The 57,671-nt window shown below is 36.0% G+C and carries 56 protein-coding genes and 6 pseudogenes (2 of these 62 only partly in view); all 62 read right to left on the minus strand.

The window, feature by feature from the left end; translation table 11 throughout:
- A pseudogene (locus LC087_RS04925) lies at window positions 1-1,541 on the minus strand (proline--tRNA ligase); it reaches 164 nt to the left of the window's first position.
- Between the two features lie 32 nt (window positions 1,542-1,573).
- A complete protein-coding gene (rseP, locus tag LC087_RS04930) occupies window positions 1,574-2,836 on the minus strand; it encodes an RIP metalloprotease RseP (RefSeq protein WP_226538307.1) in 1,263 nt (420 codons plus the stop codon).
- Window positions 2,837-2,850: 14 nt separating this feature from the next.
- The gene (gene dxr, locus LC087_RS04935) at window positions 2,851-3,996 is read right to left on the minus strand and encodes a 1-deoxy-D-xylulose-5-phosphate reductoisomerase (protein ID WP_226538308.1); all 1,146 of its coding nucleotides are present in this window, start codon (window positions 3,994-3,996) and stop codon (window positions 2,851-2,853) included.
- A gap of 50 nt (window positions 3,997-4,046) precedes the next feature.
- Window positions 4,047-4,844, minus strand: coding sequence for a phosphatidate cytidylyltransferase (locus tag LC087_RS04940; protein WP_226538309.1), 798 nt, complete (start codon window positions 4,842-4,844; stop codon window positions 4,047-4,049).
- 15 nt (window positions 4,845-4,859) lie between these two features.
- The gene (locus tag LC087_RS04945) at window positions 4,860-5,621 is read right to left on the minus strand and encodes an undecaprenyl pyrophosphate synthase (RefSeq protein ID WP_226538310.1); all 762 of its coding nucleotides are present in this window, start codon (window positions 5,619-5,621) and stop codon (window positions 4,860-4,862) included.
- Window positions 5,622-5,736: 115 nt separating this feature from the next.
- Window positions 5,737-6,291 carry a ribosome recycling factor gene (gene frr / locus LC087_RS04950; protein WP_226538311.1) on the minus strand — a complete coding sequence of 185 codons (555 nt, stop codon included), beginning with the start codon at window positions 6,289-6,291 and terminating at the stop codon, window positions 5,737-5,739.
- Window positions 6,292-6,294: 3 nt separating this feature from the next.
- Window positions 6,295-7,017, minus strand: a complete 723-nt coding sequence (gene pyrH / locus LC087_RS04955) for a UMP kinase (protein WP_226538312.1) — start codon at window positions 7,015-7,017, stop codon at window positions 6,295-6,297.
- Between the two features lie 179 nt (window positions 7,018-7,196).
- Complete coding sequence (gene tsf / locus LC087_RS04960) at window positions 7,197-8,078, minus strand: translation elongation factor Ts (protein WP_226538313.1); 882 nt, start codon at window positions 8,076-8,078, stop codon at window positions 7,197-7,199.
- A gap of 127 nt (window positions 8,079-8,205) precedes the next feature.
- A complete protein-coding gene (rpsB, locus tag LC087_RS04965) occupies window positions 8,206-8,904 on the minus strand; it encodes a 30S ribosomal protein S2 (protein ID WP_226538314.1) in 699 nt (232 codons plus the stop codon).
- A 228-nt stretch (window positions 8,905-9,132) separates the two neighbouring features.
- The gene (locus tag LC087_RS04970; protein ID WP_371932682.1) at window positions 9,133-9,882 is read right to left on the minus strand and encodes a FliA/WhiG family RNA polymerase sigma factor; all 750 of its coding nucleotides are present in this window, start codon (window positions 9,880-9,882) and stop codon (window positions 9,133-9,135) included.
- A 36-nt stretch (window positions 9,883-9,918) separates the two neighbouring features.
- On the minus strand, window positions 9,919-10,410 hold the full coding sequence (locus LC087_RS04975) for a chemotaxis protein CheD (protein WP_226538316.1): 492 nt from the start codon (window positions 10,408-10,410) through the stop codon (window positions 9,919-9,921).
- A 5-nt stretch (window positions 10,411-10,415) separates the two neighbouring features.
- Window positions 10,416-11,039, minus strand: a complete 624-nt coding sequence (locus tag LC087_RS04980; RefSeq protein ID WP_226538317.1) for a chemotaxis protein CheC — start codon at window positions 11,037-11,039, stop codon at window positions 10,416-10,418.
- Window positions 11,040-11,041: 2 nt separating this feature from the next.
- Window positions 11,042-11,473, minus strand: a complete 432-nt coding sequence (locus LC087_RS04985) for a chemotaxis protein CheW (RefSeq protein ID WP_306020202.1) — start codon at window positions 11,471-11,473, stop codon at window positions 11,042-11,044.
- Window positions 11,474-11,504: 31 nt separating this feature from the next.
- A complete protein-coding gene (locus LC087_RS04990; protein ID WP_226538319.1) occupies window positions 11,505-13,475 on the minus strand; it encodes a chemotaxis protein CheA in 1,971 nt (656 codons plus the stop codon).
- Window positions 13,476-13,488: 13 nt separating this feature from the next.
- Entirely contained in the window at window positions 13,489-14,088 is a 600-nt protein-coding gene (locus LC087_RS04995; protein ID WP_226538320.1) for a CheB methylesterase domain-containing protein, read from the minus strand.
- Window positions 14,089-14,224: 136 nt separating this feature from the next.
- Window positions 14,225-16,264 carry a flagellar biosynthesis protein FlhA gene (gene flhA / locus LC087_RS05000; RefSeq protein ID WP_226538321.1) on the minus strand — a complete coding sequence of 680 codons (2,040 nt, stop codon included), beginning with the start codon at window positions 16,262-16,264 and terminating at the stop codon, window positions 14,225-14,227.
- Window positions 16,265-16,303: 39 nt separating this feature from the next.
- Window positions 16,304-17,386 carry a flagellar biosynthesis protein FlhB gene (gene flhB, locus LC087_RS05005; protein WP_226538322.1) on the minus strand — a complete coding sequence of 361 codons (1,083 nt, stop codon included), beginning with the start codon at window positions 17,384-17,386 and terminating at the stop codon, window positions 16,304-16,306.
- Between the two features lie 2 nt (window positions 17,387-17,388).
- Complete coding sequence (gene fliR, locus LC087_RS05010) at window positions 17,389-18,159, minus strand: flagellar biosynthetic protein FliR (RefSeq protein ID WP_226538323.1); 771 nt, start codon at window positions 18,157-18,159, stop codon at window positions 17,389-17,391.
- Complete coding sequence (gene fliQ, locus LC087_RS05015) at window positions 18,159-18,428, minus strand: flagellar biosynthesis protein FliQ (protein WP_226538666.1); 270 nt, start codon at window positions 18,426-18,428, stop codon at window positions 18,159-18,161. Before fliQ ends, fliR begins: the two co-directional genes overlap by 1 nt.
- 57 nt (window positions 18,429-18,485) lie before the next feature.
- Window positions 18,486-19,145, minus strand: a complete 660-nt coding sequence (gene fliP / locus LC087_RS05020; RefSeq protein WP_226538324.1) for a flagellar type III secretion system pore protein FliP — start codon at window positions 19,143-19,145, stop codon at window positions 18,486-18,488.
- Window positions 19,138-19,731, minus strand: coding sequence for a flagellar biosynthetic protein FliO (locus LC087_RS05025; RefSeq protein WP_226538325.1), 594 nt, complete (start codon window positions 19,729-19,731; stop codon window positions 19,138-19,140). The genes fliP and LC087_RS05025 overlap by 8 nt, the downstream gene beginning before the upstream one ends.
- 15 nt (window positions 19,732-19,746) lie before the next feature.
- Window positions 19,747-20,109 (minus strand): response regulator, encoded by a 363-nt coding sequence (locus LC087_RS05030; RefSeq protein ID WP_226538326.1) that lies wholly within the window; start codon window positions 20,107-20,109, stop codon window positions 19,747-19,749.
- A gap of 35 nt (window positions 20,110-20,144) precedes the next feature.
- Window positions 20,145-21,272 (minus strand): flagellar motor switch phosphatase FliY, encoded by a 1,128-nt coding sequence (gene fliY / locus LC087_RS05035; protein WP_226538327.1) that lies wholly within the window; start codon window positions 21,270-21,272, stop codon window positions 20,145-20,147.
- A complete protein-coding gene (gene fliM, locus LC087_RS05040) occupies window positions 21,265-22,260 on the minus strand; it encodes a flagellar motor switch protein FliM (RefSeq protein WP_226538328.1) in 996 nt (331 codons plus the stop codon). Before fliM ends, fliY begins: the two co-directional genes overlap by 8 nt.
- Window positions 22,261-22,330: 70 nt before the next feature.
- Window positions 22,331-22,462: a flagellar basal body-associated FliL family protein gene (locus tag LC087_RS05045; protein ID WP_306020212.1), complete on the minus strand. Its 132-nt coding sequence runs from the start codon at window positions 22,460-22,462 to the stop codon at window positions 22,331-22,333.
- 13 nt (window positions 22,463-22,475) lie between these two features.
- The gene (locus LC087_RS05050; RefSeq protein WP_306020214.1) at window positions 22,476-22,733 is read right to left on the minus strand and encodes a flagellar basal body-associated FliL family protein; all 258 of its coding nucleotides are present in this window, start codon (window positions 22,731-22,733) and stop codon (window positions 22,476-22,478) included.
- Between the two features lie 37 nt (window positions 22,734-22,770).
- Complete coding sequence (locus LC087_RS05055) at window positions 22,771-24,273, minus strand: flagellar hook-basal body complex protein (RefSeq protein WP_226538330.1); 1,503 nt, start codon at window positions 24,271-24,273, stop codon at window positions 22,771-22,773.
- A gap of 28 nt (window positions 24,274-24,301) precedes the next feature.
- Window positions 24,302-24,724, minus strand: coding sequence for a flagellar hook assembly protein FlgD (flgD, locus tag LC087_RS05060; protein WP_226538331.1), 423 nt, complete (start codon window positions 24,722-24,724; stop codon window positions 24,302-24,304).
- A 9-nt stretch (window positions 24,725-24,733) separates the two neighbouring features.
- Window positions 24,734-25,621, minus strand: a complete 888-nt coding sequence (locus LC087_RS05065; protein WP_306020219.1) for a flagellar hook-length control protein FliK — start codon at window positions 25,619-25,621, stop codon at window positions 24,734-24,736.
- A 170-nt stretch (window positions 25,622-25,791) separates the two neighbouring features.
- On the minus strand, window positions 25,792-26,262 hold the full coding sequence (locus LC087_RS05070; RefSeq protein ID WP_306020221.1) for a hypothetical protein: 471 nt from the start codon (window positions 26,260-26,262) through the stop codon (window positions 25,792-25,794).
- A 139-nt stretch (window positions 26,263-26,401) separates the two neighbouring features.
- Entirely contained in the window at window positions 26,402-26,650 is a 249-nt protein-coding gene (locus LC087_RS05075; protein ID WP_306020223.1) for a hypothetical protein, read from the minus strand.
- Between the two features lie 150 nt (window positions 26,651-26,800).
- Window positions 26,801-27,235 (minus strand): flagellar export protein FliJ, encoded by a 435-nt coding sequence (gene fliJ / locus LC087_RS05080; RefSeq protein ID WP_226538334.1) that lies wholly within the window; start codon window positions 27,233-27,235, stop codon window positions 26,801-26,803.
- Window positions 27,232-28,554, minus strand: a complete 1,323-nt coding sequence (gene fliI, locus LC087_RS05085; RefSeq protein ID WP_226538335.1) for a flagellar protein export ATPase FliI — start codon at window positions 28,552-28,554, stop codon at window positions 27,232-27,234. The genes fliJ and fliI overlap by 4 nt, the downstream gene beginning before the upstream one ends.
- Window positions 28,548-29,297, minus strand: a complete 750-nt coding sequence (gene fliH, locus LC087_RS05090; protein ID WP_226538336.1) for a flagellar assembly protein FliH — start codon at window positions 29,295-29,297, stop codon at window positions 28,548-28,550. The genes fliI and fliH overlap by 7 nt, the downstream gene beginning before the upstream one ends.
- A complete protein-coding gene (gene fliG, locus LC087_RS05095; RefSeq protein ID WP_226538337.1) occupies window positions 29,290-30,306 on the minus strand; it encodes a flagellar motor switch protein FliG in 1,017 nt (338 codons plus the stop codon). The genes fliH and fliG overlap by 8 nt, the downstream gene beginning before the upstream one ends.
- Window positions 30,307-30,319: 13 nt before the next feature.
- Window positions 30,320-31,922 (minus strand): annotated as a pseudogene (fliF, locus tag LC087_RS05100) (flagellar basal-body MS-ring/collar protein FliF).
- Between the two features lie 35 nt (window positions 31,923-31,957).
- The gene (gene fliE / locus LC087_RS05105) at window positions 31,958-32,248 is read right to left on the minus strand and encodes a flagellar hook-basal body complex protein FliE (protein ID WP_226538339.1); all 291 of its coding nucleotides are present in this window, start codon (window positions 32,246-32,248) and stop codon (window positions 31,958-31,960) included.
- 438 nt (window positions 32,249-32,686) lie between these two features.
- Window positions 32,687-33,133 (minus strand): flagellar basal body rod protein FlgC, encoded by a 447-nt coding sequence (gene flgC / locus LC087_RS05110; protein ID WP_226538340.1) that lies wholly within the window; start codon window positions 33,131-33,133, stop codon window positions 32,687-32,689.
- Window position 33,134: 1 nt separating this feature from the next.
- Entirely contained in the window at window positions 33,135-33,524 is a 390-nt protein-coding gene (flgB, locus tag LC087_RS05115) for a flagellar basal body rod protein FlgB (RefSeq protein WP_226538341.1), read from the minus strand.
- 668 nt (window positions 33,525-34,192) lie between these two features.
- Window positions 34,193-34,972 carry a GTP-sensing pleiotropic transcriptional regulator CodY gene (gene codY / locus LC087_RS05120; protein WP_226538342.1) on the minus strand — a complete coding sequence of 260 codons (780 nt, stop codon included), beginning with the start codon at window positions 34,970-34,972 and terminating at the stop codon, window positions 34,193-34,195.
- A 53-nt stretch (window positions 34,973-35,025) separates the two neighbouring features.
- Window positions 35,026-36,427: pseudogene (gene hslU / locus LC087_RS05125) on the minus strand (HslU--HslV peptidase ATPase subunit).
- A 15-nt stretch (window positions 36,428-36,442) separates the two neighbouring features.
- Entirely contained in the window at window positions 36,443-36,985 is a 543-nt protein-coding gene (gene hslV / locus LC087_RS05130) for an ATP-dependent protease subunit HslV (RefSeq protein WP_226538344.1), read from the minus strand.
- A 229-nt stretch (window positions 36,986-37,214) separates the two neighbouring features.
- Window positions 37,215-38,114: pseudogene (xerC, locus tag LC087_RS05135) on the minus strand (tyrosine recombinase XerC).
- Window positions 38,115-38,185: 71 nt separating this feature from the next.
- Window positions 38,186-39,492, minus strand: a pseudogene (trmFO, locus tag LC087_RS05140) (FADH(2)-oxidizing methylenetetrahydrofolate--tRNA-(uracil(54)-C(5))-methyltransferase TrmFO).
- A gap of 104 nt (window positions 39,493-39,596) precedes the next feature.
- The gene (gene topA / locus LC087_RS05145; protein ID WP_226538347.1) at window positions 39,597-41,672 is read right to left on the minus strand and encodes a type I DNA topoisomerase; all 2,076 of its coding nucleotides are present in this window, start codon (window positions 41,670-41,672) and stop codon (window positions 39,597-39,599) included.
- Window positions 41,673-42,479: 807 nt separating this feature from the next.
- Complete coding sequence (dprA, locus tag LC087_RS05150; protein ID WP_306020230.1) at window positions 42,480-43,328, minus strand: DNA-processing protein DprA; 849 nt, start codon at window positions 43,326-43,328, stop codon at window positions 42,480-42,482.
- 285 nt (window positions 43,329-43,613) lie between these two features.
- The gene (gene sucD / locus LC087_RS05155; RefSeq protein WP_226538349.1) at window positions 43,614-44,516 is read right to left on the minus strand and encodes a succinate--CoA ligase subunit alpha; all 903 of its coding nucleotides are present in this window, start codon (window positions 44,514-44,516) and stop codon (window positions 43,614-43,616) included.
- Window positions 44,517-44,536: 20 nt separating this feature from the next.
- On the minus strand, window positions 44,537-45,697 hold the full coding sequence (gene sucC, locus LC087_RS05160) for an ADP-forming succinate--CoA ligase subunit beta (protein ID WP_226538350.1): 1,161 nt from the start codon (window positions 45,695-45,697) through the stop codon (window positions 44,537-44,539).
- A 170-nt stretch (window positions 45,698-45,867) separates the two neighbouring features.
- Window positions 45,868-46,650 (minus strand): ribonuclease HII, encoded by a 783-nt coding sequence (locus LC087_RS05165; RefSeq protein ID WP_371932683.1) that lies wholly within the window; start codon window positions 46,648-46,650, stop codon window positions 45,868-45,870.
- Window positions 46,651-46,704: 54 nt separating this feature from the next.
- Window positions 46,705-47,535, minus strand: a complete 831-nt coding sequence (gene ylqF, locus LC087_RS05170; RefSeq protein WP_371932684.1) for a ribosome biogenesis GTPase YlqF — start codon at window positions 47,533-47,535, stop codon at window positions 46,705-46,707.
- 46 nt (window positions 47,536-47,581) lie between these two features.
- A complete protein-coding gene (gene lepB / locus LC087_RS05175; RefSeq protein ID WP_264189754.1) occupies window positions 47,582-48,154 on the minus strand; it encodes a signal peptidase I in 573 nt (190 codons plus the stop codon).
- Window positions 48,155-48,257: 103 nt separating this feature from the next.
- Complete coding sequence (gene rplS / locus LC087_RS05180; protein WP_226538352.1) at window positions 48,258-48,599, minus strand: 50S ribosomal protein L19; 342 nt, start codon at window positions 48,597-48,599, stop codon at window positions 48,258-48,260.
- A 319-nt stretch (window positions 48,600-48,918) separates the two neighbouring features.
- Entirely contained in the window at window positions 48,919-49,653 is a 735-nt protein-coding gene (trmD, locus tag LC087_RS05185; protein WP_226538353.1) for a tRNA (guanosine(37)-N1)-methyltransferase TrmD, read from the minus strand.
- Window positions 49,650-50,180, minus strand: a complete 531-nt coding sequence (gene rimM / locus LC087_RS05190) for a ribosome maturation factor RimM (protein ID WP_226538354.1) — start codon at window positions 50,178-50,180, stop codon at window positions 49,650-49,652. Before rimM ends, trmD begins: the two co-directional genes overlap by 4 nt.
- A 9-nt stretch (window positions 50,181-50,189) precedes the next feature.
- Entirely contained in the window at window positions 50,190-50,561 is a 372-nt protein-coding gene (locus LC087_RS05195) for a YlqD family protein (RefSeq protein ID WP_226538355.1), read from the minus strand.
- A 293-nt stretch (window positions 50,562-50,854) separates the two neighbouring features.
- Entirely contained in the window at window positions 50,855-51,085 is a 231-nt protein-coding gene (locus LC087_RS05200) for a KH domain-containing protein (protein WP_226538669.1), read from the minus strand.
- A gap of 14 nt (window positions 51,086-51,099) precedes the next feature.
- Window positions 51,100-51,372: a 30S ribosomal protein S16 gene (gene rpsP / locus LC087_RS05205; RefSeq protein WP_226538356.1), complete on the minus strand. Its 273-nt coding sequence runs from the start codon at window positions 51,370-51,372 to the stop codon at window positions 51,100-51,102.
- A 119-nt stretch (window positions 51,373-51,491) separates the two neighbouring features.
- Window positions 51,492-52,822, minus strand: a pseudogene (gene ffh, locus LC087_RS05210) (signal recognition particle protein).
- Window positions 52,823-52,833: 11 nt separating this feature from the next.
- Window positions 52,834-53,154: a putative DNA-binding protein gene (locus LC087_RS05215; protein WP_226538358.1), complete on the minus strand. Its 321-nt coding sequence runs from the start codon at window positions 53,152-53,154 to the stop codon at window positions 52,834-52,836.
- A gap of 115 nt (window positions 53,155-53,269) precedes the next feature.
- Complete coding sequence (ftsY, locus tag LC087_RS05220; RefSeq protein WP_226538359.1) at window positions 53,270-54,256, minus strand: signal recognition particle-docking protein FtsY; 987 nt, start codon at window positions 54,254-54,256, stop codon at window positions 53,270-53,272.
- Between the two features lie 37 nt (window positions 54,257-54,293).
- Window positions 54,294-55,418, minus strand: coding sequence for a chromosome segregation SMC family protein (locus tag LC087_RS19885; protein WP_443111813.1), 1,125 nt, complete (start codon window positions 55,416-55,418; stop codon window positions 54,294-54,296).
- Window positions 55,399-57,671, minus strand: partial view of a chromosome segregation protein SMC gene (gene smc / locus LC087_RS05225; protein WP_443111814.1) — the 3' portion only. Its footprint extends 190 nt past the window's final position; 2,273 of the gene's 2,463 nt are visible here — the last part of the coding sequence; its start codon lies beyond the right edge, outside the window — the gene reads right to left on this strand; the stop codon is at window positions 55,399-55,401. Before smc ends, LC087_RS19885 begins: the two co-directional genes overlap by 20 nt.

Below are 57,671 nucleotides of genomic sequence, written 5' to 3' on the forward strand. Positions count from 1 at the left end.
CTCCAGCACGTTCTTGACGATCATCGATTAACACTTCATATCCGTTTTCTTTGAACTGTTTGTACAATGCATCAGCCAGTTCTTTTTGCTCATCATTTTTCACATTAACAGGGATAAGGTGAATATGAAAAGGAGCGATTTGTTTAGGCCAAACGATGCCACGGTCATCATGATGCGCTTCAACAATCGCGGCAAGCGTCCTTGATATACCAATACCATAACAACCCATAATGAGTGGTTTTGCTTTTCCTTGGTTATCTAAATAGTGAGCATTCATAGACTCACTATACCTAGTACCTAGTTTAAATACATGACCTACTTCAATACCTTTTTTAAATTGAATTTCTCCGAGACCATCTGGAGATGGATCTCCTTCTTTTATAAAACGAAGATCATGAAATTCTGTAATAGAAAAATCGCGGTCTAGATTCACTTCAGTGTAATGATAGTCATCTTCATTAGCGCCACATACTGCATTGGCCATATATTTTACAGCGTGATCAGCATATAACTGGATGGAACTGGGTACATCGACCGGTCCTAAAAATCCAGCAGTAGTATGGAAAGTTCTCTTAATTTCTTCCTCTGTTGCTAACTCTATAGAAGATGCATTAAACAAGTTCTTTAACTTGATATCATTGACATCATGGTCTCCTCTCACTAAAACTAAAACAAATTGATCGTCTACTTTATACAATAATGACTTGATACATTTTTCATTGTTTACATTTAAGAAACCACTTATTTCTTCAATCGATTTAATGTTAGGAGTATGAACCTTTTCTAATGGCAATATCTTTTCGGTAGACTTTTCATATTGTTGAACAACTTGAGCCATTTCTATATTGGCAGCATAACTGGAGTCTGATGAAAAGGCAATCGTATCCTCTCCTATATCAGATAACACCATAAATTCGTGTGTATCCTTTCCTCCCATCGAACCAGAATCCGCGAGAACCGCACGATAATTTAACGAACAACGAGCAAATATATTCTCGTAAGCCTTTTTCATCTTTTCATACATGTCATCTAAACTTTCTTGACTATCATGAAAAGAATAAGCATCCTTCATAATGAATTCCCTTCCCCCGCATTAATCCGAAGCGAGGGCGCTTTTCATCTCGAAACTTTGATTGTATTTGAAATAGAGCAAGAGGTAATTTCTTATATGATTTAATTTCATCTCGAACGAGGTTCGTAATGACTTCTTCATGGGTCGCACCTAACGCAAAATCCCGACTATGTCTGTCAGACATCCTCATTAATCCAGGACCATAAGTCCCCCATCGCCCTGATTCTTCCCAAAGCTCTTTCGGTTGAAGAGCAGGCATCAATAATTCAATGGCTCCTGCATTCTCCATCTCTTCGCGAACAATCTCTTCAATCTTTTTCAACACTTTCATAGATAGGGGCAAATAACTATATACGCCGCTAGCTGTTTGTCTTACATAACCTGCACGTAGTAAGAGCTGATGACTAACTACTTCTGCACCAGCTGGTGTTTCCCGTAACGTAGGGATAAACGATACACTTTGTTTCATATCACACCTCTAAATTCCTTATTTAATTATTTTCACAGGAAAAACCGTTGAATATCGTTCCACGTAACCACAATCATTAATAAAAATAGCAAGGCAAACCCAACTATTGTCACAAATCCTTCTTTTTGACTATCAATCGGCTTCCCTCTAATCGCTTCTATCGTTAAAAAGGTTAACCTTCCTCCATCAAGAGCTGGGATTGGGAGAAGGTTCATAATCCCTAGATTTATACTTAGAAATGCAGTCCATTGCATTAAACTTGTAAACCCGCTTTGAGCGACTTCACCAGTGTAATGGTAGATCCCAGCTGGTCCTGACAAATCATCAATTGAAAACTGACCTGAGATTAAGTTGCCTAACGCAATTAAGATTTGCTGTGATACAGATATAGTAGTAGTAGCTCCATAAGAAAAACTATTGATGAAACTTTTTTCTTGATATTGATAGACCCCTATAATACCAGCCGTTTCACCATTTTCTCTCTCAACGGTCTTAGGAGTAACGGAAAGTTCTTGTTCAATTCCGGCTCGATCAATTAAAAAAGTAAGTTCTTGATCAGGGTTAACAACAATAATATCGGTAATATCTTCCCATGATGCTACACTTTGTCCATTAATAGATTTAACGAGGTCACCTTGCTCAAAGCCGGCTTCTTGTGCTGGTTCGTTGTCAATGACCTTGCCGATCAATGGATCATCTGTTGGAATTCCACGGATCATTGCTAACAAAACAAAGATGACAAAGGCTAAAACAAAGTTCATCGCTGGTCCAGCAAGAATAGCCTTAAAACGTTGTAAGATCGTTTTCGAGCCAAATTGACGATCATAAGGAGCGATTTGTATTTCTTGACCATCGACAATAAAGAAAGATACTTTGGATACATTGAACGTTTGTAACTGTTCATCATCCCCTTGTTCATAACCCGTAATCACCATGTCATGTTCAAGATCCGTTGATTGAACTTCAATTATTCTTGCATCAGGATAACGTTCTTTATTATTTAACACAATTTTATCCACTTCACCTTGATCATTGAAAAGAAGACCTACATTATGGCCTGGTTTTAATTCAATGACCTCTGGGTCTTCCCCTGCCATTTTAACATATCCACCAATTGGCAATAAGCGGATCGTATAAACCGTTTCTTTCCGTTTAAATGCAAAGACCTTGGGACCAAAGCCGATCGCAAATTCACGACATAATATACCAGCCCGCGAGGCAAAGATTAAATGTCCTAGTTCATGGACGAAGACAAGAACGCCAAAAACAAGGATAAACGCTAAAACATTACTCAACGATATAACCACCTTTATTTGATTAGTGAACGTACATAAAGCCTTGTATCTTTATCTACATTTAAAATAGTAGATAAAGAAGGATGCTTCTCTACTTGATGACGATTTAAAGAGTGCTCAATAAGTGTTTCGATTTCCAAAAATTCAATCTCACCTTGTAAAAAAGCTTGTACGGCGATTTCATTAGCAGCATTTAATACTACAGGCATTGTACCACCTATTTTACCCGATTCATATGCAAAATGTAAGCAACGAAATCTGTCACCATTCACTTTATCAAAATGTAGTGATCCAATTTGCCACAGGTCTAATCGTTTTGTAGATAAAACTTTCCTTTCCGGATAGGTCAAAGCGTATTGGATAGGCACTTTCATATCAGGTGTTCCTAATTGAGCCATGACACTACCATCGTGGAATTGAATCATTGAATGAATAATACTTTCTTTATGTAATAATACGTCAATTTTATCATAGGAGATATCAAACAACCAATGAGCTTCAATGACTTCAAAACCCTTATTCATCATGGTTGCTGAATCAATCGTAATTTTTGCTCCCATTGACCAATTTGGGTGATTAAGCGCTTCGTTAACCGTTACCCCTTTTAATTCCGCTCTAGTTTTATCTCGGAAACTTCCTCCTGAAGCCGTCACAATCAATTTTTCAATCGACTTCTTGTTTTCGCCTTGAAGTGCCTGTAAGATAGCTGAATGCTCACTGTCGATTGGAAGTAGTTTAACATTATGTACTTTAGCTGCTTCTGTCACAAGATGACCAGCTACAACTAACGTTTCTTTGTTTGCAATCGCCACATCTTTCTTGGCCTCAATGGCTTTTAAAGTCGGCATCAACCCAACACTACCGACGACACTATTCACCACAATAGTCGCTTCTTCATAAATTGCTACTTCCACATTTCCCTCTATTCCCCAAACAACCCGTGTTTGATGGGGAACATGTATGTTAATTTTATCGTATGTTTCCTTATCCTTTACAGCAACTAAGCTAGGTCTAAATTCTTCAATAATTTTTAAACCTTCTTTAATGTTCGTTCCAAAAGATAGAGCAACTAATGTAAAATCATTCTTATGTTCTCTTATTACATCTAATGTTTGGAGACCTATTGAACCTGTTGCTCCTAGTAAACTAATTTTTTTCACCTAATCACTCCATACTTTTTGCAAACATGACCTATTGTCAAGTTCATTGCTTAGTTTGAAAAATAGCTAAGTAACATATAAAAAATAGGTAAAACAAACAGCAAACTATCGAAGCGATCTAATACCCCTCCATGTCCAGGCATGATTCTGCCGGAATCCTTGACAACAAAGTGTCTCTTTAAAGCAGACTCGACTAAATCACCCAGTTGTCCAAAAATCGAAATGACAACCGTAACAATCATTAAAAATGGAAGTTGTAAGGAAACATCAATCACAATAGAAAAAATAGTTGCAACGATCACTGATAGTATAATTCCGCCTAAAGCACCTTCTATCGTCTTATTAGGACTTATATGTGGCGCAAGTTTCCTTTTTCCTATCGCTCTTCCAATAAAGTAAGCACCAGAATCAGATGCCCATATAGTAAAAAGGGCAAAAATTATATAAACTAATCCTTCACTTCGTACCTCGATAGCATAATGAAACCCATAACCCAAAAAGATAGATGACAACAAGACAAAACCAGCATTTTCAAATGTGAACTTGTTTTTTGAGAAAACAGTATAACTTAATAGAAGTAATGTTACTAAAAGGATCGCTTCTCCTTTATAGAGAATAAATTGATATAAAATATTGATATAACCTTTAGGAAAAATGATCATGTACAACAAGATTAAGCTTGTTATACCAGGAAAAGTAAGTAGTTTTATTTTTTTCATTCGCAACATTTCAAATAAAGCAATCGAACCTAAAATATAGATAAATAAAGTAAACGGAAGACCTCCATAAATAACAATGGGTATTGATACAATAATTGCTATTATTGCACTTAATAATCTTTGTTTCATATCGTTTCATCACCTTTAAACGCCACCATAACGGCGCCCTCTTTGTTGGTATTCTTTAATTGCTTGAATAAGATGTTCTTCATTAAAATCTGGCCATAATACATCTGTAAAGTAAAATTCTGTGTAAGCTAATTGCCAAAGCATAAAATTACTTAATCGAATTTCGCCACTCGTCCTGATTAATAAATCTGGGTCTGGTAGAGGATACGTCATCATACACTGAGTTAATTTCTCTTCATCAAACTGATCAACAGTGTATTCACCTTTTTCAATACAGCTGATTGCTTCTTTAACAGCATGGACAATTTCTGTCCTACTTCCATAGTTTAAAGCAAAATTTAACACTAAACCACTGTTTTTTGATGTATCTTTTATCGCTTTGTTAACAATTTTCCGTGTATGCTCAGGTATTTGACTCAAATCGCCTGTGACACGAACCTTTACATTTTGTTCAATCAATTCAGGCAAGAAAGAAGATAAAAATTCCCCTGGAAGTTTCATTAAGTATTCTACTTCTGTTTTTGGTCTTTTCCAATTTTCTGTTGAAAAAGCATATAACGTTAAAGCTTTCACTTGATAATGACTTGCTAATTTAGTCACTTTACGAACAACTTTCATACCTTCATGATGACCTGCAACTCTTGGAAGGGAGCGCTTTTGAGCCCAACGTCCATTTCCATCCATAATAATGGCGATATGTTCAGGAATTTTCCCATTAAAAATATCCTCTTCAACTAAAGGGTACAACTGTCTATTTTTTTTAAGCCATTTGAACATATTAATCCTCCAACATCGTACACTTCATATGTTTGTGCAAAAAAACATACCTTTTTATTAAAAAAACCCCCTGTTTTAGAGAGGGCTCAACTTTAGGAGATTGTTCTAAAAAGAATTAAACTTCCAAAATTTCTTTTTCTTTATCTTTCGTTACATCATCAATTTTTGCAATAAAATCATTTGTAAGATTTTGAACATCTTCCGTTAATCCCCGTAATTCGTCCTCAGAGATCTCCCCGTCTTTCTGTTGCTTTTTGAGCTCATCATTTGCATCTCTGCGAATGTTTCTAACTGCTACTTTTGCTTCTTCACTATACTTTTTAACGAGCTTTACTAACTCTTTACGTCTCTCTTCTGTTAGAGCAGGAATCGTTAAGCGGATAACATTACCATCGTTAGTAGGAGTAATCCCGAGATCGGACTTTAAAATTGCTTTTTCAATATCACCGATTGACGATTTATCATAAGGTGTTACAACTAACATTCTCGCCTCAGGTACATTAATGGACGCAAGCTGATTAACTGGTGTTGGTGCTCCGTAATAATCTACTGAGATTTTATCTAAAAGTGACGCATTTGCGCGACCTGCACGAATAGAAGCTAAATCACGCTGATATGACCCATGTGCTTTTTCCATTCTTTGTTTTGCATTATTAATTGCCGTTGACATTAATTATTTCCCCCTCACAATAGTTCCAATTTTTTCTCCTACCACTACTTTTTTAATATTCCCTTCTTCCATAATTGAGAATACTATAAGTGGAATATCATTGTCCATACATAATGATGATGCGGTTGAATCCATAACAGCTAACCCATCTTTTAATACATCTAAGTATGAAAGTTCTTGAAATTTAACAGCTGATTGATCTTTTTTCGGATCAGCTGTATATACACCATCAACATTGTTTTTAGCCATTAAGATGACATCCGCTTCAATTTCAGCGGCTCTAAGGGCTGCTGTTGTATCAGTTGAAAAATAAGGGTTACCTGTACCAGAAGCGAAAATCACAACGCGTTTCTTTTCTAAATGTCTGATCGCTTTTCTTCTGATATAAGGTTCTGCTACTTGACGCATTTCAATTGAAGTTTGAACTCTTGTTTGAATTCCTAAATTCTCTAAGCTATCTTGAAGTGCCAATGAATTCATTACAGTTGCCAACATTCCCATATAATCAGCTGTTGCTCGATCCATCCCCATCTCACTGCCTATTTTCCCGCGCCAAATATTACCTCCGCCTACGACGACCGCTACTTCTACGCCTAATTCCTGGATTTCTTTCACTTGTCTAGCAATCGATTGTATGACAGCGGGGTTTATTCCAAAACCTTCCTCACCAGCTAAAGCCTCTCCGCTAAGTTTCAATACAATACGGTTATATTTAGGTTTACTCATGGCTACCTCCATAATATGTATTCATTGAAATTCCCATTTGTTTATGTATGTGGTCAATGACAGAGTAATAATACTACCACCTATCTTTTAAAATAGGGAACACAAATGTGTTCCCTACATTTAAACCTTATTATATCACTTATGTAAATTTTTTTTACACAAGTTCAAGTCAACGAACCTTATTTTTTAACTTGATTCATTACTTCTTCAGCAAAGTTATCTTGGCGCTTTTCGATTCCTTCTCCTACTTCATAGCGAATAAAGGACTTGACAGTAGCTCCTTTAGATTCAACAAATTTTCCTACTTTTTCATCTGGGTTTTTGACAAAACTTTGATCAAGTAAGCAAATTTCTTCGAAAAATTTATTCAAACGACCTTCAACCATTTTAGCGACAATTTTTTCTGGTTTACCTTCGTTTAATGCTTGCTGTGTCAATACTTCACGCTCACGCTCAATTTCCTCAGCAGACACTTTATCTCTAGTAATATACTTTGGATTTACAGCTGCAACATGCATTGCTACATCTTTTGCAACTTCTTCATCCTCAGTTCCCTCAAGTACTGTTAAAACGCCGATTCGTCCACCCATATGAAGGTAGGCACCAAATGCACCATTTTCAGGTTTAGAAACGATTTCAAAACGACGAAGAGTCAGCTTTTCTCCAATCTTTGCAATAGAAGCAGTAATAAACTCTTCAACTGTCGAACCATTGTTCATTTTAGAAGCAAGTGCATCTTCTAATGAAGCAGGTTTAACCTCAAGAAGGTGATCTGCTAATTCATTCAATAGTTGTTTAAAACCTTCATTTTTCGCAACAAAGTCAGTCTCAGAGTTCACTTCTAAAATAACCGCCTCTGAACCATTTGTTTTAATTAAGGAAGAGCCTTCAGCAGCAATACGGTCTGCCTTTTTAGCAGCTTTTGAAATCCCTTTTTCTCTTAGAAAGTCAATCGCTTTCTCCATATCACCATTTGTTTCAGTTAATGCTTTTTTACAGTCCATCATCCCTGCGCCAGTTTTTTCGCGCAACTCTTTCACCATTTGTGCAGTAATTGCCATGTTTATTTCCTCCTTTTCAATTATACGGTTTAATTGCTTTTGAAAATATAATGTATATTTAATATGTAATTAGTGTTTTAAAAAGGTGATAAAAGAACGATCCTCTTATCACCTTATCATTACCTAATTAAGCAGACGTTTCTTCACCTTGTTTTGCTTCTAAGATTGCATCTGCCATTTTAGAAGTTAACAATTTAACAGCACGAATTGCATCATCGTTAGCTGGAATAACATAATCTATTTCATCTGGATCACAGTTCGTATCGACAATACCTACAATTGGAATGTTTAATTTGTGAGCTTCTGCAACTGCAATGCGTTCTTTTCTTGGATCAATAATGAAAAGTGCATCCGGTAGTTGTTTCATTTCACTGATTCCACCTAAAAACTTCTCTAAGCGATCTTGTTCTTTTTTCAATTGAACAACCTCTTTTTTAGGTAAAACGTCGAAGGTTCCGTCTTCTTCCATTCTGATAATGTCTTTAAGACGTTTAATACGTTTTTGAATCGTATCGAAGTTAGTAAGTGTTCCTCCTAACCAACGTTGGTTAACATAGAACATACCTGCACGGATTGCTTCTTCTTTCACTGAATCTTGAGCTTGTTTTTTTGTTCCTACGAACAATATTTTCCCGCCGTCAGCAGCTAAATCTTTTACAAAGTCATACGCCTCTTCAACCTTTTTAACGGTTTTTTGAAGATCGATAATATAAATACCGTTACGTTCTGTGAAAATATAACGCTTCATTTTTGGGTTCCAACGACGAGTTTGATGACCGAAGTGAACACCCGCTTCAAGTAATTGTTTCATTGAGATAACTGACATCTAAATTCCTCCTAGTGGTTTTTAATAGAGCCTCCGCTCGCATCTTCTTTTATCACAACTATTCGTTATTGTTCTATTTTAAAAATAGCACCCATGATAAAATCAACAAGCGTGTGTAGTAACTAACACCGAGAAACAATATACCATAACTTTTAACAACAATCAAGAAAACTTTAACTAAGTATGTTACAATGTGTGTTCAAAAAGAAAGGAAAGGACACCAATCTCTTACACCAACAAATATTTTAGCTTGTTTATAGCCTTAGTATGAATTTGAGATATTCTTGAAGTAGAAAGGCCTAACACTTTTCCAATTTCGGTTAATGTCAATTCTTCCTTATAGCATAAACTAATGACTAATTGTTCATTTTCAGACAGTTCTTCAATCTTTTCAACAAGTTGTTCAACCAACTCTTGTTTTAAGAGTTGCTCCTCTGGGGTGGCCATTTTTTGATCTTTAATAACAAAAACCATTTGATCACCATCTTCATGATCCACCATTTTTTCATCTATAGATAGGATGTTTGCATAATACCCTTCTCGTACAATTGTCTTAACCTCGTCCTCTGTTATGTTCAATTCATTAGCAACTTCCTTATTCGTCACTTTACGTAACAGTTTTTGTTCCAATTGCTCAAAAGTTGTTTCAATCCGCTTTGCTTTTTCTCTTGCACTCCTAGGAAGCCAATCTTCTTTTCTAAGCCCATCTAATATAGCTCCTCGAATTCGAAAAGAGGCATATGTATCGAATTTTAAATCTCTTGATAGATCAAATTTTTCTAATGCATCATAAAGACCCACCATTCCTAGACTCATTAAATCTTCTTTATCAACAGATTTAGGTAACCCTGAAGCAATTCTATTCACATGATAACTAACAAGCGGTATATATTTACGAATCAACATATCAGCTGCATTTGCATCTTTTGCATTTACCCATGAATCCCAATATTGTTGATCTTCTAGCGTATTCAAAATACATACACCTTCCTTTATTTGTGATAAGGGTCATTTTTATATTTCTTTCATCCTCTTGCTTGCCGTCTTTATCACCAATAAATTTGAAACAGTATTAAACTCTACTGTTCGACCGTTAGAGCCGCCAACATCAGAACTGATTACAGGCACACGGTACTTTTGTAAATGAATATTTACTGCTTCCACGTTACGAGGACCTATTCTCATCAGCTCATTTGACGTGAATTTAAACATTTCAGAACCACCTGCAATCTTCGCCTTTAAACTTTCTCGTTTAGCTCCATTTTCCAAAAGTGTGTGAATCAAGACTGGAATCGCCGTATCTACATATTTAGCTTTATTAAGATTTGTATATTTCGCTAATGTTGAATCTGGAAGCATCACATGAGCTAAACCTGCTAAACTATTTTTCGTATCGTATACTACGATGGCAACACATGAACCAAGTCCTGATGTCCTAATAGAGAATGGCCTTTTAACAACATTCATTTCTGCAATTCCAACTTTTACAACTTCTCGTTTCTCCATTATGGTTAAACTCCTAATCTTTGAAAAAAGGAAGAAAATGAGTCTGGGTCTATAAACAGAAAGAATTGACCATTAATAATTGTTTCTAGAGGGTCTTCTTCCTCAAAAATGGCTGATTCAATTGCGATCACTTGATCTCCTAATCGAGATGTTTCTAGCAACCCTTCAGAAATAATGGCTCCGAACATATCAACGACAAGCTCTGGGACCGATGGATATACATTGAGGTGAACAAAATCAGCTAATGATGAAACATAGGAACCTAATAATATATTCCCCATCTCTAATAAAGCAGAGTTTACAAGTTCTTTGTTCTCTTCTAATAGATTTAAACAATGAACACCAGTAAGGACGGATGCAAAACTTTCCGCTTGCATCAAAGGAAGAATTAAAAATACTGAGCCATTTACTTCTCCTTTCATCCGAACGGAAATGCTTGCAACCACCTTGTCGGCTCCAACTGTATTCAACAGTTCGTTAAAAGAGGATAACTTAACATTAGGGATATTGATATTCACTCTTTTATTAACCATTTTTGAAAATGCAGTTGCAGAATGAGCCGCTCCTATATTGGCGATTTCTTTCAATACATCCACTTGAATGGTAGAGATTTGATGTAAATTCTTCATAGCTAACCTCTAATTCCTAGCAAATGTAGGGTATCCATAACCATGATAATCTTGTCATCCATTTTAGTTACCCCTTTAATAAAAGGCTCTTCAATTGATCCTACTACTGAAGTCGATTTTTCTATATTTTCTTCCGACACTTCAAAAACGTCTTTCGCTTCATCTACGATCATTCCAATAGAATATTGATCATTGTTCAGGATAATAATTCTTGTTGCATCCGTTAAAACACCTTTACTGAAACCTAACTTCGTTCCTAAATGAATAACGGGAGTAATGACACCACGCAAGTTTGTTACTCCCTCAATAAAATCCGGTGTACCTGGTACCCTTGTAATAGGCAGGATTTTTTCTATTGATAATACATCTTTTACGTCAACAGCGTAATCTTGATCACTCAGTTTAAAATGTATGTATTTTAGTCTATTAGACAAAACCAACACCTCCAATAAATGTGCATAATATCTATAATATAAGAGAATGACAATCAATGATTAGAACAACTTCTCCATCTCCTAAAATAGTTGCCCCCTGAAAGGCAGAAGCATCTTTTAAGTATTCACCAAGTGACTTTAATACAACTTCTTGATGACCAACAAAACGATCGACTAGTAAACCAGCTAACTTCTTACCCTTTTGAACGATGACAATTGAAAGTTGATCTTCTTCATTCTTTTTTTTAGGAATATTGAATACTTCATGTAAATTTATTAACGGTACAATGGTCCCTCTATAATCAATGACTCGTTGATTACGAGAATCCATCACTTTTTCCTTACTAATGACAATAGATTCAATAATTGTCGTAATTGGAATTGCATATTTTTCTTTATTAAGTTGAATCAACATGACCGAAATAATGGACAAAGTGAGAGGAAGTTGAACAGAAAACGTAGAGCCTTTTCCAATCTCTGAAGTAATCGAGATTGTTCCTCCTAATGATTCAATCGTATTTTTCACTACGTCTAATCCTACGCCTCTACCTGAAACATCTGATACTTGCTGTGCTGTTGAAAAACCTGAAGAAAAAATCAAGTCAAAAACTTGGTGATGAGACATTTTTTCAGCCTGTTCTTTGGAAATGATCTCACGGTCAATCGCTTTATCTAACACTTTCTTTTGATTAATACCAGCCCCATCATCACTTATTTCCACAACAACGTGATTACCATTATGAAACGCTGTCAATGCTAAAGATCCTTGTTCTTTTTTTCCAGCTTTTTTACGTTCTAATGGGGGTTCTATTCCATGATCTAAAGCGTTGCGAATAAGGTGAACTAAGGGGTCTGATATTTCCTCAATAACGGTTCGATCTAGCTCTGTTTCTGCTCCAGTAATATAGAGCTGTACTTCTTTATTCAATTCTTTAGACAACTTTCTTACCATTTTAGGAAAACGATTAAATACCGTTTCAATTGGAATCATACGCATGTTTAAAATAATCTCTTGTAAATCCGATGAAGTTCTCGTGATGCCTTCAACTGTTTCTTGTAAATTACTATTGTTTAATTGTGTAGAAATTTGCTCAAGTCGCCCTCTTTTAATAACGAGTTCTTCCAAGAGGTTCATTAATTTATCAAGCCTATCAATATTCACTCTAATCGTTTTATTTACATTGATGCTAATATTTGAGGTTGCCTGTCCAGTCGTTTTTTTTGATTTTTTCGATTCTGATTTTGAAACATTTTTTTCAATAGATGATAATTCCTCGCTATTTACTTGGTCTATTTGCACTGACTTAATTTCAGAAATATTTAAGATTCCATTTTGAACTTCCTGATCCATATCATTTGTTACAAGCGTAACCGTAAAGTGATGATCAAATTGTTCTTCTTGTAACATTTCTACAGATGGGGTTGACGATAGAACTTCTCCTATTTGCTGTAAGTATTCAAAAATCATAAAGACTCGAGCTGCTTTTAATGAGCAATCCTCTTGCAAGTCAATGGTTATTTTAAAGACATTAAAACCTTGAACTTCTGCCTCCTGAATAACTTTAGTGGAATAATCATCATACGGCTTCTCTTCTGATTCATTTGAGGTAGTTGTCTTACCTTGACTCAATAGTTCCTTAAGGTTAGAAATAATATCTGTAAGTTCAAAATCCCCAACTTCTTCTTGTTCTTCTATTGAAATCAGCATTGCTTCTAATAAATCGATTGCTTCAAAAAGAATGTCGATGATATGTGAAGTTACAGAAAGCTTTTCATTTCTTATTTCATCTAAAACATTTTCAAGCTGATGAGTTAAATCAGCAATATGATTAAACCCCATCGTCGCACTCATGCCTTTTAACGTATGGGCAGAACGAAAAATTTCGTTTATGTATGAAAGGTTAGCGGGCTCCTTTTCTAGTAAAAGAAGTTTTTGATTGCAAGACTGTATATGTTCTTTACTCTCTTCAATAAATAGATCGAGATATTGACTCGTTTCCATACTGGACACCTCACTATATATTTACAACTCTTCTGGCTATATCGTCCAAGTGGATGATTTCATCTATTAGATTCGCCTCTATGGCTGATTTAGGCATACCGTACACAATTGCACTTTCCTGCGATTCTGCTATTGTAGTAACATTTTCCTTTGCCTTTAAATCTCTCATCCCTTTTGTACCATCTTTGCCCATACCCGTTAATAAGATCGCCACTTTATAATAATCGTTCAGTTCACTAACAGAACGGAACAAAACATCCACTGATGGGCTATGCACATACTTCGATGAATTAGGGGAAACGTTTAATATTATATTTTTTGCGGATTTTTTCACTTCCAATTGAAAACCACCAGGCGCAATATATACATATCCACTTTTAACCACCTCTCCATCTCTCGCTTCTTTAACAGAAAGACTCGCTTGTTTATTTAGACGTTCTGCAAGTGAATGAGTGAAAGAGGGAGGCATATGTTGGGCAATTAAAATTGGAACTTTAAAAGCTAATGAAAATTGTGGTATTAGTTTTTGCAATGCTTTTGGACCTCCTGTGGAAGCACCAATACATATGATTTTTTCCAATTGGAATCGCCTACCTATACTATTAAAAGTCATTAAGTCTATTTTACTATTTTTAAATATACAATACTAGAAAACACATAGAAAAAATGAATATAAATAGTTCTTTATACCTAAATATCCAATCCTTAATCCTATCCATGTTTTAATTATGTTTCATATACCCATATACTTAATCACTCATGTTAACTACACCGACGCTTTTTACTTCTATCATGGAGTCTAGTTCGTTATAAGAAAGGACGGGCACAGATGGAATGACCCTTTCAATAAGTTGTCTAATATACATACGAATAGCGGGTGAGCACAAAATAATCGGCTGTTGCTGTCTCATCGATAGTTTTTCTACTTCGTTTGAGATTGAGTGAACGACCTGTTGTGAAAGAGATGGATCTAAAGACAAGTAATTTCCTACTTCTGTTTGCTGAACTCCTTCTGCTACAACCTTTTCAACTTGACTTGAAAGAGTGATAACTTGAAGCGTATTTACATTTTCACAATAAGTATCCGTAATTTGCTTCGCCAGCGACTGCCTTACATATTCACCTAATAATTCAGTATCCTTCGTCATCTTCCCATAATCTGCTAAAGTTTCGAAAATTTTCGTTGCGTTTCTAATAGACACCTTCTCTTTTAAAAGCTTTGCTAAAACTTTCTGGATATCTCCTATTGTTAAGAGGGCTGGTGTGACTTCCTCTATCAGAACTTCATTTGTTTCTTTAATATGGTCCACTAATTGCTTCGTTTCCTTCCTACCAAGCAGTTCATGTGCATGATTTCTTATTAGTTCAGTTAAATGTGTTGATACAACAGAAGACGGATCAACGATTGTGTAACCTAGCATTTCTGCCTGATCTTTTTTCTCTTCCTTAATCCACTTCGCTGGTAGTCCAAAAGAAGGTTCAATTGTTTCAATTCCTTCAATGACATCATCCTCCATACTAGGAGACATGGCTAAAAAATGGTCTAGTAACAATTCTCCAGAGGCCACTTCACTACCCCAAATTTTCAGTCGATATTCATTCGGATTGAGCTGAATATTGTCACGAATTCTCACTACGGGTATGACAACTCCTAATTCAATGGCTAGTTGCCTTCGAATCATCACAACTCTATCCAACAAATCTCCATCTTGCTTCACATCCGCCAAAGGAATTAATCCATAACCAAATTCAAACTCTATTGGATCCACATGAAGTAAATCTAACATGTTTTCTGGTGTGCTTTTTTTAAGCGCGTTAGAATCCTCTTCTGTTTTTTCATCATTAGATTCTTCTTCCTTCTCACTTCTAGACAATGAATATCCGCCAAATGCGAGCAAACTAGCGACAGGTCCTGTAATAATCAGTCCAATAGGTGTAAAAACACCTAGCAAAAAGATGGATCCTGCTGCTACATACAACATCTTCGGATAGGCTAGTAATTGCGTCATAATGTCGTTGCCTAAATTTCCTTCTGACGCTGCTCTTGTAACAACAATTCCCGTAGCTGTTGATATTAAAAGAGCGGGTATTTGACTGACGATTCCATCACCAACCGTTAATAAAGTGTAATGTGAGGCAGAATCCGGTAAGCTCATTCCTTGTACAACCATCCCAATAATAATTCCAAACAAAATATTGATCAGGACGATAATGATTCCGGCTATCGCGTCTCCTTTTACGAATTTACTCGCACCATCCATCGCTCCGTAAAAGTCTGCTTCTCTTGATATTTTCTCTCTTCTTTCACGAGCATGATTTTCCGAAATAATCCCAGCGTTTAAATCTGCATCAATACTCATCTGTTTTCCCGGCATCGCATCTAACGTAAATCGGGCGGCTACTTCTGATACTCGTTCTGCCCCCTTTGTGATCACGACAAACTGTATGACAATTAATATTAAAAAGACAACAAAACCGACTAACACATTCCCGCCTACGACAAAGGTCCCGAACGTTTCGACAACTTTCCCTGCCTCACCTTTGGACAAAATGGACCTGGTCGTTGATACATTTAATCCTAGGCGAAACAAAGTTAATAATAATAAAAGCGATGGAAAGATAGAAAACTGTAAGGACTCTTGCATATTCATCGAGGTAAGAAGAACTAGCATAGCTAAAGAAATATTAATAATGATTAAAAAACTTAGCATCCAAGAAGGAAAAGGGATAATTAACATAGCAACAATTAAAATAACACTAAATAATACAGATAAATCTCTTAGTTTCATGATGTTCCTCACCTCAAACTATAACTAAAACGTTGGACTTTATTTCTTCCCTTTCAATTGATAAACATAGGCGATGATTTCAGCGACTGCTTGAAAAAACTCCTCTGGTATAGCCGTTCCTATTTCTACTTGATGATACAAGCTTCTTGCAAGAAGACGATTTTCTAAAGTTACAATATCGTGTTCTTTAGCAATATCTTTTATTTTTAACGCGATAAAATCAATACCTTTAGCAACAACCAAAGGAGCATCATTTGCAGACTGATCATACTTTAAAGCGATTGCATAATGAGTTGGATTTGTAATAATAACATCTGCGGTTGGTACTTCTGCCATCATTCTTCCCATAGCCATCTCTTTTTGTTTCTGCTTTACTTTTGACTTAATAAGCGGGTCACCTTCCGTTTTTTTATGTTCATCCTTTAAATCTTGTTTGGACATCCGGATATTTTTTTCAAAATCATACCTTTGATATAAATAATCTAAAATAGCAACAAATAATAGAGAGAAGGCCGTATATAACCCTACTTGTGCAGTTAACTTTGCTATAAATTGAAAAGAATTAGGGACCGAAACTAATGGTAAACGAACAATTTCTGGCCAATGATAATAAATGACAAAAAAAGCCGTTCCGCCCACCACCATAATTTTCAAAAGTGACTTGACTAGTTCCACTATAGCTCTAATTGAATAAATTCTTTTAAATCCTTTAATTGGATCTATTCTCTCTAACTTAATCCCAATAGCCTCTGTTGAAAAAAGAAACCCGACTTGTAAATAGTTACTAAATATCCCTGCAATAAAAGAAACGAGCATAACCGGACCCACGATATATACCGCTCTCATTGTATATTCTATAAACACTTGTTGAATCGTTTCTTCAGTAAGTGTTGTAGATAAATTATGTTCAAAAGAATATGCAAACATAGAAGTCAAGTTATCACGTAAAAAACCACCGATAAATAAAAACGAAATAAACACAAATATCAAATTAAAAGCTGTATTCAAGTCCGCACTTTTAGCGACTTGTCCCTTTTTCCGTACATCTTGTTTCTTCCGCGGAGTCGCTTTTTCAGTCTTTTCTCCATTGAAAAATTGGAGATCTATCTTTAACAATTTCATGTTTAAGCTCCTAATACAACTATGATATTACGAATGATTTCTGCCATTAATTCTAAAACATTCTCAATTAAGAAGAAGATAGGAGACATGACAAGAAGTAATGCCATAAAACTAACAGCAATTTTTATCGGAAATCCAATTACAAATATATTTAACTGAGGAACCGTTTTGGCTACGATCCCTAAAGCAACATCGACTATGAATAACGTACCTACTATCGGGATGGCCATCTGAAAAGCAATTAAAAACATTTTACTAAAAGTATCAACGATTAAATCCATAAGTGGTTGATCAAATGCATTAATTTTGATTTGATCAACCGGAATGGATTGATAACTGAACATAATCCCATCTATTAATACGTGATGAGCGTTAATCGTTAACATTAAATACAGTGTTAAAACGGATAAAAACTGTCCCATAAGTGGACTTTGTGCTCCCGTTTGTGGATCAATCACATTTGCGATGGCGAATCCCATTTGAAAGTCAATAAAACCACCTGCGATTTTAACCGATGTTAAGATTATATAAGCGCTAAAACTAATGGACAGCCCAATAAACATCTCTTTTAAAATAAGAAAGTAATAAAACCGATTAATGTCCATTTCCGGTAGAGGTAGACTAATTGAAATAAATAAGGCGAGAGCAAACGAAAATGCAACCTTATGTGTATTAGGTATGGTCCGATATGAAAACAATGGTAATGTCAGCATATAAGATGAAATTCTCGTCAAGACTAATAAGAAAGCAGGAAAGGAGTCAGTGATTGTCATTATCCTACGAACTCATGGAGCTGACTCAAAATATCATACGCATAAGAGAGCATGACCGATAACATCCAAGGACCAAAAATGACCAAACCGACCAAAACAGCAATAATTTTTGGAATAAATGCGAGTGTTTGCTCTTGAATTTGTGTAGTTGCTTGAAAAATACTAACAACTAAACCTACTATTAATGCTAACAATAGCAGTGGACCTGCAATCATTAAGGTCGTATAAACTGCCTTTTCGGCAATAGAAATAATCATCTCACCGTTCAACATCTTCACCTACTAACTATATGTAACTGTATAAAAACCTGATCAACTATACTATCTTTAAAAACTTTGTAACAAGGAACGAACAACTAAATACCACCCATCAACTAATACAAATAATAAAATTTTAAAAGGCAACGAAATCATAACAGGAGGTAACATCATCATTCCCATAGACATTAAGACACTTGCCACAACCATATCAATGACTAAAAACGGGATAAAAATCATAAAGCCAATTTGAAATGCTGTTTTGATTTCACTGATGGCAAATGCAGGGACCAACGCCATTAACGGAATATCGTCTAATGAATTGACCTGTTCTATTTCTGCATACCTTAAAAATAACGATAGATCCTTTTCTCTTGTATGTTTGCTCATGAACTCCTTAATAGGAGGCTCTGCTTTTTCATATGCCTCTTCCAATGTTAACTCTTCGTTTAATAAAGGTTGCAACGCTTCATCGTTCAATTGAGCCAACGTAGGTCCCATCACAAAAAAGGTCATAAACAAGGCTAAGCCAATCAAAACTTGATTTGGTGGTGTTTGTTGTGTCGCGAGTGATGTCCGAACAAACGAAAGTACAATAATGATTCTTGTAAAGCTCGTCATTAAAATTAAGATGCCTGGACCAACAGATAAAATCGTTAATAACAGTAAGAGCCGAATAGACGTCGAAATGTTTTCTGAGTCATTAAATATCTCAACAAATTCATTCATCTCTTTGCATGCCTTTCTCTTCTTGTGAATCTTTATGGTTACTTTTCTTGCCTAATGCTTTCAAAAGCTCTTCCTTAAAAGTGAATGGTTCCTTTTTTCGCTTCTTTTTGAAAATCGCTTCAATAGGTGCTACCTTTATAGGAGAGCTCATTTTTTCTTCATATTCTTTTTTTAGAAGTTCTACTTCTCTCTCATCTTCTATCTCTTTTAATAATTGAATGGATTCTCCTACACCTACTACCAATACCCGATCACCGACTTTTATCAATTGAACGGAACGATTATTTCCAAGAGGTGTTCCACCTAAGTTTTCAACATTGCGTAAAGATCGATTATTTAAACTACGAAAATTAAGCAATCGGATAAAGAAATATAAAATGAGTAATACGAAAAAAAGTGCCGCAATCATCTTCACAAAATCCCAAATAGAAATGGAGTCTGGTGGTTTTGTATCGTCATCTTCTAAAACAGGCTGTTCTTCTTTGTTTTTATTTTTTAAACTATCCTCTACTGACCCTGCACTAACAGCTAAGGAAGGAATAAGCAAGATTACTAGCATAATGGTTAATAGAAACTTACGGCTCATAAAATCCCTCTTCATTTAGGATAACGTTTTATAGATTGCTTCAAGAACTCGATCTGCTTGAAAAGGTTTAACAATAAAATCATTTGCTCCGGCTTGAATTGCATCAATGACCATCGCTTGCTGCCCCATCGCTGAACACATAATAATTTTAGCTGCTGGATTGATCTCCTTTATCTCCTTTAAAGCAGTAATCCCATCTTTTTCTGGCATCGTTATATCCATCGTCACTAAATCTGGTTGATATTCTTTATATTTCTCAACTGCTTGCATTCCATCTGAAGCTTCTGCTACAACATTAAAACCGTTTTTATCTAAAATATCCTTAATCATCATTCTCATAAAAGCTGCATCATCCACAATTAATACTGAAAAACTCATCAACAGTCCTCCCTTGTTTTAAATAGATACGTCGTTCATTCATTTAAATTTTTGATTCTTTCGGAATGGCTTAAAATATCCGTTACTCGAACCCCAAAGTTTTCATCAATTACTACAACTTCACCTTTAGCAACAATCTTGTCATTTACTAAAATATCAACAGGTTCTCCTGCAAGTTTATCTAGTTCAATAATTGATCCTGATGACCAACTAAGAATTTCTTTCACAGATCTCTTTGTTCTCCCAAGTTCCACTGAAACTTTTAAGGGAATATCTAATAACATATTCAAGTTATTTATGTCATTTGTTGCTTGTTCTTGAGAAGGTGAATCAAAAGAAGTAAAATCAACTGTTTTCACTTCAACAGACTCGTCTTTTTCATTTTCTACATGAGTTGCATTTGACACAGGCTGTTTTTCTTTAGAAGGGTGTACTTGGTCTTCTTTAGTTGCAGGCGCACTTTTTATCTCTCCCTCCGATTTGTTTAATAAATCATCAATTAGCTCTTTGGCGAAATCAATCGGCAATAACTGCATGATATGTGAATTGATTAAATCTCCAATAATGAGCTTAAATGAAACTTTTATTAATAAGTCTTCATGAGGAATCGAATCTGTTCCTTCTCCTTCTTTCACGTCTAATAGTTCAATTTTGGGTGGAGAAATATCAACCTTTTTATTAAACACAGTGGACATAGAAGTAGCAGCAGAACCCATCATTTGATTCATCGCTTCTTGTACAGCACTGATTTGTAACTCTCCTAATTGATTACTTACGTTTTTTCCGTCACCACCGAGCATTAAGTCCGCTATAATAGCGGCGTCATTTTGTTGAATGACAAGTAAATTATTTCCAGTGAATCCTTTTGTATATTTCACATCAATAGCAACATACGGATGGGGAAATTCTTTTGCTAAATTACTTTTTTGTACAACCGAAACGAGCGGAGTCGTTATCTCTACTTTCTGATTTAGCAACGTTGATAAAGCGGTAGCAGAGCTACCAAATGATATATTGCCTATTTCACCGATTGCATCTTGTTCGATTGTTGACAAATAGTCAGATAATGCAATTTGGTTATTTTCTTGTTCATTTGCAGGAGGTAAGTCAACATTTTTTAAAAGGGCATCTATTTCATCCTGAGATAACATATTGTTATCCATTTATTTCACCTCTCTTATCGTGATCAATGATTTGAACAGCTAGTTTTCTCTTTATTTTTCCTGGTTGAGCAAAAAATTTATGAACATGACCTATTTTTAATGAAAGTGGTTCGTCCAACTCTTTCTTCAAAGGGATGACATCCCCTGTTTGTAAAGAAAGAAATTCCTCAACGGTGATAGAAGAAGATCCCAACTCAGCTACTACCGGAACATGCGCATTCTTCAATTGTTCTTCTAGTGCTTGAAGCTCTTTTTGTTCAGGCTCTTTTCGGTCCGTTTGCATGAAGTAATGACCTGAAAGTTTTGGGATAATTGGCTCTAAAACAATTTGGGGAATACATAAATTTATCATCCCACTAGAATCACCAACATTTGTATTTAAACTAATCACGACAACGGTCTCATTAGGGGAGACCATTTGTAAAAATTGTGAATTAACTTCAAACTCAACCATTGAAGGCTCTATATCAATAACTGTACTCCACGCTTCTTGATAGCTCTCTAGTGACCTTTCAAACAAGCGAGATATAATGGTTGTTTCTATTTCTGTCAACCGGTCAATTTTATTCATGGAAGTCCCTAAACCACCGAGAAGCCGGTCCATCATTGCATAGGCTATATTAGGATTGACCTCCATCAAGACTCTTCCTTGAAGTGGTTGCATTTCGAACATATTTAATACAGTCATCTTTGATATTGAGCGAATAAATTCTTCATAAGGAAGCTGATCAACGGATGCAACCGATAAATGTACATATGTTCTCAACTGTGCTGAAAAATAAGTTGTTAACAGTCTTGCAAAGTTTTCATGAATTCTTGTGATGCTGCGGATTTGATCTTTAGAAAAGCGCAGCGCACGCTTAAAATCATATATTTTTACTTTCCTTGCCTCTTCTTCCTTGCGAAGCTCATTTGCATCCATTTCACCTGTTGATAACGCTGACAACAAGGCATCTATTTCATTTTGGGATAATACTTCATTTGACAAAAACGTCTCACCTCCTATGAAAAACTGAAACCGCTTCAAAAAAGAAACCATTTACATGTTTTTAACCTATTTATTGAACGATAAATGAGGTCATATAAATCTCATTTACTTGACCAGTTTCCATAAGCCCATCGATCTCTTCCGAAAGATTTTCTTCATATTTCTGTTTTCCTTCAGCCGATTTTAATTCATCCTTCGTCATAATCGATAGCTGCTTAATGATGATATCTTTTATTTGAAACGTTCTTTTTTTCTAGTTCTTCTGTCGCTTCCTTTTCATTCATCTCGAAGGTAAAGGATACTTTTACAATACTCTCATCCGCCAAATTTGTCGTTAGCTCTTCCATTTGAAATGAGGTATTTTCTAGATCTTTAACAGCCGACTGTTCTACAAGGAATGTAAAACTGTACCAAGTTCCACCAGCCAAAATGCCTAATAAAATGAACAGGTATACCCAGCCTCTTTTTTTCACCGTTATCACCTGCTTTCTAACTTATTACATTTCTATGCTATCTCTTTAGATTCACTAACTCTTGTAAAATCTCATCGGAAGTAGAAATGATTTTCGTATTCGATTGGAAACCTCGTTGAGCTACGATCATTTCTGTGAATTCTTCAGATAAGTCAACATTCGACATTTCAAGAGAACCTGCACTGATTAAGCCAACTCCACCTTCACCTGGAATTGTAAATTCATCAAGGTCAATGCCGTTGCCTTCTACATCTATGGTTCCTGAGTTAACAGTCTCTCGATATAAGTTATTTCCGGATAACTCCAATCCCCCTTCATTTGCAAAGTTAGCAATGACTAACCGGCCAGCGACCTTTAACTCACCCTCACTATTGACAAATGTAACGGTACCATCTTGACCAATGCTAAAGCTTTGTGCCGTTTCAGGAATTTGAATTAACCCTGGAGAATCACTAAGATTACCTGACCAAGAAGGATTTTGCAACGCTTGTGCCTTGTTTTCAAATAAGATGACTTCATTACTTATGTCTGTAATATCTAGACCATAGGATGATAGCGTATTTTTCAAATTGTTTATGTCATTCCAAAATGAATTGTCAACTCCATTACTTGAAACAGGAATATTAATGGAATTTTCATCTAATTGCTCAATGGAATTTGTTATCTCAGTAATAATATCCTTAATTGGTGATGTTTCATTAAAGGTATTGATAACCGAATTCAAACTGTCAACTCCTTGATTAAATTCGTCGTAGTTTGAATTAAAGTCTGTAACGGATGTTTTTAAGTTTTCATGTATTGTTTCTAAAGCATTATATGAAGAGTCTAGTGCGTTTTTAATAGCACCTGTATTAGGAAACCCTGCTTCTTCCCACCGATCATAAGCTTCATCATAACTAACAAGCGCATCATAATAGGCCTCTGCCCTTTCAGAAACTTCTTGTATTGACGAATACATATCTGAAAATGGCTGATTAAACGACAAGATTCCAGTTAGAGCTTCATTACTTTTGTCTATGGTTGCATCTGTTGGAACGGATTTCTCGCCAGCTTGTCCGATTGCATACAGTCCGCCAGAGGTAACTAAATACCCATTTTCATCTAAGTAAAAGTTTCCAGCTCTCGTATAAGATAGATCCACTGCTCTATTAATTGAACCCGAAATAAGGTTACTTCCTAACTGTCCTTTTTGATCCATGTTTACTTTCGTAAGATCTTGAATGGCCCCTACAGGGAAAAACCCATCACCAGAAATTGATAAATCTAATTGTCTACCTGTTGTTTGTGTTGAGCCTGTTGTGTGAATTTGGTCGATCGATCCTATTTTAGAACCAAGACCCACTTGCTGTGAGTTCACCCCACCTTGCGACCCTGTTGCTGAAATCGCTCCTGAAATTTGTTGGCTTACTAAATCTTGAAAAGTCACCCTACTTTTTTTAAACGCAGTCGTATTCACATTGGCAATATTATTTCCAATGACATCAAGCTTTGTTTGAAAATTTTTCATTCCACTAATTCCGGAATATAATGAACGAAGCATATAAATCCCTCTCCTTTATTAAGTTTTTTTATGAACTTATCTTAGTTACTAATTGACTATCAATTTCTCGTCCGTTTTCTAGTTCAAGAATAATAGATGATCCATTTTGTTTTACAGCTGTCACAATTGACGATGATTCACTTATTTCTTGGGTAAGCCATTCTACCTCTTTACCAATTAACTGTGAAGTCGAAAGAAACGATTGATTTGACTGAGAATCTATTAATTGTGTTAACGTCGAATTCATATTTGTCATTTGCTCTAAAGTTGAGAAATTCGCCATTTGTGAGATGAATTCTTTATCTTCCATTGGGTTCATTGGACCTTGATGTTGTAGTTGGGTAATTAAAATTTTCAAAAAATCATCTTTGTCTAAATTCGAATTTCCACTTGAAGAAGTCGTTTGCGTTGCATTCGATAAATAAAGGTTTGAATCAATTTGTGTAGCCATTTGTTCCTCCTATAAACGAGATTGGATCATATTAAACAATTGGTCAGTAAAGCTTATATCATTAGCTTCTTCTTGATCCTCTGCTTCTTCATCAGCCTGTTGTTCTCTTTCTTTTTCTTGACCATCTTCCTTTATAAAGGAACTATTGAATTGTTCTCCTATTTCAAAACGATCAATATGAATTGAAAAATGAGGTAAATTCCTTTGTAGAGATTGAATGTTTGTATCTAAAAGCTCTTTTGCCGATTGTGAATTTGCAATCAGTTTAGCCATCCTCTGTCCTTCTTTTTCTACTATTGATATCGTAATCGTTCCTAAATGTTCAGGTGTTAACTTTAATACTAATCGACTAGTTCCATTTGGATGATGATTGAAATTCCCTTTCTTAATGGCTATAAGGATTTGATCCATAAATCGATAACTGTTCAATTCTCCCTTTTTTGACCCGTCACTCGTAACTTGAGGGCTATCTAATTGGTTAGTTGAAAAAGGAAACGTTATCAGCTGATTTAGCTCTTTATTCGACTGTTGAGCACTACTTAACAATCGGTCAAATCCATTCACTTTCATTTTTGGGTCATGAAGAGATCCTTTAGTAAATGGTTCTGGAAAATTTGAAAGAACCGTATTATCGACTTTTTGTTGGCCCTTTATTTTTAATAGTTCGCCAGGGTTCATTTTTTGAAGTAATGGATGCTTCACTATGTTTTTTTCATTAAATAGACCAAGTTTATCCATAATTTTTAGTTCGACATTATTTATTAAATTAGCTAATTGTGATAAAAAAACGACTTTTGTAATGGTAGGATACTGTTTTTTGTCTATAAATTTTTGACCAGATTCTTCACTCACTATTTTTTTAAGAATGGATAATTCCTTACCTATATCAACATTCAAAGAAGATGATAGATCATTTCTTTCACTATTTAATGGTAGAATTTTTTCAGTTCCATCCTTTTTAATAGGAGTAGCAATGTACTTCTCATAAAAATGAGTTACTATTTGTTTCGAAAAACTTGATAAGTTCTCGCTTTCTATCCATTCTTTAAAAGGGATTTCTAAATTGTCTATTTAAGCTCTTTTATCTCACACACTAATTCTCCGCTATTTAGTACAATTTCATTTTCAACTGAATCTACTTCCAAAAAACTTTGTAACTCATTCAATAATGATGATGAGTCAATTAATTGATGATTACTAAGATGCTCATTTTGTTGTAAAAGGCTTAATAAATTCTCACTTTCTATCCATTTTCCAAAAGACCCTTCAAAATTATCTATCAATTCATCTATTTCATTCATTAACTCATCCTTACTAATAGCGATCTCTTTTTCACTCAAATCCATTGTTAGTAAGTCTCGTATTTTTTCTAAAAGAGGTTTAGCATGATCGTCTGTCTTTTTTGGCTGACCATGTTGACTTTCACTAATAATGTCATTCAAGACGTTCATGAAAGGAGGGATATAATCCGCCTTATCGGCTCTGACGGTACTTTTCGAATTATGTAATTGATACAACGATAAATTGTTGACCTGCAAACTATCCCTCCTTTTTAGTTTTCATTTGCCATCAGAAGCTTTGTATAAGAAGCCGCTTTATTTGGTGGCATTTCAGCTAATACTTCAGCTAGCTTTCTTTCCTTTAAAGAGGATAAAATAACTAATCCCTCTTCTTCTTTTAATTCAAGGATGATGCAGCAGCATCTTTGCTCTTCATCTCATTGTACATTTTGGTTACCTTTTTAGAATCAACTTGATCTTCAACAACCTCTTCACTGGATAATTGATCAACCGTTTCATTCAACTTTGTAATTTCTTGTTCTTTTTCTTCAAGCTCCAGTTGTAGTTCCGTTAATTGTTGTTCGTACTGCTCAATTGTTTCATCATTTTTATGGTTGTCACTTTGTGTTTGAACGGGTTTGTTCATCTTGAGAATTTCCTAAAGATAAGAATGAGAACAAATTGGAAACTTGTTCATTTTCAGACTGGAGATACAAATAACCAAAAAGGCCAATAGAAACAATAATAACAATAGATAGTAAAATTTTGATAATCTTAAAACTCTTCATACACACACCTAATTTCTTACAAATGAAAGGTTTGCCAGTTCATCTAACGACTTCATTTCTTGAAGACTCATCTCTAATCGTTTTTTATTCTCAACATTTTCTTTCATCTTTTGAAATTTTTTCACATCGATTGTTTTTTCTGTTACTTTCTGGTGCTTTTGATTCATATTTGTACGGTAAATCGAAACTAGCTTTTGATAGTGGCTAATCGTTTGTTCAAGATTATCTAAAAATTGTTGTTGACTTTTCAGTTCTTGAATCGGTAGTCCTTTATCAAGCTTTTGCATGCTATGGTTTAATAGCATTTCTTTCTTTTGCAAGGAATCATAAAGTTTCCATGCCATCTGTTCAAATTGTTCTAGTGATTGTTGATATTCTTCTTTTGCTCGTACTTGTTCTTGTTCTTTAATGCGCAGTAACGTTTGATAACGAAAATGACTCAATGAATATTTCTCCCCTTATCCATCATCGTTTCTAGTTGGGTTATACTATCTTCGTATGTCACCACTTCATCTGTTGATTGCTGTAAAAACTCCTTGATTAATGGGTAATATTTGACGGCCTGATCAATCTCTTGTGAAGAACCTTTTTTATAAGCCCCAATTGAAATTAAGTCTTCAGACTCACTATATGTAGACAGAAGGTTGCGCAATTGATTAGCTAGCATTTGGTGCTTTTGATCTGTTATTTGTTTCATTAAACGACTAACACTTTTTAAAACATTTATAGCAGGAAAATGACCTTTATTAGCCAACTGCCGATCTAATACAATATGCCCGTCCAATATTCCTCGAACTGTATCTGCAATAGGTTCATTCATATCATCACCGTCCACTAAGACTGTATAAAAAGCAGTGATGGAGCCGTTTTCATTTGTTCCTGTTCGCTCAAGAAGTTTCGGTAGCATCGTAAAGACAGACGGAGTATATCCTTTTGTTGTTGGTGGTTCACCTGTGGCCAATCCAATTTCCCTTGCAGCAGTGGCCACTCTCGTCACTGAATCCATCATGAACATAACATTCAAACCTTGATCTCTGAAATACTCTGCAACCGCTGTTGCCGTATAGGCAGCTTTAATTCTCATCAATGGAGGCTGATCCGATGTCGCTACAACAAGAATGGAACGTTTTAAGCCGAACTCTCCTAAATCTTTTTCAATAAATTCCTTTACTTCTCTTCCACGTTCTCCTACCAAGACGATGACATTTAAATCAGCATCAGAATTTCTTGATATCATCCCAAGCATCGTACTTTTTCCGACACCGCTCCCAGCAAAAATTCCTGTTCGTTGACCTTTACCAATCGTTAACAGACTGTCAATGGATCGAATACCTATTTGCAAAGTTTCAGTAATCATTGGGCGTAGCAAAGGGTTTGGTGGTTCTTGATCTGTTGACATTGATGTTAATCCACTTGCAAAAGTTGAATGGTCCATCGGTTGCCCAAAAGCGTCTAAAACCTTTCCTATAAGCTGCGAGCCAACTTTTATTTTCAAAGGATTTCCCGTTGCTTCTACAATGCTCCCTGAGGAAATGGAATCGATTGTGCTATAAGGCATTAACAAGATCAGTTCATCCTTAAAACCAACGACTTCTGCCGCCACTTTTTCATTACGCTTTTTCCCTGTATGGATAAAGCATAATTCCCCGATTGAGCTTGTTGGACCGATTGATTCAATCATTAAGCCTACTACCCGTTTTACTTTTCCATATCTTTTATAGGAATCTAATTGACTAACGATAGTTGATAGATCATCTAGCATGATGATGATCCCTCTTTCACAATTTCTACTAGCTGCTTTTTTAATTGTTCAAGCTGCGTATCTATTGAAGCATCAATGAGACCATATTTCGACTCAATCATGCAGCCATCTTTATTCATTTGTTCATCTGGATAGATGAATAAATCTGCTTGATTTATTAGGGTCTTTTTTAATTCTTCTTTCGCATCCATCAATAAAGGAAAGCATTCTGGGTTAACGTATATCTTCACTTCAGGATGATCCTTCACATCTTTTAGCACTTTCTTTACTAGTGAAGTCAATAAGGATGGCTTAAGATCCAAGTTCATACCCATAACTTTTTCTGCTATTTGAATACTTAAAGAAACCATTTCTTCTTTTGCAGATTCAAGTTTTTTTTCATACTCCTTTTTAGAAAGAGAAACAATGTTTCTAGCTTGACCCATTAATTCATCATACTGTTTGTTCACTTCCTGCTTTCCTTGTTTAAACCCTTGATTAAATCCTTCTTTTCTTGCTTCCTCTACTAGTTGCTTACGTTCTTCTTCCCATCGTGCTTTTTCTTTTTCAATCTGCTCGATAACTTGATTTTGTTGTTTAGTGGCTTCTTCGATAATCCTAGACGCCTCTATATTTGATTGTTGAACAATCCTCTCATCCAATTCATTTGTTAATTCATTCGTTTTTGTCTGTCTTCTCAACTGAATGGTTATCGGCATTGGATCAATCTTTTTTGTATATGGAGATTTAATAATGTTAGACAATAATATCATCACCCCCACCACGAGCTACGACAATCTCACCAATTTCCTCTAGTTTACGGATAATTGTCACAATGCGTGCCTGCGCTTCTTCCACATCTCGCAAGCGAACAGGCCCCATAAATTCCATTTCCTCTTTAAAGGCCTCAACCATTCTGTTTGACATGTTATTGAATATAATATCTTTAACTTCATCACTTGCTCTTTTCAAGGCAAGCATCAAGTCCTCATTTTCTACTTCACGAATGATACGTTGAATAGCACGAGTATCGAGCGTAACGATATCTTCGAACACAAACATTCTCTTTTTGATTTCTTCTGCTAATTCTGTGTCTTGAATTTGTAGTGCTTCTAAAATCGTTCTTTCAGTCGCGCGATCCACTCCATTTAAAACTTCTACAACCGCTTCAATTCCTCCGGTTTGTGTATAATCTTGGGTAACGGTAGAAGAAAGCTTCCTCTCTAAAACTTGTTCTACTTCATTAATGATTTCAGGTGATGTTATGTCCATCACCGCAATTCTTCTGGCAATATCCGCCTGAACTTCCTGGGGGAGCTCTGATAAAATTTGCCCCGCCTGCGAAGAGTCTAAGTAAGAGAGGATTAAAGCAATCGTTTGCGGATGTTCATTTTGAATAAAGTTGATAATTTGAGCAGGATCCGCTTTCCTTGCAAAGTCAAATGGTCTTACTTGTAAAGTAGATGTTAAACGATTAAGAATTGAATTCGCCTGTTCTTCACCGAGCGCCTTTTCTAAAACCTCTTTTGCGTAGGTGATCCCGCCTCTTGAAATATACTCCTGAGCCATGGCTAAAGAGTAAAATTCCTCCATAATTTGTTCTTTTCTCTCGTTATCTACTGTTTTCACATTCGAAATTTCTAATGTTAATGATTCAATCTCTTCTTCTGATAAATGTTTATAAACAACAGATGCTACATCAATCCCTAGAGAAATTAAAAGAATCGCTGCTTTTTGTTTCCCTGTCAATTTCTTTTGGTCGCTCTTTGCCAATTTTGAATCCTCCCTATTCCTCAGATAACCAAGATCTAATGATTTGGGCAAAACTTTCTGGATTTTCATTTGCTAATTTTTGTAGCTGTCTTTTTTGTTGATCCGATTCAAGTTTCAAATCAATATCGGCATCCTCTTCTTTAGCGTTTTGAGAAGAAAATTCTTCTCCCTCTTTGATAGAGTCCTTATCCTCTGGGTTAGACTTTCGTCTAAACACTAAAATAAGTAATAAAACAATCACGATGATTAAACTAGCAATAAGGATGAAAACCCATACTGGTAAAGATAATAAGCTGTTTGATTCTTCTTCAAAGGTTGCTTTCCCATCAAAGGATTGAACAGAAACGACAATTTTATCGTTTATGTCTTGATCGGTTAAAGGAGTCACTCTGCTGCTCATCTGTTTGGATTGTTGTTCTAATAATGGTTGATAGTATATTTTCGATGTCACTTTTTTGTGAGTTTGTGATTGTTTGAGCCGTTTGTCCATCAGGCGGTTCAACCATGACTTGAATTCCTAAGTCACGAATTTTATAAGGGCTTTCCACAATTTCTTTTTGAATTCGGTTAAATTCATTATTAATTCTTTCTTCTACGCGATCATATTCTCCACTTTCATCAGTAGATGAACTGTCATAGTTATTAATATCATTTTCGCCTGACCCGGGAGTGCCACCTGGGCTTGCTCCTTCTCCAGCATAACTCTCTGTTATTCTTTCAACGCTAACAGCAATTCCTTCATTGTCCTCTGTGCCAACTGGCTCGACAAGGTTTTCTACCCGATTTTCTTGAGAAAAATCAATATCCGTTGTAACTGACACTACGACTTTGTCATGGCCCATCATCGTTCCTAACATTTGTTGTACTTGACGCTGAATCCCTTGTTCCACTTCTTTCTTTACTTCCATTTGCGAAGAAATATTAGCCACTTGATTTTCTTGTTTCATCGTAAAATAGTTGAAATTTTGATCCATAATGACGATATTATCTGTAGATAAACTTGGAACACTTTTTGAAACAAGATGGTAGAGCGCGTTAATATTTTCTTGCTCTAATTGAATTCCGGGACTAATATTCAATACAATCGAAGCAGAGGCTTGTTCATTCGAATCTGATACAAATACAGATTCTTCGGGTAAATTAATCATGACTTTTGCGTCTTTTACCCCTTCAATCCCTTTTATTAGTTCGACTAATTCTGTTTGTGTTGCTTTTAATTTTAGAACATCAAATTCGTTATCCGTCATGCCAAAGCCAATATTTTGACCAAAAAATGAATAATCAATTACGTTCCCACTGGAGGGAATTCCTTCAGCAGCTAATTCAATTTTTAATGAATCAACCAATTCCTCTGGAACTAAGATGGTTTGTCCATCATTAATCACTTCTGATTGAATTCCTTTTGAATCGAGCGTCTCTTTAATCTCACCAGCTTCAGATGGACTAAGGTTACTATATAACGGGATCATGTTTGCTGAAGTAAGCCATACTATTAAACTAATGATAATTCCGATAATTAATATTGGAATGAGGATGAAAAACATTTTATGAATGATAGGTCGATTATTCCATTCCGAAATTATTTTATCTCTCACTTGTACTATTTTTTGTTTCATTCCTTTAAATCCCCCAGCAGCATTCCCTATCTTTTTTAAATTTGCATTCTCATTATTTCTTGATAGGATTCTATTACTTTATTTCTTACCTCCAATGTTGCTTGCAAAGCAACATTTGCTTTTTCCGCTGCAATCATGACTTGATCTAAATCTACATCATGTCCATTCGCCATCATCGTTGTCAGTTTGTCCGATTGAACTTGAAGTTCATTCGTTTCTTTTAATGCTTCTTTTAAATATGTAGAGAAATTTTGATTTGAGTTTGTTATGGATGATGAATATTGCGCGATTGCTTGTGTCGATATTGGTGTTATTGAATTAATCATACGTAACCCTCCTTTTAACCAATCTTAATAAGAAAAGCGCAAGCGCCCGTCTAACGACGCACAACATAGGAACGTCAACTAAAAACAGTCACGACGCGCGAACTAACGCCCGCGCTAGCACTTCGTGTGCATTGCCGCATGAGATAAAGGAAACACGAATAGCCCGAAAGCGGAGGATCTACTAAGTTCAGCCACGTCCTGTGGCAACGTAGATCCACCTCCCTCCTGGAGGCGTCTCCGTTGACTTATCGTAAAGAAATGGAACATCATCTAAAGGCGCACACGTCCTGTGGGCAACGATAATGCTAGCACCTCCTGTGCGGCGAAAGCGCTACTGGGCGCTGGAGCTAGACAAAAATAAAAGCACCATCCAAAAAAGGACAGATTTTTATTCCTTCTTACTCTGCGAAAAAGCATGAGCCTTCAAAACCCTCGTGATTATTTCCCTATTTCAAGTGCTTTCATTAACATGCTTTTAGATGCATTAAAGACTGTAACATTCGCTTCATATGAACGAGTGCTACTCATTAAATCTACCGTCTCTTCCAAAAGATCAACATTAGGCATGTTTACGTATCCTTGTTCATCAGCATCTGGATGACTAGGGTTGTATACTTTCTTAAATGGTGTTTCGTCTTCAACAATAGAAGTTATTTCAACGCCATTCCCTACACGAGAGTCCTCGCCCATTGCTTTTCCAAGGTAAGAAGAAAATGAAGAGTTTGTTGGTTCTGTAACGACCATCTTTCTACGATAAGGCTGCCATTCTCCATCTACATAGGTCCCTCTTGTGCTTTCAATATTAGCCACATTGGAAGAAATGACATCCATTCGCAATCTTTGAGCAGTCAATGCTGAAGCTGTAGTATTTAATGAATGGAACATTTTATTTTCCTCCCCTTATAATAGAATTCAAGGAATTATATTTACCAGAAAGTCTTTCAACAAGAGCATGGTAATAAATTTGATTTTTTGCAAGATTAGACATCTCTTCATCTATATCTACATTATTACCGTTGTGTGAATACGAGCTATCATTGTTCGATACAATACGAAACGAACCTTCTGTCTTGTTAAATTGTAGATGGCGACCGTCAGTACGAGCAGCCTTGATGGCCACTAATTCTGATTGCAATGTAGACTGAAAGACCACTTTCTTCGATTTGTAACCAGGTGTATCAGCATTAGCAATATTATTTGATAGGACTTTTTGCCTTGTATTGGAATAATTAACTGCATTCTCTAATGCTAAAGCTGTATTTGAAAATAAATTCACTTTATCTCCTCTCAATCTTTTAGTCAATTAGTACAGTTTTATGTCGAACTATGCAAAAAACATAATTTAATTGTAAGAAATTCTAGGCAAAAAGTCTATGATTTAGGTAAAAAAAAAGAAGATAATAGGTTCTATTTTTTATATAGGTCTATAGAACTATTTCTAAATACACACTTCTTCATCTTTTTCAGGACTAAAGTCCATTCTCAATTTAGATTTCCTCTTAAAAACCATTAAGAAAAGCGCAAGAGCCCCTCTAGCAACGCAGGTGAGGAACGTCAACTAAGTACAGTCTCACGACGCGCGAACTAACGCCCGCGCTAGCACTTCCTGTGCATCGCCGCATGAGATAAAGGAAACACGAAAGGCCCGAAAGCGGAGGATCTACTAAGTTCAGCCACGTGCTGTGGGCAACGTAGATCCACCTCCCTCCTGGAGGCGTCTCCGTTGACTTATCGTAGAGAAATGGAACATCATCTAAAGGCGCACACGTCCTGTGGGCAACGATGATGCTAGCACGTCGTGTGCTTCGAAAGCGCTACCCGTCGCTGGGCGCTGGAGCAAGACAAAAATAAAAGCACCATCCAAATAAGGAAAGATTTTTATACTTTCTTACTCTGTAAAAAAAAACTCTTTCAACTTAATGAAAGAGTTTTTAGTCACTTACTTTAATGATTTTTTATTTTTTCTAATTCACGTAAAAATTTGTTGTTCAATACTTTAATGTAAGTACCTTTCATACCTAATGACCTCGACTCAATAACACCCGCACTCTCTAATTTACGGAGAGCGTTAACGATAACCGACCGAGTTATTCCTACTCTGTCCGCAATTTTACTAGCTACTAGTAAACCTTCCATACCATTTAATTCTTCGAAAATATGTTCAATCGCCTCAAGTTCACTGTAAGAAAGAGAACTGATCGCCATTTGCACAACCGCTTTACTTCTTGCTTCTTCTTCTATTTCTTCTGCCTTTTCATGTAAAATTTCCATTCCCACGACTGTCGCACCATATTCGGCTAAGATTAAATCATCATCTTCAAATTGATCATTAACGCGCGCCAAAATCAATGTACCTATTCTCTCTCCCCCACCAATAATTGGTACAATTGTAGTCAAACCCGATTCAAAAAGTTCACGATTTTCTACAGGGAATGCTGTATATTCACTGGATATATCAATGTTAGGGGAAGTGCTGGTAATGTTAAATAAGTTTTTAGTATATTCTTCAGGAAATTGACGATCTTCAAGCATTTTTTTCATACGATCGTTTTCAATTTGCTGGTTAATGGCAAATCCTAGTAATTTTCCTCTTCTACTAACAACAAATACATTTGCTTCGATGACATCCCTTAAGGTTTCTGCCATTTCTTTAAAATTAACTGGCTTTCCTGCTGCATTTTGTAACATTGCGTTAATTTTTCTTGTTTTATCTAGTAAAGACATGTTTCATTTCCTCCTATAGCAAATAGCTACATTGTTTATTAAATTGTCAATGTTTATAAAATAAATTGACTTAAATCTTTGTTTTTGGCAATAGTAGCTAACTTCTCATCTACATATTTTGAGTTTATTTCAACCGTTTCTAGGTTTATATCAGAAGCCTCAAACAATAAGTCTTCTAATAATTTTTCTAATATGGTATGTAATCTCCTTGCACCAATATTATCTGTCTCTTGATTGACATCATAAGCTATTTCAGCAATTCTACGTATAGCATCGTCAGAAAATTCTAATTGTATACCTTCCGTTCTTAATAATGCAGCATATTGCTTTAAGATGGCGTTATCTGGTTCCACTAATATTCTTACAAAATCCTCAACCTTCAGTTTGGATAATTCCACTCTAATTGGAAAACGACCTTGTAATTCAGGAATTAGATCGGATGGCTTAGCCATATGGAATGCTCCTGCAGCTATAAACAGAATATGATCCGTTTTAACAGAACCGTATTTTGTAACTACAGTTGATCCTTCGACAATGGGTAAAATATCACGCTGAACTCCTTCTCTTGATACATCAGCCGATGAGTTACTGTTATTTGAACGAGTGATTTTATCAATTTCATCTAAAAAAATGATGCCTGTTTGCTCAGCACGATTCACCGCTTCCTGAGTTACTTCATCCATATCAATCAATTTTTGTGCTTCTTCATTAATTAGTACTTTTCGAGCATCTTTCACAAGTAGCTTTCTTTTCTTCTTTTTCTTAGGCATTAAATTGCCGATCGCATCTTGCATATTCATGCCCATTTGCTCCATGCCAGAACCTTGTAATAAATCGAACATTGAAGCTTGCTGCTCCTCAATTTCCACAACAACATAATATTCCTCTAGTTCACCTAATTGAAGTTGATGAGCAATACGATTGCGCTTTTCTGTTAAATTTAATTCCTCAGTTTGATCTTCTTGATTTTCAGAATCATTTTGGTTATTTCCCAAAAAACATTTCCAAAGGGTTTTTGTAAGATGTTTGCTTTCTCTTACTTGGTACAAGCAATTCTACTAAACGCTTATTTGCTTGTTCTTCCGCTTGGTTTTTGACTTTTTCCATTTTTTCCTCTTTTACTAAACGTACGGATGTTTCAACTAAATCACGCACCATCGATTCAACATCCCGACCTACATATCCTACTTCAGTAAACTTAGTCGCTTCTAATTTTACAAAAGGGGCTCCAACTAACTTAGCAATTCTTCTTGCAATTTCTGTTTTCCCTACACCTGTTGGTCCAATCATTAAAATGTTTTTAGGGACAACTTCTTCTCGTAAATGCTCTTCAAGCTTACTTCTTCTATATCGGTTCCTTAAAGCAATAGCTACAGATTTTTTAGCTTCTTTTTGTCCAACAATATACTGGTCTAACCTGTCAACAATTTGTTTAGGGGTTAATGTATTACTCATTTTGTCAGCTCCTTTTTAAAGCTCCTCAACAATGATATTTAAGTTTGTATAAACACATATCTCACCAGCTGTTTGCAAAGATGCTTCAGCAATTTGTTTTGCTGTTAAGTGTTCACCTGCATGTTTCTTCAATGCCCTACCTGCTGAAAGAGCATAGTTTCCACCAGAACCGATTGCTAACATACCATCATCTGACTCAATCACTTCGCCCGTTCCTGAAATTAGAAGGAGTGCATCCTCATTCATAACAATAAGCATGGCCTCAAGCCGTCTCAATACTTTATCGCTTCTCCACTGCTTTGCTAGTTCTACAGCTGCTCTAACTAAATTACCATTGTACTCCTCTAACTTGGCCTCAAACATCTCAAACAATGTAAATGCATCTGCAACAGACCCAGCAAATCCTGCTAATACTTGATTGTTGTACAGCCTTCTAATCTTCCTAGCCGTATGTTTCATCACAACCGCATTTCCAAATGTCACTTGTCCATCTCCAGCCATGGCTGCTTTTCCATTATGACGAATTGCAAAAATCGTGGTAGCATGAAATTCATTCATTTTCAAAATCATCCTTCCGTTGCACATCGTTACTGTATTAAAATTCTCTTTCTTTAAACAGGCGCTTACACTTTTCTTATTATCCAGTTCAGCGCCTAGCGACTCGTAAGTTTTCGCTCTCCTCCTTATGATAAGTCAACATCGAAGCCTTCGGCTTTTCGTGTTTCCTTTATCTCATGCGGAGTGCTCAAGCCCCCACGTCGCTAAACAGGCGCTTACACTTTTCTTATTAAGCCCTTGGATGGTGAGCATTGTACGTCTTTTTAAGCTGGTCTTTTGTTAAATGTGTATAAAGTTGAGTTGATGATAAATGTTCGTGTCCAAGAAGCTCTTGAACGCTCCTTAAGTCTGCACCCTCATTTAATAAGTGTGTAGCAAACGTATGCCTAAACATATGTGGATGAATATTTATCGTTAGTGCTGACTTTTTGATGATAGATTGTAATATATAACGAATACCTCTAGCTGTTATTGGTTTCCCTTGTTGATTGGTAAAAAGATAAGAATGTTTTTGGTCTACTGTTAACTTTCCTATATAGGATTGACGACCATTATGTATATAAAGTTTCAACGCTTTCTCACAATACTCCCGAAAGGCACATAGCGCTGTTTGTTTCCTTTCCCATTAATTAAAATGGTCCCAATAGAAAAGTCAATGTGAGATAACTTAATTTGACAACACTCATTTACACGGATGCCTGTAGCATACAATAATTCAAGTAAGGCTTGATTTCTTTGTCCTGCTGCCGTTTTCAAATCAGAGATGGAAAACAAAGTTTCAAGCTCTTCTTGATAGAGAAATCGAGGGACTTTCGAGTCCTTTTTTAAAGACGCTACAAGTGAGAAAGGATTGTTTTCAATTTTTCGTTCTCTCAATAAAAACTGAAAAAAAAGACCTCAAGCTAGATATTTTCCTTGAAATTGTACTTATAGACAAATTTTCTTGATGTAAAGTTGATAAGAACAATCGAATATCTAAATATTGGACATTTACAAACGATTGAATCCCCTCTTGTTTCATAAAAGAGTAAAACTCGTTTATGTCCCTAGTATAGTGCAAAATAGTAAGTTGAGAATAGTTTTTTTCTATTTGTAAATATTCAATAAATAAAGTCAATTCTTTATTCATATAATCATCCTTATACATAAGGCAAAGGCTCCTAAATGTTATCACATTTATAAGAGCCCATGCAATGTTTTTTATATATTTATCGAAATTTTTTGAATTGTATCTATCGCCCTCGATGCATACTGCTGATTGCGTTCCTGTTTATTCTTTATTCGTGTCGGTAATTCAGATAATATACCAAAATTGGCATTCATTGGTTGGAAATTATCTTTATTTGCGGATGTAATATAATGAGCCATACTACCGATGACGGTTTCTTTCGGTAATACAACCAATTCTTCATCTTTTAAAAGCTTAGAAGCGTTGATCCCTGCTATTAATCCAGAAGCAGCCGATTCTACATAACCTTCTACACCTGTCATTTGTCCTGATAAAAATAAATCCTCACGACCTTTAAACTGATAAGTAGGGTTTAACCATTTTGGAGAATTGATAAACGTGTTTCGATGCATAACTCCGTAACGAACTATCTCTGCTTTTTCTAAACCAGGAATCATGCGGATCACTTCTTTTTGACTCCCCATTTTAAATGTGTTTGAAAACCTACTATATTATACAATGTTCCTGCCGCATCATCTTGCCTAAGTTGAAGAACAGCATAAGGCCTTTTACCTGTTTTAGGATCCTCAAGCCCTACAGGCTTCATAGGTCCGAAGAGCATTGTTTTTCTTCCTCTTGCTGCCATCACCTCGATTGGCATACACCCTTCAAAGAAAATCTCTTTTTCAAACTCTTTTAAAGGGACTGTTTCAGCTGATATTAACGCTTCATAAAAGCGATCAAATTCTTCTTCTGTCATCGGACAGTTCAAATAGGCTGCTTCACCTTTATCATAACGCGATTTTAAATAAACTTTCTCCATATCAATACTGTCTTTTTCAATAATAGGAGCTGCTGCATCATAAAAATATAAATAATCTTCTCCTGTTAAAGATTTTAGATCTTTTGATAAAGACTCTGATGTAAGCGGACCTGTCGCAATAATTGTCGGTCCCTCAGGTATGTTTTTCACTTCTTCATGAATAACTTCAATTAACTCATGCCCTTTCACACGTTCCGTTACCAGGTTGGCAAATTCATGGCGATCGACTGCCAGAGCGCCTCCGGCTGGAACTGCACAATCATCGGCTGACTGTATTATAACGGAATTAAGATGACGCATTTCTTCCTTTAAAATACCAACTGCATTTGTTAAAGTATTGGCTCTTAAAGAATTGCTACAAACTAATTCTGCAAACTTATCTGTATGATGTGCTGGAGTCTGTTTAGTAGGACGCATTTCATACAATTTCACTTTTATACCTCTCGTTGCAAGTTGCCATGCAGCTTCGCTTCCTGCTAACCCAGCACCTATTACATTCACTACTCTATCATTCATTCGTTTAATCCTCCATTTATGTCAATCATGTTTGCTTAATAAATAACGGAAGGTGGTGAGTTAATGACCTCACCACCTAACTAAATAATTAGTTTTAGTGTTGCTTAACTTTGTTGTTCCTCTTTGTAATCACAAGAAACGCACTGTACTTGAATACCTTTTTTCAAACGTTTCTCTACAAGCATCTCATTACACTTAGGACACTTCCTTGCAATTGGTTTATCCCAAGAAAGGAATTCACATTCTGGGTAACGATCACACCCATAAAAGATTCGCTTTTTCTTAGATTTTCTTTCAACCACATTTCCTTCGCTACACGTTGGACACTTTACACCAATCTCTTTTACAATCGGTTTAGTATTTCGACAATCCGGAAAATTGGAACAAGCCATAAACTTCCCATATCTACCCATTTTATATACCATAGGATGGCCACACTCTTCGCAATCTACTCCTGCAGGCTCATCCTTTATTTCCACCTTTTCCATCTCTTCTTCAGCAACATGAAGTCTCTTTTCAAATCCTTCATAAAATTCATTAATGATTTGAACCCATGGAATTTTCCCTTCTTCTATTTCATCCAGCTCATTTTCCATTTTTGCTGTAAATTCAACATTTAATATTTCTGGGAAAAATTCCATAATAAGTTCCAATACGATTTGACCTAATTCAGTAGGAATGAATCGTTTGTTTTCTAAAGCTACATATCCACGCCTTTGAATCGTATCTAATGTCGGTGCATATGTTGACGGTCTTCCTATCCCAAGCTCCTCAAGCGTTTTAACAAGTCTTGCTTCAGTAAATCTTGGCGGAGGCTGAGTGAAATGCTGCTTAGGTTCGATATCAGAAGAAAATACTTGATCTCCTTCTTTTAAAGGAGGTAACATTTTATTCTTATCTTCTGTTTTATCGTCACTTCCCTCAACGTACACCTTCATAAATCCAGGAAATTTAATTTTTGAACCCGTCGCCCTAAACGTAATACCATTATTATCTATATCTACACTCATTGTATCTAAAATAGCTGGAGCCATTTGACTAGATACAAATCGTTCCCAAATTAATTTATACAGTCTATATTGGTCTCTTTTTAAATATTCCTTTATGCTCGTTGGTTCTCTTAGCGACGAAGTTGGTCTAATGGCTTCATGTGCATCTTGAGCATTTGAAGATGACGATTTCTTTTGTATATTATCACCTATAAAATCTTCACCATATTTAGACTCAATGTATTGCTTTGCTTCATCTTGAGCAGTTTGTGATACTCTCGTAGAATCTGTACGCATGTATGTGATAAGACCAACTGTTCCTTCTTTCCCTATCTCAATGCCTTCATATAATTGTTGAGCAATCATCATCGTTTTTTTCGCTCTAAAATTCAGTTTTCTAGCCGCTTCTTGTTGAAGCAATGATGTCGTAAAAGGAGAGGCTGGTTTTCGTTTTTTCTCTTTTTTCGTTACTTTTTTTACATAATAATCGTCTTTATTTAAATTAGAAATAATTCCCTTTACTTCCTGCTCATTATGTAGAGGCTTTTTTTTCTGGTCTATACCATAAAAAGTTGCTTCGAATTGTTTAGATCCTTTAACAAAGTCAGCATTAATGCTCCAATACTCTTCTGGCTTAAATTCATTAATTTCCTTTTCACGATCAATAATTAACCTCACAGCTATTGATTGTACTCTTCCAGCACTTAAGCCCTTCTTAACTTTTTTCCATAATAATGGGCTAATATTATAACCAACTAAACGGTCTAAGATCCTTCTTGCTTGCTGGGCATCAACTAAATCAGTATTAATTGACCTAGGGTGCTTAAAGGATTCTTTAATCGCCTCCTTCGTAATTTCATTAAATACAACTCGACAATCTGAATCAATATCAATATTTAAACTATGGGCTAGATGCCAAGCAATTGCTTCCCCCTCACGGTCAGGGTCAGCTGCTAAGTATATTTTCTTCGCTTTTTTTGCGGCCGTTTTTAATTCTTTTAAAACAGGGCCTTTCCCTCTTATAGTAATGTATTTTGGATCAAAATTATTTTCAACGTTCACTCCCATTTGACTTTTAGGGAGATCCCTTACATGACCCATGGAAGCCTTCACTTTATATTTTTTTCCAAGGTAGCGTTCAATTGTTTTTGCTTTTGCAGGTGATTCTACAATGACTAAATAGTCTGACATTCATTTGCTCCTCCTTAAAGAGGTATTCTCTCTATTTAATTTATGTGTTCGAAATTTCCATTTGATATGGTTTGTTTTTTTGAACAAGTCTCATTCATTTATCCAAAAGTCATACCTACTTTATGTGCGTGTTCAAAAAGTAGGGAAAAAAGGACGCTGAATAGAAAAGCTGAAGCCCTTTGCTCACATCCGACCAGCATAAGGCGCGGAGATAAGAAAGATGTTCTTTATCTTTTGTTCTCAGTGACTTATGACCTCGAGGATGTAAGGGCTGAAGCTAGACAAGAACGAGGCGGTCTGCTTAATGAACACAGGCTAAGTACAGCCACGTCGCGAGAGCAACGTCTGCGCAAGCCCGTCCTGGGCGTCGAAGCACTCACAGTGTAGTTCAGTATGGTTCACGGGCTAAGGGAGGAACGTCAACTAACATCGGTCACGTCCTGTGACCAACGTTGACGCTAGCACATCGTGTGCATCGCCATCCTAGGGACAACACCCGTGCTAGCCAATCCTGGCGTCGGAGTGTCGGAAAAGCAAACCAACAAAGTTATTCAACCGACATTTTTTTAGGGCTTTTTGAACAACCTCTTTATATTTCTTGTAAATCTCCACTATTATTAAATATTCTTATCCATTTTGTCAAACGGCAAATCATGATTCTTTACAATCTCCTCTTCTTCCTTTCGTGATAAACATACTTTATTCCTGCTTGTAAATAAAAAACAAAAGAATGTATTTATTTAAAAACGTTAATGCGATTTTCAAAATTACGTGTCCTGAGCCTATAAATCTTCGTTGAAAAAATCACTAAAAATAATCCTTTAAACTATTAGGTGTGGCAACTGGAACTCCTTCATCAAGTAGTTGGAAATTCCCTTCATATTCTTTTTCAAAGAAAGGCGCAGGAGCAACCCAAACATCTTTTCCTTGATTAATTGCATGTGTTGCAGTAGATAGTGATCCACTTGATTTTGCTGCTTGAATAATATAGGTTCCTTTCGTCAACCCTGATATAATTCGATTACGATATGGGAAATGCCAAGGTTTGATCGGAATCCAAGGAGGAAATTCACTTATTACTAAATGGTGATTCATCATGAACTTGATAAGAGGAATATTTTCCTTCGGATAAAGATAGTTAAATCCAGCTGGTAATACACCAATGGTTTTGCCTCCATTTTCAATCGCACATCTATGGACAGCCTCATCCACGCCTTTTGCTAGACCACTTACAATCATAACATCTTTGTTCGTTAAGGAGGGGACACTCAATTGAATCATTTTTTTAGAGTAGGTGGTGATTGTTCGAGAACCGACGATGCTAACTTTAGGCCCAGCTTTAAGTAAAGAAAGATCCCCTTTACAAAAAAGGATAAATGGGTCCTGTGGAATATGCTTTAATAATTGAGGGAAAAAGTCATCAAATGAGGTAATAACTGAAATCGACTGTTTTTCTAATTGATTTAAGGTTGATGATAGTGGGAGGGAGTTATATTGCGTAAGGAAACTTATACTAGAACGATTTAATTGAAGGTCAGCTTTCTTTAAAAAATCTTCTACATGTTCAAGTTCCTTATCGAGAAGCAAATATTTTCTTAACACAGAGATAGGGATTCCCATAAAAAATAACTTAAGTAGACATTCTCGTTTTTCCATTAATGATGATAACTTCCTTTCTTAAAAATAATAAGTAAGAAAAGCGCAAGCGCCCGTTTAGCAACGAAGGGGCTTGAGCACTCCGTATGAGATAAAGGAAACACGAAAAGCCGTAGGCTTCGATGTTGACTTATCATAAGGAGGAGGGCGAAAACTTACGAGTTGCTGGGCGATGGAGCTAGACAACGATGAAAGCACTCTCTTATAAAGGACAAAATTTATACTTTCTGATCTTACAAGGAAAAGACCACAGCTTTTCACTGTGATCCTTCCAGCCCAATCGAATTATTTAATTTTACATTTGTCATAAAGATCTGTTTCTTTTAATACAGAAATTAAGGTTTCACCCATAACAGATGGGGTTTCTGCGACTTTAATACCACACTCATTCATCACTTTAATCTTTTCATCTGCTGTACCTTTACCGCCAGAAATGATCGCACCGGCATGCCCCATTCTTTTTCCTGGAGGTGCTGTTTGGCCGCCAATAAACCCTACTACAGGTTTTTTCATATTTTCTTTTACCCACTGAGCTGCTTCTTCTTCAGCTGTACCGCCAATTTCACCAATCATCATAACTGCATAGGTTTTTGGATCATCATTAAAAGCCTCTAAAACATCAATGAAATTTGTCCCATTTACAGGGTCTCCGCCAATACCCACTGCCGTTGATTGTCCAATACCTGCTTGAGATAATTGATGAACCGCTTCATAAGTTAATGTTCCAGAACGTGATACGACACCAACATGTCCTTTTTTATGGATATAACCAGGCATAATGCCAATTTTACATTCTTCAGGCGTGATTACTCCTGGACAGTTTGGTCCTACTAATCGCGTTTTCTTTCCTTCTAAATATCGTTTTACTTTCACCATATCAAGTACGGGGATATGTTCCGTAATGCAAATAACGATATCCATTTCAGCATCCGCAGCCTCTATGATTGCATCCGCAGCAAACGGAGCTGGCACATAAATAACAGAAGCATTTGCACCCGTTTCATTTACAGCTTCGATCACTGTATTAAAAACCGGAACACCTTCTACTTCTGTCCCCCCTTTACCTGGGGAGGTACCACCAACAATTTTAGTCCCATACTCTAACATTTGCTTAGTATGAAATAATGCCGTTGATCCTGTGATTCCTTGCACGATGACTTTTGTATCTTTATTTATAAAAACACTCATGATTTGGTTTCCTACCTTTCTTAGGATACTAGTGATACGATTTTTTGCGCTCCATCAGCCATTGAGTCTGCAGAGGTAATATCTAGTCCTGAATCTTCTAAAATTTGTTTACCTAGATCTACGTTTGTTCCTTCAAGACGAACGACTAACGGTATTTTTAAGCCGATCTGTTTAGTAGCTTCTACGACACCTTGAGCTATTACATCACAACGCATAATGCCACCGAAAATATTGACAAAAATACCTTTTACGTTGTCATCAGAAAGAATAATTTTAAAAGCTTCTGTTACCTTTTCTGCAGTTGCTCCACCACCAACATCAAGAAAGTTTGCAGGATCACCGCCATAGTGCTTAATAATATCCATAGTGGACATCGCTAGTCCAGCTCCATTTACCATACAACCGATATTTCCATCTAAAGCAATATAACTCAAATCATATTTAGAAGCCTCTATTTCTTTCGCATCTTCTTCATCTAAATCACGAAGCTCCATAATATCTTTATGACGATAAAGAGCATTCGAATCAAAATTCAGCTTTGCATCTAAAGCCATCACTTTTCCATCACCTGTTACAACTAATGGATTGATTTCTGCAATTGAACAATCATTAGAAACAAAACATTTATAGAGACTCATCATGAATTTTACAGCTTGACCAACTAGTTCTTTTGGAATGTTAATATTAAAAGCGATTCTTCTTGCTTGAAAAACTTGAAGACCGATGGCAGGATCAATTGTTTCTTTAAAGATCTTTTCAGGGGTTGCTTCCGCTACCTCTTCGATTTCAGTCCCACCTTCTTCAGACGCCATTAATACCACTTTAGATGTTGCACGATCTAGCACGAGGCCAACGTAATATTCCTTTTTAATATCACAGCCTTCTTCAATAAGTAAGCGCTTTACTTCTTTGCCTTCTGGACCCGTTTGATGAGTGACTAACGTTTTACCTAAAATCTCATCAGCGTATGTACGTACTTCTTCTATATTTTTTGCTACCTTTACCCCTCCAGCTTTACCACGACCACCTGCGTGGATTTGAGCCTTTACAACTGATACAGCTGAATTTAATTGATTAGCTGCCTCTACAGCCTCATCTACTGTAAATGCAACCTTTCCATTGGGAACGGAAACTCCATACTTTCTTAGGAGTTCTTTTCCTTGATATTCATGTATATTCATTTCCCATCCTCCTATCGTATGTATACAAAATACATTTCGTATTCATTTTATAAAATAGTTTCACAGATGTCTACCATTCTACAAAAAATCGCAAAAACCTTTAAAATTTCCCGAAAATTTATTCAGTAGTTATTTTTTCGAACAATTAAAATTTGAAGTAAATTCAATAGCTATTTCGTCCTTGCTTTCGTAACACTTTTTACAGGTGCAAATGACTGCCGATGTTCTTCAATATAGCCATATTTCTCTAAAGCTACTAAATGTTCTTTTGTTCCATACCCCATATGTTTCTCAAAAAAATAATTAGGATATTTAGAGCCTAAATCTTTCATATAGTTATCCCTCGTTACTTTAGCAATCACTGAACTTGCGGCAATGGATATACTTTTTTGATCTCCCTTGATTATGCTAGTTTGTTTTATTGGAACATCAATTTTCATCGCATCAATTAATAGATGTTCTGGAGATTTTTCTAAGCCATTAATTGCTTTTATCATTGCTTTCTTTGTAGCTTCGTATATGTTCCAAGCATCAATTTCTTTAGCAGAAACAATCCCTACCGAGCAGCTTATTGCTTCTTCTTTAATGATAGAGTAGAATTCTTCTCTTTTTTGATGAGACAACTTTTTAGAATCTGTTAGTCCAGGTAAATAAAAATCTACAGGGAGAATGACAGCGGCTGCTACAACAGGGCCAGCTAGAGGACCTCTACCAACTTCATCAATCCCAGCAATATAGTGAATCCCGTTTTCCCAGAGACTTTTTTCATATTGCATCATTTCATTGAACGTCTCTTTCAGAGCTCTTTCATGCTCATAACGTTTCCACCAATTTTCGACGAGCTTTTGCACGCCTTTTCTCTTATCTTGCTTACATTCATTTAAAAATGAATCTTCAGGTTCCGAAATATGTAATAGTTTTTCTTTTATGTTCTCAATAGTCAGGGACACAATCAATCTCTCTCCTTACGATCAAAACAAAAGAAGCACGAAACTTTCTCCATGCTTCTACTTGTTTTCAAATGATGTATAGTCTAACGTTAACCTACCTAACTTACCTGAGCGTATCTCTCGTAAAATAGCTTCAGAAACTTTGTCGTAGTTGACAACGCCTCCAGAAAGTAAATACCCACGGTTCTTTCCAATTTCATCAAATATATCGACGATTTCTTCAGATAGATCGGTTAAATGAAATCGTTCCTTTAATCTATCTGGATGATTTTTCATAAAATAACGAAGAGCATATACCGCAACATCCTGTATATTTAAAATTTCATCTTTAATCGCACCTGTTATGGCAAGTTTATAGCCAACCTCTTGATCTTCAAACTTAGGCCAAAGGATACCTGGGGTATCAAGCAACTCCATTTCTCTTCCAACTTTAATCCAACTTTGAGCTTTCGTTATTCCGGGACGGTCCCCCGTTTGAGCAATATTTTTTTTGGCTAGTTTATTAATCAAGGTCGATTTACCTACGTTCGGTACGCCAACAATCATCGCTCGAATAGCCCTTGGCTTGACTCCTTTAGCTTGGAGGCGCTCTAGTTTTTTAGTTAATAAGCTTTTAGCTTCTTTACTAATTAGATTTATATTATCCCCTTTTTGAGAGTTAATAGCTAATGCAGTTATATTGCGTTCTTCAAAATAATTTATCCATTGTGAAGTTACATTACCGTCAGCCATATCCGCCTTATTTAATAAAATTAACTTCGGCTTTTGGTTAATTATTTCATCTATGAGTGGATTTCTAGAGGACATTGGTATTCTTGCATCAACTAACTCAAAAACGATGTCCACTAATTTTAACTTTTCAGTTACTTGTCTGCGCGCTTTCGCCATATGTCCTGGAAACCATTGTATTGTCAATTACATCACCTTCTAAACTTTACTCGACCATTCCAAAATCCTCTACTGGCCAGAAAACAAACTCTGTTTTGCCCATTACTTCAGACATAGGTACGGTTCCAATATGACGACTATCTTGACTATTTCGTCTATTGTCTCCCATTACAAATATCTCATTATCAGGAACAGTTAATTTACCTGTTCTTTCTTCTAATGTAAAGTCTTCTGTTAACAATCCAAACACTTGCTCTTTCTGCTCATCTAGAAACGGCTCGTCAACTTCTTCCCCATTTATATAGAGCTGATCATCTCTATACTCAATTTCGTCACCAGGTAACCCGATTACACGCTTAATATAATCTTTATCTTCGGTTGCGTGAAAGACAACGATATCAAATCTGTCCAGCCCATTAATAGAGTAGCCGATTTTATTGACAATCATCCTATCTTGGTTCAATAAAGTAGGCGTCATCGACTCCCCATCCACTACTACTGGAGCAAATAAAAACGATCTAATAATAACAGCAAGAATAACAGCAATCCCTAATGCTTTCACCCATTCAAACCATTCTTTTTTCTTTTTTTCAACCACTTTATTTTGCGTATTTGTCAATACCCTCACCTACTTTAAAGTATCTGTTATAAAAAGAGACTGACTCACTAGCATTCTGCTAATACGAGTCAGCCTCCTTTTCTTTGTATTAAAAACGGTTAAATTATCTTTCTTTAATACGAGCTGCTTTACCACGAAGGTTGCGTAAGTAATAAAGTTTAGCACGACGTACTTTACCTCTACGTAACACTTCAATTTTCGAAATTTTCGGTGTGTGCAATGGGAATGTACGCTCAACACCTACACCGTAAGAAACTTTACGTACTGTAAATGTTTCACTAATTCCACCACCACGGCGTTTAATTACAACACCTTCAAACACCTGAATACGTTCGCGTGTACCCTCAACAACTTTAACGTGAACACGTAAAGTGTCTCCAGCACGGAACTCTGGTAAATCGCTACGTAATTGGTCTTTTGTAATTTCTTGAATTAATGTATGCATATTGTCATCTCCTTCCACCTGATGCTCATAACAAAATGACAGCGGAACACCATGTTTTCACGTAACTAATTAGTCACAAAGAGTATTTTATCACAGTAGCGTTATATAGGCAATAAAATCTTAATTTTGATTTATTATATCTTGCTATTTCGCTTTCAAAAAGGAGGGGGGAGAAAGGCCGAGAGTGCGAAAAGTATTTTCGCCTTGATCGAAGGAACATCAATACACAAGGTAATCATCTAATTAAAGCCAACGTCGCGAGAGTTAACGATGATGCTAGGCCTTCCTGGACGTCGTAAGACTTTTTAAACAACCTCTCCTAAGATTCTTCCTTTATTTCCTTTAACCACTCTTTTTGTTCATCAGATAGGTCTATTTTATCCAGTAAATCAGGACGCCTCATCCATGTCCTTCTTAACGATTCTTTTTGCCTCCACTTTTCAATTAACGCGTGATTCCCACTTAGAAGCTCTTGAGGGACCTTAAACCCTTTATAAGTAGCTGGTCTTGTATAATGAGGGTGTTCCAGCATTCCTGTAGAGAAAGAATCGTTTTGATGAGATTGTTCTTTCCCTAGCACTCCTGGCAATAGCCTGACGACACTATCAATGATCACCATTGACGCAAGTTCTCCACCCGTTAAGACAAAATCTCCAATGGATATTTCGTCTGTGATGAGGTTCTCTCTAATTCTTTCATCATATCCTTCATAATGACCACATATGAACATGAGATGATCTTCTTTTGCTAGTTGCTCTGCTTTTTGTTGCGAATACCTTTCCCCTTGAGGACAGACTAAAATGATTTTACTTCTTTGCTTTTGACCTTCCGTTAATTTTCCAATCGCATTAAAAACAGGCTCCGGTTTAAGGACCATTCCCGCCCCTCCACCGTATGGATAATCATCTACTGTCCTATGTTTATTTTCTGAAAATGAACGAATATTGTGAATAGAAAAATCAACGATCTCATTCTCTTGAGCCCTCTTTAAAATAGATTGATTCAAAACGCCTGGAAACATTTCAGGAAATAAGGTTAAAATATCAATTTTCATTCGTCTAGTAACCCTTCCATTTCATGAATGGTAATTTTCTTTTCTTCAATATTCACTTCTTTTACGACTTCTTCAATATATGGGATGAGCACTTCCTTTTTTGAAGCTGTTTTTATAACCCATACATCATTTGCTCCAGGAGATAATACTTCTTTTATACGTCCAATCTCTTTTCCTTCTTCTGAAACGACTTCACAGCCGATGATTTCATGTAAGTAGTATTCGTTTTTAGAAAGGGGGGTTAATTGGTCTTGTGTCACTTTTATTTCCATCCCTTTAAACGGTTCCACTTGATTAATATTGTTGAGCCCTTCGAAAGTTAATAAATAAAAATTTTTATGCTTTCGATAAGAGTGGACAACTACTTCCTCTGTTGGCTTGCTGTCGTTTTTATTAAATAAATATAATCTATTTCCTTTTTGGTAACGTTCTTCAGGAAAATCGGTAACTGAAATAACTCTAACTTCTCCGTGGATTCCGTGTGTATTGACTAGTTTCCCTACGTTAAACCATTTTATATCTTTCATGTTTTCACCTCAGCGAATTTCTTTTACAATTCCATCTTCAATGACAATCGTTTTGTTATTCATGAGTTGATTCCAGTCATCCCCAACATTCACATCTACTATTCCTTTAGCCTTGGATTCAATAATTTCACTATTTAGCGGAAGAATGGCCAGCTGCTGAATTTGAAACTCAACGACTTCAATTTTTTCTTGACGCTTGTCAATCTCTTTTTTATATACTAATCCTCGATTAGTACCTTGGTCTTTCTTTTTGGACTGAAATCGCAACTGATCGATTTCCTTTTCTAGTTTTATTTTCTCTTGTTCGAAACGATTTAATAACGTCTGTTTACTTTTAGGTGTCACAACTTGTTTAACAATAATCTCTTGAATAATATTCATGTGAACCTTCTCCTTCATTGTTGACGTTAAAACTAAAAGGATTATAATTTCTTACTCTGTAAGAAAAGCGCAAGCGCCCGTCTAGCGACGCACAACAATTGGAACGTCAACTAAAGACGCCCACGTCCTGTGGGCAACGTTGATGCTAGCACGTCCTGTGCGTCGAAAGCGCTACCCGTCGCTGGGCGCTGGAGCTAGACAAAAATAAAAGCACCATCCGAATAAGGACAGATTTTTTATACTTTCTTACTCTGTAAAAAAAGAGGTTGACTCACTAAGAAGTCAACCTCTCTTCAATCCTGAATTTCTAAAGTTACTCGTTTTGACGATTGGTTACTCGCTGCATACACAACCGTTCTCATCGCTTTTGCGACACGTCCTTGCTTTCCAATCACTTTTCCAACATCTTCTTTATGGACAGAAAGTGTATAAGTAACTTTTTCTTCTGTTTCTCTTTCTGATACAAAGACATCATCAGGAAAATCTACAAGAGACTGAGCAATCGTTTCAATGAGCTCTTTCATATCAGAATGTTCCATTACTTCTTAAGTTTTTCGTTATGGAACTTCTCCATAATACCTGCTTTAGAAAAAAGATTTCTTACAGTATCAGAAGGTTTTGCACCATCTTTTAACCATTTCAATGCTAATTCCTCATCAATTTTAACTTCTGCAGGTTCTGAAACTGGATTATAAGTTCCAACTGTTTCTAATTGACGTCCATCACGAGGAGAACGAGAATCTGCTACTACAATACGGTAAAAAGGAGATTTTTTTGCTCCCATACGTTTTAAGCGAATTTTTACTGCCATTTTTAAAGCACCTCCGAAATTTGTTCAACAAGATAGTATATTATCAGTCATTCTATCGTTTGTAAAGTGTTTTTTCTTGTCATTCAAAAAAGTTGTTTCTTTTTAACTTAAATAGGTAGTTAAAACGGGAATTTAAAGCCTTTTTTCCCTTTTTGCATATTGGTCATTTGTTTCATCATTTTCTTCATTTCTTCAAACTGTTTCAATAAGCGATTAACTTCTTGAACAGAAGTTCCGCTCCCTTTAGCAATACGCTTTTTACGACTAGCGTTAATCGTTTCAGGATGGACTTTTTCAGCCGTCATCGATTGAATAATCGCTTCGACATAAACAAGTTGCTTTTCATCTACCTTGGCATTTTTTAACCCTTTAATCTTATTGGCACCAGGCATCATGTTAATGAGATCTTCCAACGGTCCCATTTGTTTTACTTGACTAAGCTGTTCTAAGAAATCGTCAAACGTAAAGGACATCGTTCGCATTTTTTCTTCTAACTTTTTCGCTTGGTCCGCATCAACAGAAGATTGAGTTTTTCAATTAAGGTAAGTACGTCACCCATTCCTAAAATTCGAGAAGCCATTCGTTCAGGGTGAAAAGGCTCTAAATCATCAAGTTTTTCACCTAAACCTGCAAACTTAATAGGCTTATCCGTCACAGATTTAATCGATAAAGCCGCTCCACCACGAGTATCCCCATCAAGCTTCGTTAAAACTACGCCTGTTAAGCCTAGTTTTTCATTAAAACTATTAGCAACATTCACAGCGTCTTGACCGGTCATAGAATCGACCACTAAAAGAATTTCATGTGGATTAGCTACTTCTTTCACTTGTGTAAGCTCTGTCATCAGCTCTTCATCAATATGAAGACGACCGGCTGTATCAATAAGAACATAATCGTAATGCTCAGTTTTGGCATGTTCAATTGCCTGTTTTGCTATTTCAACAGGACTGACTTTGTCACCTAGTGAAAAAACGGGCATATTCAGTTGCTTTCCTATTGTTTCTAGCTGATTGATGGCTGCAGGTCGATAAATATCAGCTGCAACAAGTAAAGGTTTACGATTATATTTCTTTCTTAAAAGATTACTAAGCTTTCCTGTTGTCGTTGTTTTACCAGCTCCTTGCAACCCTACCATGAGGATGACTGTTGGAGGACGATTTGAAACCGCAATTTTACTTTGCTCCCCGCCCATAAGTTCCGTCAGCTCTTCTTTTACTACTTTAATTACTTGCTGACCAGGCGTTAAGCTTTGCATAACTTCTTGTCCAACAGCGCGTTCGCTCACCTTTTTAACAAATTGCTTAACAACTTTAAAGTTAACATCAGCTTCGAGAAGAGCGAGACGAACTTCTCTCATCATCTTTTTTACATCCGCTTCTGTTACCTTTCCCTTACCAGTGATCTTTTTAATGGTTCCCTGAAGACGATCGGCTAAACCTTCAAATGCCATATATACACCTCCTAATCCAACTTTTCAAGATTGTGTAGTAATTGAACGATCTCCTTTGTTGCATGAGGATGTTCTTTTATTTTTTTGATCATCTTGTTACGTTCTTGGAATTTCTCAAGAAGGTTTAATTTATGCTCATATTCTTCTAACATAGCTTCAGTACGCTTAATGTTATCAAAAACCGCCTGCCTACTCACATCAAATTCCTCGGCAATTTCACCAAGAGAAAAGTCATCTAAATAGTATAAAGACATATAGCTCTTTTGTTTAGGCGTTAACAAAGACTGATAAAAATCAAATAAATAATTAATACGTGTCGTCTTTTCAAGCATATCGACAAACTCCTTTGTTAAGTGAAATGCCTTTACACATATATAGTTTACTTACCATTAAAACCTATGTCAAGAGCAAATACTTATATGCTTCGAATTCAAGTGTTAGAGCTTGTTACTCTTCTTCCTCTACTAAATTAGCAAACAAACCGTATACATACTTTTCAGCTTCGAACTCCTGCAAATCGTCCATTTTTTCTCCTAGTCCGACAAATTTCACTGGAATTTGCAATTCATTGCGAATCGCAAGGACAATGCCTCCTTTTGCCGTACCATCTAGCTTCGTCAAAACAATCCCCGTAACGTCAGTAGCCTCTGAAAATTGCTTCGCTTGACTCATCGCATTTTGTCCTGTAGTTGCATCTAAAACGAGCATAACTTCGTGAGGGCCACCTTCCACCTCTCTCTCAATCACTCTTTTTACTTTCTCTAATTCCTTCATAAGGTTTACTTTATTTTGTAGCCTACCTGCGGTATCACAAAGAAGGACATCTGTTTTCCTTGCTTTTGCGGCTTGTATAGCGTCGTACATGACTGCCGCAGGATCAGAGCCAGCTGCCTGCTTTATGACATCCACACCTACACGTTCTCCCCATACTTCTAATTGCTCAATGGCACCCGCTCTAAATGTATCTCCAGCCGCCATTAAAACTTCTTTCCCCTCATTTTTAAACTTATGAGCGATCTTTCCTATCGTTGTCGTTTTTCCAACCCCATTTACTCCAACAAACAAAATAATATTTAAGCGACCATCTTTTATATTCAAGTCTTGATGCTCGTCTTCATCTCCTTCATAAATCTCAACAAGCTTTTCTGAAATAACAGATCGAACATCCTTTGTATCTTGTATGTTTCGTTTTTTAACCTCATCCTTTAATTCATCGATTAGCTCCATGACCGTATTAACGCCCACGTCGGCAGAAATTAATATTTCTTCTAGTTCCTCAAAAAAGTCTTCATCAACTTTTCTATATTTTGCGACAAGATCATTAACTTTTTCAGAGAATTGATCTCTAGTTTTTGTTAATCCTTCTTTAAATTTACTCGCGACTTGATCCGTTTGTGTCGTCAGCTTCTCTTTCATTTTTTTTAAAAAGCTCATTTAATCCATCCCTTTCTTTCAATAAACAACAATTGTTTTATGATGATTTTGTCAAACCTTCCATCTCATTTAACCGAACTGACACAAGCTTTGACACACCTGATTCTTGCATCGTTACCCCATAAAGGACATCGGCTTCTTCCATTGTCCCTTTTCTATGTGTAATAACGATAAACTGCGTCTCTTCACTATATTGCTTCAAATATTGAGCGAAGCGATAAACGTTTGCTTCATCTAGTGCGGCTTCAACTTCATCGAGGACACAGAAAGGAACTGGTTTTACCTTTAAGATTGAAAATAAAAGAGCAATCGCTGTTAACGCTCTTTCACCACCCGAAAGAAGGCTTAGATGCTGAAGCTTTTTACCTGGCGGTTGTGCAAGAATTTGCACCCCAGTATTTAATAAGTCCTCTGGATCAGTTAATTGTAGGTCCGCTCTCCCACCTCCAAATAACTGCCTGAATACAACATGAAAATGAGAGCGAATATCAGTAAATGTTGTTTCAAACCTTTTCTTCATCTCAGTATCCATTTCATTAATGACTTGAAATAACGTATCTTGGGCATCTGTAAGATCCTGCTTTTGTTCGGTTAGAAAATTGTATCGCTCACTAATTCGTTCACACTCATCTATAGCTCCTAAATTAACCGTGCCTAACTCTTCTATTTCCAGTTTAATTAACTTCACTTGTTTTCGCGTTTGTTCTTCATCTTGAAGTAATGGATATTTATGTTTAGCCGCTTCAAACGACATTTCATAGTCTTCTCTCAATTGCGTAAGCCTGTTATCTAATTCTACATCTAAACGGTTTAAATGAACTTCATCTTCTTTTAATAATTGACTTACCTTTTTATATTGTCTTTTTACTTCTTTAATTTCTAGTTCTTCTTTCTCTAATTGTTGAAACAAAGTATGTCGTTCTTCTCGCCTAGATGTAATAAGTGTTAACGTTTTATTTTTATCATTGAATTTCTGCTCGGCTGCCTTTTCAATTTGGCTTTCTCCACTTGTTTGGTTTGTGAGTTCATTATTAAGAAGAGCTAAATCTTCTTTTAATACATCTAACCTTTCTTGTTGACGGAGAATATCTTTTTTTTCATTATCAAGTAGCTCTTTTTTATTTTCATACGATTGCTCTTTACTAGCAAACAACACCTTCATTTCGGTGAAGCTCTTGAATTAACTCTTGTTTTGAAAACTCGATTGTCGTTTTCTTATTTGAGAGCTCCTTAATATCTTTATCTAAACGAGTAATCTTTTCTGAAATAGATAAAAGTTTTTCATTTAGAAGCTGCTTCTTATCATGAATGGCTTGTTTCTCGTCATTGTATGAGTCTTGTTCCGCATCATAAATTTTTAAATGTTCATTTATATTACGCTCTTTAATTTCAACTTCTCGTATTTCCATTCTTTTCGTCTGTATTTGCATTTGAAGAAATTGTTTATGGTCAGTGAGCTCATTAACTTGTTGTTCTTGTCCCTTTATTTCTTCTTTTACTTTCTTTACTTCATCTTCCAGCCTTACTGTTTTAGTTTCCATTTCTTTTAAGCTTTTTTGCAACGTTTCTAATTCACGATTTCGGTTAAGAAGGGATTGATTTGTTTTTTTCACCGCCCCCCCTGTCATAGAACCTCCAGGGTTAACAACGTCTCCTTCTAACGTAACAATCCTATACTTATGACGTAGAACTCTTGCTAGTTCATTTGCTCCTTGTAAATCTTTTGAAATAAGGACAGCCCCTAGTAAATATTTAAACACATTCTCATATTGCTCTGAATACGAAGTAATTTCACTACCAATCCCAATAAAGGAAGGATGATCTTTAATCTTCGATAAATCATCTTTTGTAATCTGTCTTTTTTTAACCGTTGATAAAGGAAGGAACGTTGCTCGACCATATGAATTTCGTTTTAAGTATTGAATGGCGTTTCTAGCATTTTGCTCATTCTCAACAATCACTTGTTGGGCAGCTGTTCCAAGTGCAATTTCAATGGCTGTTTCATACGATGTCTCCACTTGAATAAGTTCAGCGACTGCTCCATGAATTCCCTTTAACTTCTCCTTCGCCTTTAGTACTTCTCGAACACCTTGATAAAACCCTGTATAATCTTCTTGCATCGATTCTAACATTTCTTTTTTCGAGCGAACTTTATTTACATATTGATAAGCTTTATAAAGTAAACTTTCTTGCTCTTGATAATAATCTTTTGTTTTTGTTAATTGCTGCTCTTGATTATGGAGATTTTTCTCCGTTAGTGATAACTGTTGATCTATTTTAGATAGTTTAACGGTAAGTTGATTTTTTTGAGAGATTATTTCTTTACGTTCTTTTATGTACCTTTCATTATTATTTTTTTGTCGGTTAAATTTTTGACCTAAAGATTCAAGTTGTTCATTTAAAAAGTGTAGTTCATTCTTTGTAGTCGCTTGTTTATTTAAGTATTCGATATAGTCACCTTTTAATTCTTCAAGCTTTTCTTCAACATTTTCGTCATACTCGTTTAATTGCTTTTGTTTATGTTCAATTTTAGAACGAATCGTAATGACCTCATCATACAAGGAAGAGAATACTATTTCTTGTTGTTTTTTTTCAGCTTCACGGTGATAAATCAGTTCTGTCAATTCCTCAATTTGACTTCTGAGCTGCTGTTTATTTTGGGAAGCATTTTTCTTTCTTTCTTTTAAAACTTCCTTTCTTCCCTCAAGTTTTTCTAGGTCTTCAGTTGCAACTAAAAGAACTTGCTGTAGTTCTTGAATTGATTCATCCAAGGCTTCCATTCGATCTCGGTTTTGTTCAATTTCTGCTTCTTTTTGTTGAAGAATTGAACTAATCTCGAGCTCTTGATGTTGATTTTTATTAAAAGAATGAGAGAGATCTTCCCACTTATTATTTAAGTCTTCGATTTCATGAACTAAAAGGGCCACTTCATTTTTTTCTAATTGCTCCTTCTTGTACAAATAGTCTTTTGCAATAGAAGACTGAATTTTCAATGGTTCCAATTGCTCACTTAACTCATGAAGAATGTCCTCTACTCTGTCTAAGTTTTGCTGCGTCTCATCTAATTTAACTTCTGCTTTCTTTTTCCTTGTTTTGTATTTCAGTACACCCGCTGCTTCCTCGAAAATACTCCGTCGTTCCTCAGCTTTACTGCTCAATATTTCTTCTACTTTTCCTTGGCTAATTATTGAAAAAGACTCTTTACCGAGTCCTGAATCCATAAACAGCTCAACAATATCCTTTAATCTGCAGGATTGTTTATTAATCAAAAAGTCACTTTCACCTGAGCGGTAAACTCGTCTAGTAATATTGACTTCTTTATAATCAATTGGAAGCCTGCTGTCACTATTATCAAGTATTAAGCTAACCTCAGCCATATTCATTCTTTTCCTAGAGTCACTCCCAGAAAAAATAA

Source organism: Bacillus carboniphilus (genome assembly GCF_020524035.2).
In the GTDB taxonomy this organism is placed as follows: Bacteria; Bacillota; Bacilli; order Bacillales; family JAIVKR01; genus Bacillus_CC.

Excerpts from the sequence above, each read along its gene's own strand:
- LC087_RS04940 (WP_226538309.1), bottom strand. The coding sequence starts at position 4,844 with ATGAAACAAAGATTATTAAGTGCAATAATAGCAATTATTGTATCAATA.
- LC087_RS04945 (WP_226538310.1), bottom strand. The coding sequence starts at position 5,621 with ATGTTCAAATGGCTTAAAAAAAATAGACAGTTGTACCCTTTAGTTGAA.
- frr (WP_226538311.1), bottom strand. The coding sequence starts at position 6,291 with ATGTCAACGGCAATTAATAATGCAAAACAAAGAATGGAAAAAGCACAT.
- pyrH (WP_226538312.1), bottom strand. The coding sequence starts at position 7,017 with ATGAGTAAACCTAAATATAACCGTATTGTATTGAAACTTAGCGGAGAG.
- tsf (WP_226538313.1), bottom strand. The coding sequence starts at position 8,078 with ATGGCAATTACTGCACAAATGGTGAAAGAGTTGCGCGAAAAAACTGGC.
- rpsB (WP_226538314.1), bottom strand. The coding sequence starts at position 8,904 with ATGTCAGTTATCTCAATGAAACAATTACTTGAAGCGGGTGTTCACTTC.
- LC087_RS04975 (WP_226538316.1), bottom strand. The coding sequence starts at position 10,410 with ATGGAGAAACGAGAAGTTGTAAAAGTTGGAATTGCAGAAATGAATGTT.
- LC087_RS04980 (WP_226538317.1), bottom strand. The coding sequence starts at position 11,039 with ATGAAGAATTTACATCAAATCTCTACCATTCAAGTGGATGTATTGAAA.
- LC087_RS04990 (WP_226538319.1), bottom strand. The coding sequence starts at position 13,475 with ATGGAAACGAGTCAATATCTCGATCTATTTATTGAAGAGAGTAAAGAA.
- LC087_RS04995 (WP_226538320.1), bottom strand. The coding sequence starts at position 14,088 with ATGACTTTTAATAGTATAGGTAGGCGATTCCAATTGGAAAAAATCATA.
- flhA (WP_226538321.1), bottom strand. The coding sequence starts at position 16,264 with ATGAAACTAAGAGATTTATCTGTATTATTTAGTGTTATTTTAATTGTT.
- flhB (WP_226538322.1), bottom strand. The coding sequence starts at position 17,386 with ATGAAATTGTTAAAGATAGATCTCCAATTTTTCAATGGAGAAAAGACT.
- fliR (WP_226538323.1), bottom strand. The coding sequence starts at position 18,159 with ATGACAATCACTGACTCCTTTCCTGCTTTCTTATTAGTCTTGACGAGA.
- fliP (WP_226538324.1), bottom strand. The coding sequence starts at position 19,145 with ATGAATGAATTTGTTGAGATATTTAATGACTCAGAAAACATTTCGACG.
- LC087_RS05025 (WP_226538325.1), bottom strand. The coding sequence starts at position 19,731 with ATGAGCCGTAAGTTTCTATTAACCATTATGCTAGTAATCTTGCTTATT.
- LC087_RS05030 (WP_226538326.1), bottom strand. The coding sequence starts at position 20,109 with ATGAGTTTTTCAGTATTAATTGTGGATGATGCAGCTTTTATGAGAATG.
- fliY (WP_226538327.1), bottom strand. The coding sequence starts at position 21,272 with ATGGATAACAATATGTTATCTCAGGATGAAATAGATGCCCTTTTAAAA.
- LC087_RS05045 (WP_306020212.1), bottom strand. The coding sequence starts at position 22,462 with ATGACGAAGGATGAATTAAAATCGGCTGAAGGAAAACAGAAATATGAA.
- LC087_RS05055 (WP_226538330.1), bottom strand. The coding sequence starts at position 24,273 with ATGCTTCGTTCATTATATTCCGGAATTAGTGGAATGAAAAATTTTCAA.
- flgD (WP_226538331.1), bottom strand. The coding sequence starts at position 24,724 with ATGGCTACACAAATTGATTCAAACCTTTATTTATCGAATGCAACGCAA.
- LC087_RS05075 (WP_306020223.1), bottom strand. The coding sequence starts at position 26,650 with ATGAACAAACCCGTTCAAACACAAAGTGACAACCATAAAAATGATGAA.
- fliI (WP_226538335.1), bottom strand. The coding sequence starts at position 28,554 with ATGCTAGATGATCTATCAACTATCGTTAGTCAATTAGATTCCTATAAA.
- fliE (WP_226538339.1), bottom strand. The coding sequence starts at position 32,248 with ATGATTAATTCAATAACACCAATATCGACACAAGCAATCGCGCAATAT.
- flgC (WP_226538340.1), bottom strand. The coding sequence starts at position 33,133 with ATGTTCCATTCATTAAATACTACAGCTTCAGCATTGACTGCTCAAAGA.
- codY (WP_226538342.1), bottom strand. The coding sequence starts at position 34,972 with ATGTCTTTACTAGATAAAACAAGAAAAATTAACGCAATGTTACAAAAT.
- hslV (WP_226538344.1), bottom strand. The coding sequence starts at position 36,985 with ATGAATGAATTTCATGCTACCACGATTTTTGCAATTCGTCATAATGGA.
- topA (WP_226538347.1), bottom strand. The coding sequence starts at position 41,672 with ATGTCAGACTATTTAGTCATTGTAGAATCACCTGCAAAAGCAAAAACA.
- dprA (WP_306020230.1), bottom strand. The coding sequence starts at position 43,328 with ATGGAAAAACGAGAATGTCTACTTAAGTTATTTTTTATGGGAATCCCT.
- sucD (WP_226538349.1), bottom strand. The coding sequence starts at position 44,516 with ATGAGTGTTTTTATAAATAAAGATACAAAAGTCATCGTGCAAGGAATC.
- sucC (WP_226538350.1), bottom strand. The coding sequence starts at position 45,697 with ATGAATATACATGAATATCAAGGAAAAGAACTCCTAAGAAAGTATGGA.
- ylqF (WP_371932684.1), bottom strand. The coding sequence starts at position 47,535 with ATGGCGAAAGCGCGCAGACAAGTAACTGAAAAGTTAAAATTAGTGGAC.
- rplS (WP_226538352.1), bottom strand. The coding sequence starts at position 48,599 with ATGCATACATTAATTCAAGAAATTACAAAAGACCAATTACGTAGCGAT.
- trmD (WP_226538353.1), bottom strand. The coding sequence starts at position 49,653 with ATGAAAATTGATATTTTAACCTTATTTCCTGAAATGTTTCCAGGCGTT.
- rimM (WP_226538354.1), bottom strand. The coding sequence starts at position 50,180 with ATGAAAGATATAAAATGGTTTAACGTAGGGAAACTAGTCAATACACAC.
- LC087_RS05195 (WP_226538355.1), bottom strand. The coding sequence starts at position 50,561 with ATGAATATTATTCAAGAGATTATTGTTAAACAAGTTGTGACACCTAAA.
- LC087_RS05200 (WP_226538669.1), bottom strand. The coding sequence starts at position 51,085 with ATGAAAGAGCTCATTGAAACGATTGCTCAGTCTCTTGTAGATTTTCCT.
- rpsP (WP_226538356.1), bottom strand. The coding sequence starts at position 51,372 with ATGGCAGTAAAAATTCGCTTAAAACGTATGGGAGCAAAAAAATCTCCT.
- LC087_RS05215 (WP_226538358.1), bottom strand. The coding sequence starts at position 53,154 with ATGCTTGAAAAGACGACACGTATTAATTATTTATTTGATTTTTATCAG.
- ftsY (WP_226538359.1), bottom strand. The coding sequence starts at position 54,256 with ATGAGCTTTTTAAAAAAAATGAAAGAGAAGCTGACGACACAAACGGAT.
- LC087_RS19885 (WP_443111813.1), bottom strand. The coding sequence starts at position 55,418 with ATGAAGGTGTTGTTTGCTAGTAAAGAGCAATCGTATGAAAATAAAAAA.